The 57,671-nt window shown below is 51.9% G+C and carries 48 protein-coding genes and 1 pseudogene (1 of these 49 running past the window's edge); 16 read left to right on the top strand and 33 right to left on the bottom strand.

Features of this window, described 5'->3' with window-relative positions; genetic code table 11:
* From CWS43_RS20945 to CWS43_RS20930, 4 genes are all read right to left on the bottom strand, one after another.
* On the bottom strand, positions 1-19 hold the 5' portion of the coding sequence (locus CWS43_RS20945; RefSeq protein WP_101079031.1) for a glycoside-pentoside-hexuronide (GPH):cation symporter. It extends 1,361 nt beyond the left edge of the window; 19 of the gene's 1,380 nt are visible here — the first part of the coding sequence; the start codon lies at positions 17-19; the stop codon falls past the left edge of the window.
* Positions 20-339: 320 nt separating this feature from the next.
* Positions 340-1,893, bottom strand: a complete 1,554-nt coding sequence (locus CWS43_RS20940) for a peptide MFS transporter (RefSeq protein WP_101079029.1) — start codon at positions 1,891-1,893, stop codon at positions 340-342.
* A gap of 374 nt (positions 1,894-2,267) precedes the next feature.
* Positions 2,268-2,495: a non-oxidative hydroxyarylic acid decarboxylases subunit D gene (locus CWS43_RS20935; RefSeq protein ID WP_101079027.1), complete on the bottom strand. Its 228-nt coding sequence runs from the start codon at positions 2,493-2,495 to the stop codon at positions 2,268-2,270.
* 29 nt (positions 2,496-2,524) lie between these two features.
* On the bottom strand, positions 2,525-3,955 hold the full coding sequence (locus tag CWS43_RS20930; protein WP_101079026.1) for a non-oxidative hydroxyarylic acid decarboxylases subunit C: 1,431 nt from the start codon (positions 3,953-3,955) through the stop codon (positions 2,525-2,527).
* Positions 3,956-4,139: 184 nt separating this feature from the next.
* On the opposite strand from CWS43_RS20930, the gene CWS43_RS20925 reads away from it, so the two are divergent.
* On the top strand, positions 4,140-4,553 hold the full coding sequence (locus CWS43_RS20925; RefSeq protein WP_101079024.1) for a MarR family winged helix-turn-helix transcriptional regulator: 414 nt from the start codon (positions 4,140-4,142) through the stop codon (positions 4,551-4,553).
* 11 nt (positions 4,554-4,564) lie between these two features.
* Positions 4,565-5,098, top strand: coding sequence for an isopentenyl-diphosphate Delta-isomerase (gene idi, locus CWS43_RS20920; RefSeq protein WP_101079022.1), 534 nt, complete (start codon positions 4,565-4,567; stop codon positions 5,096-5,098).
* On the opposite strand, the gene CWS43_RS20915 is transcribed toward idi, so the two are convergent.
* Entirely contained in the window at positions 5,057-5,587 is a 531-nt protein-coding gene (locus tag CWS43_RS20915) for an adenylate kinase (RefSeq protein ID WP_101079020.1), read from the bottom strand. The two genes, idi and CWS43_RS20915, sit on opposite strands and share 42 nt — an antisense overlap.
* A 466-nt stretch (positions 5,588-6,053) precedes the next feature.
* Positions 6,054-6,911, bottom strand: a complete 858-nt coding sequence (locus CWS43_RS20910) for an SDR family oxidoreductase (protein WP_101079018.1) — start codon at positions 6,909-6,911, stop codon at positions 6,054-6,056.
* A 110-nt stretch (positions 6,912-7,021) separates the two neighbouring features.
* On the opposite strand from CWS43_RS20910, the gene CWS43_RS20905 reads away from it, so the two are divergent.
* The 3 genes from CWS43_RS20905 to CWS43_RS20895 all read left to right on the top strand — a co-directional run bounded on the left by CWS43_RS20905 (position 7,022) and on the right by CWS43_RS20895 (position 10,008).
* Positions 7,022-7,441: a helix-turn-helix domain-containing protein gene (locus tag CWS43_RS20905; protein WP_101079016.1), complete on the top strand. Its 420-nt coding sequence runs from the start codon at positions 7,022-7,024 to the stop codon at positions 7,439-7,441.
* Between the two features lie 114 nt (positions 7,442-7,555).
* Entirely contained in the window at positions 7,556-8,122 is a 567-nt protein-coding gene (locus CWS43_RS20900) for a DUF4286 family protein (RefSeq protein ID WP_101079015.1), read from the top strand.
* Between the two features lie 14 nt (positions 8,123-8,136).
* A complete protein-coding gene (locus tag CWS43_RS20895; RefSeq protein ID WP_101079013.1) occupies positions 8,137-10,008 on the top strand; it encodes an amidohydrolase in 1,872 nt (623 codons plus the stop codon).
* Positions 10,009-10,066: 58 nt separating this feature from the next.
* Here CWS43_RS20895 and CWS43_RS20890 read toward each other — a convergent pair whose 3' ends face one another.
* The 6 genes from CWS43_RS20890 to CWS43_RS20865 all read right to left on the bottom strand — a co-directional run bounded on the left by CWS43_RS20890 (position 10,067) and on the right by CWS43_RS20865 (position 16,137).
* A complete protein-coding gene (locus tag CWS43_RS20890; RefSeq protein ID WP_101079012.1) occupies positions 10,067-11,305 on the bottom strand; it encodes an MFS transporter in 1,239 nt (412 codons plus the stop codon).
* 62 nt (positions 11,306-11,367) lie between these two features.
* Entirely contained in the window at positions 11,368-12,624 is a 1,257-nt protein-coding gene (locus CWS43_RS20885; protein ID WP_101079010.1) for an acetyl-CoA carboxylase biotin carboxylase subunit family protein, read from the bottom strand.
* A gap of 45 nt (positions 12,625-12,669) precedes the next feature.
* Positions 12,670-13,401: an SDR family NAD(P)-dependent oxidoreductase gene (locus tag CWS43_RS20880; RefSeq protein WP_101079007.1), complete on the bottom strand. Its 732-nt coding sequence runs from the start codon at positions 13,399-13,401 to the stop codon at positions 12,670-12,672.
* Positions 13,398-14,129 carry a 3(1)-hydroxy-L-isoleucine 4-dioxygenase HilB gene (gene hilB, locus CWS43_RS20875; RefSeq protein ID WP_101079005.1) on the bottom strand — a complete coding sequence of 244 codons (732 nt, stop codon included), beginning with the start codon at positions 14,127-14,129 and terminating at the stop codon, positions 13,398-13,400. Before hilB ends, CWS43_RS20880 begins: the two co-directional genes overlap by 4 nt.
* Positions 14,130-14,191: 62 nt before the next feature.
* Positions 14,192-15,085 carry an L-isoleucine 3(1)-dioxygenase gene (gene hilA / locus CWS43_RS20870; RefSeq protein ID WP_101079003.1) on the bottom strand — a complete coding sequence of 298 codons (894 nt, stop codon included), beginning with the start codon at positions 15,083-15,085 and terminating at the stop codon, positions 14,192-14,194.
* An 80-nt stretch (positions 15,086-15,165) separates the two neighbouring features.
* Complete coding sequence (locus tag CWS43_RS20865) at positions 15,166-16,137, bottom strand: transporter substrate-binding domain-containing protein (RefSeq protein ID WP_101079002.1); 972 nt, start codon at positions 16,135-16,137, stop codon at positions 15,166-15,168.
* Positions 16,138-16,256: 119 nt separating this feature from the next.
* Between CWS43_RS20865 and CWS43_RS20860 the strand changes: the two genes are divergently transcribed.
* The gene (locus CWS43_RS20860; RefSeq protein ID WP_101079001.1) at positions 16,257-17,177 is read left to right on the top strand and encodes a LysR family transcriptional regulator; all 921 of its coding nucleotides are present in this window, start codon (positions 16,257-16,259) and stop codon (positions 17,175-17,177) included.
* Between the two features lie 138 nt (positions 17,178-17,315).
* Here CWS43_RS20860 and cfa read toward each other — a convergent pair whose 3' ends face one another.
* From cfa to CWS43_RS20840, 4 genes are read right to left on the bottom strand one after another with little or no spacing between them, the layout of a single operon-like run.
* Positions 17,316-18,458: a cyclopropane fatty acyl phospholipid synthase gene (cfa, locus tag CWS43_RS20855; protein ID WP_101079000.1), complete on the bottom strand. Its 1,143-nt coding sequence runs from the start codon at positions 18,456-18,458 to the stop codon at positions 17,316-17,318.
* A 32-nt stretch (positions 18,459-18,490) separates the two neighbouring features.
* Positions 18,491-18,835, bottom strand: coding sequence for a hypothetical protein (locus CWS43_RS20850; RefSeq protein ID WP_101078999.1), 345 nt, complete (start codon positions 18,833-18,835; stop codon positions 18,491-18,493).
* A 36-nt stretch (positions 18,836-18,871) separates the two neighbouring features.
* On the bottom strand, positions 18,872-19,303 hold the full coding sequence (locus tag CWS43_RS20845; RefSeq protein ID WP_101078998.1) for a PACE efflux transporter: 432 nt from the start codon (positions 19,301-19,303) through the stop codon (positions 18,872-18,874).
* A 43-nt stretch (positions 19,304-19,346) separates the two neighbouring features.
* Complete coding sequence (locus CWS43_RS20840) at positions 19,347-19,766, bottom strand: hypothetical protein (protein ID WP_101078997.1); 420 nt, start codon at positions 19,764-19,766, stop codon at positions 19,347-19,349.
* A 397-nt stretch (positions 19,767-20,163) separates the two neighbouring features.
* On the opposite strand from CWS43_RS20840, the gene CWS43_RS20835 reads away from it, so the two are divergent.
* Positions 20,164-20,955: a helix-turn-helix domain-containing protein gene (locus tag CWS43_RS20835; RefSeq protein ID WP_232777127.1), complete on the top strand. Its 792-nt coding sequence runs from the start codon at positions 20,164-20,166 to the stop codon at positions 20,953-20,955.
* A 139-nt stretch (positions 20,956-21,094) separates the two neighbouring features.
* On the opposite strand, the gene chbG is transcribed toward CWS43_RS20835, so the two are convergent.
* The 6 genes from chbG to CWS43_RS20805 all read right to left on the bottom strand — a co-directional run bounded on the left by chbG (position 21,095) and on the right by CWS43_RS20805 (position 26,389).
* Positions 21,095-21,856, bottom strand: a complete 762-nt coding sequence (chbG, locus tag CWS43_RS20830; RefSeq protein ID WP_101078996.1) for a chitin disaccharide deacetylase — start codon at positions 21,854-21,856, stop codon at positions 21,095-21,097.
* 47 nt (positions 21,857-21,903) lie between these two features.
* On the bottom strand, positions 21,904-23,247 hold the full coding sequence (locus tag CWS43_RS20825; protein WP_101078995.1) for a 6-phospho-beta-glucosidase: 1,344 nt from the start codon (positions 23,245-23,247) through the stop codon (positions 21,904-21,906).
* Positions 23,248-23,325: 78 nt separating this feature from the next.
* Entirely contained in the window at positions 23,326-24,162 is an 837-nt protein-coding gene (chbR, locus tag CWS43_RS20820; protein WP_101078994.1) for a transcriptional regulator ChbR, read from the bottom strand.
* 14 nt (positions 24,163-24,176) lie between these two features.
* Entirely contained in the window at positions 24,177-24,524 is a 348-nt protein-coding gene (chbA, locus tag CWS43_RS20815) for a PTS N,N'-diacetylchitobiose transporter subunit IIA (RefSeq protein WP_101078993.1), read from the bottom strand.
* Between the two features lie 62 nt (positions 24,525-24,586).
* On the bottom strand, positions 24,587-25,945 hold the full coding sequence (gene chbC, locus CWS43_RS20810) for a PTS N,N'-diacetylchitobiose transporter subunit IIC (RefSeq protein WP_101078992.1): 1,359 nt from the start codon (positions 25,943-25,945) through the stop codon (positions 24,587-24,589).
* 123 nt (positions 25,946-26,068) lie between these two features.
* Entirely contained in the window at positions 26,069-26,389 is a 321-nt protein-coding gene (locus CWS43_RS20805) for a PTS sugar transporter subunit IIB (RefSeq protein ID WP_101078991.1), read from the bottom strand.
* A gap of 375 nt (positions 26,390-26,764) precedes the next feature.
* On the opposite strand from CWS43_RS20805, the gene fepB reads away from it, so the two are divergent.
* The 4 genes from fepB to CWS43_RS20785 are packed head-to-tail and all read left to right on the top strand — an operon-like array spanning position 26,765 to position 30,610.
* A complete protein-coding gene (gene fepB, locus CWS43_RS20800) occupies positions 26,765-27,733 on the top strand; it encodes a Fe2+-enterobactin ABC transporter substrate-binding protein (RefSeq protein WP_101078990.1) in 969 nt (322 codons plus the stop codon).
* An 11-nt stretch (positions 27,734-27,744) separates the two neighbouring features.
* A complete protein-coding gene (fepD, locus tag CWS43_RS20795) occupies positions 27,745-28,779 on the top strand; it encodes a Fe(3+)-siderophore ABC transporter permease (protein ID WP_101078989.1) in 1,035 nt (344 codons plus the stop codon).
* 2 nt (positions 28,780-28,781) lie between these two features.
* A complete protein-coding gene (fepG, locus tag CWS43_RS20790; protein ID WP_101078988.1) occupies positions 28,782-29,810 on the top strand; it encodes an iron-enterobactin ABC transporter permease in 1,029 nt (342 codons plus the stop codon).
* Positions 29,807-30,610 carry an ATP-binding cassette domain-containing protein gene (locus tag CWS43_RS20785; RefSeq protein WP_101078987.1) on the top strand — a complete coding sequence of 268 codons (804 nt, stop codon included), beginning with the start codon at positions 29,807-29,809 and terminating at the stop codon, positions 30,608-30,610. Before fepG ends, CWS43_RS20785 begins: the two co-directional genes overlap by 4 nt.
* Here the strand turns inward: CWS43_RS20785 and fes are convergent.
* The gene (fes, locus tag CWS43_RS20780) at positions 30,599-31,915 is read right to left on the bottom strand and encodes an enterochelin esterase (protein WP_232777125.1); all 1,317 of its coding nucleotides are present in this window, start codon (positions 31,913-31,915) and stop codon (positions 30,599-30,601) included. The two genes, CWS43_RS20785 and fes, sit on opposite strands and share 12 nt — an antisense overlap.
* A gap of 246 nt (positions 31,916-32,161) precedes the next feature.
* Between fes and CWS43_RS20775 the strand changes: the two genes are divergently transcribed.
* Both CWS43_RS20775 and CWS43_RS20770 read left to right on the top strand, forming a co-directional pair.
* On the top strand, positions 32,162-34,432 hold the full coding sequence (locus CWS43_RS20775) for a TonB-dependent siderophore receptor (RefSeq protein WP_101079182.1): 2,271 nt from the start codon (positions 32,162-32,164) through the stop codon (positions 34,430-34,432).
* A 642-nt stretch (positions 34,433-35,074) separates the two neighbouring features.
* On the top strand, positions 35,075-36,355 hold the full coding sequence (locus CWS43_RS20770; protein WP_157825424.1) for a colicin-like pore-forming protein: 1,281 nt from the start codon (positions 35,075-35,077) through the stop codon (positions 36,353-36,355).
* Positions 36,356-37,138: 783 nt separating this feature from the next.
* Here the strand turns inward: CWS43_RS20770 and CWS43_RS20760 are convergent.
* Positions 37,139-45,679, bottom strand: coding sequence for a GH36-type glycosyl hydrolase domain-containing protein (locus CWS43_RS20760; protein ID WP_101078984.1), 8,541 nt, complete (start codon positions 45,677-45,679; stop codon positions 37,139-37,141).
* 453 nt (positions 45,680-46,132) lie between these two features.
* Positions 46,133-46,537, bottom strand: a complete 405-nt coding sequence (locus CWS43_RS20755; protein ID WP_157825423.1) for a hypothetical protein — start codon at positions 46,535-46,537, stop codon at positions 46,133-46,135.
* 299 nt (positions 46,538-46,836) lie between these two features.
* Here CWS43_RS20755 and CWS43_RS20750 point away from each other — a divergent pair, with 299 nt between their 5' ends.
* Together CWS43_RS20750 and CWS43_RS20745 are read left to right on the top strand one after the other, a co-directional pair.
* A complete protein-coding gene (locus CWS43_RS20750) occupies positions 46,837-47,217 on the top strand; it encodes a hypothetical protein (RefSeq protein WP_101078982.1) in 381 nt (126 codons plus the stop codon).
* A 44-nt stretch (positions 47,218-47,261) separates the two neighbouring features.
* Entirely contained in the window at positions 47,262-47,474 is a 213-nt protein-coding gene (locus tag CWS43_RS20745) for a SymE family type I addiction module toxin (RefSeq protein WP_369825910.1), read from the top strand.
* Positions 47,475-47,516: 42 nt separating this feature from the next.
* Here CWS43_RS20745 and CWS43_RS20740 read toward each other — a convergent pair whose 3' ends face one another.
* On the bottom strand, positions 47,517-47,723 hold the full coding sequence (locus tag CWS43_RS20740) for a hypothetical protein (RefSeq protein WP_101078981.1): 207 nt from the start codon (positions 47,721-47,723) through the stop codon (positions 47,517-47,519).
* Between the two features lie 188 nt (positions 47,724-47,911).
* Here CWS43_RS20740 and CWS43_RS27825 point away from each other — a divergent pair.
* A pseudogene (locus CWS43_RS27825) lies at positions 47,912-48,052 on the top strand (RNA--NAD 2'-phosphotransferase); the annotation flags it as partial.
* Here the strand turns inward: CWS43_RS27825 and CWS43_RS20730 are convergent.
* The 7 genes from CWS43_RS20730 to CWS43_RS20700 form a co-directional block, all read right to left on the bottom strand.
* On the bottom strand, positions 48,043-48,471 hold the full coding sequence (locus CWS43_RS20730) for a hypothetical protein (protein WP_101078980.1): 429 nt from the start codon (positions 48,469-48,471) through the stop codon (positions 48,043-48,045). The pseudogene CWS43_RS27825 and the gene CWS43_RS20730 sit on opposite strands and share 10 nt — an antisense overlap.
* Before the next feature lie 108 nt (positions 48,472-48,579).
* A complete protein-coding gene (locus CWS43_RS20725; protein WP_101078979.1) occupies positions 48,580-48,903 on the bottom strand; it encodes a hypothetical protein in 324 nt (107 codons plus the stop codon).
* A 163-nt stretch (positions 48,904-49,066) separates the two neighbouring features.
* Positions 49,067-49,447, bottom strand: coding sequence for a hypothetical protein (locus tag CWS43_RS20720; RefSeq protein WP_101078978.1), 381 nt, complete (start codon positions 49,445-49,447; stop codon positions 49,067-49,069).
* Positions 49,444-49,869, bottom strand: coding sequence for a C39 family peptidase (locus CWS43_RS20715; RefSeq protein ID WP_255414168.1), 426 nt, complete (start codon positions 49,867-49,869; stop codon positions 49,444-49,446). Before CWS43_RS20715 ends, CWS43_RS20720 begins: the two co-directional genes overlap by 4 nt.
* 3 nt (positions 49,870-49,872) lie before the next feature.
* Complete coding sequence (locus tag CWS43_RS20710; RefSeq protein ID WP_157825422.1) at positions 49,873-50,181, bottom strand: hypothetical protein; 309 nt, start codon at positions 50,179-50,181, stop codon at positions 49,873-49,875.
* A 193-nt stretch (positions 50,182-50,374) separates the two neighbouring features.
* The gene (locus CWS43_RS20705; RefSeq protein ID WP_198555893.1) at positions 50,375-50,830 is read right to left on the bottom strand and encodes a hypothetical protein; all 456 of its coding nucleotides are present in this window, start codon (positions 50,828-50,830) and stop codon (positions 50,375-50,377) included.
* On the bottom strand, positions 50,827-57,671 hold a 6,845-nt coding region (locus CWS43_RS20700; RefSeq protein WP_232777123.1), incomplete at its 5' end, for a hemagglutinin repeat-containing protein. The genes CWS43_RS20700 and CWS43_RS20705, both read right to left, overlap by 4 nt.

Below are 57,671 nucleotides of genomic sequence, written 5' to 3'. Positions count from 1 at the left end.
CGGATAACTTCGCAGTCATTTTTCGTCCTGCCTTTTGTAGGGTTAAACACCAAAAATCCGTCCGTCCGTGGCCCGAAGACTTGTTATAAAATGGTTAAAAGGCAGTCACAATTGCGAGATGTTATAAATTTCTTATGATTTTTGATTTATGTGATACCGGTAACATCAGGAATGATGTCAGGCGGGCTGATACACAAAGAATGCGCAACAAGCGCGGGGATAAGAAACACGGGAAGGTTTAGGTCGCGGAGGGAGCATACAAAAAGTTTTAGCGAAATGAGGCCCGTTACCACACCGGCCTCATTCCTGCTTATTATGATTATCTGCGAACTGTTGTTATCAGGCAGGGGTCACGGGTTTTTGCTCAGTCTTCGCCTGAGCGTTTTCCAGCATTTTCCTGACCGGGATGATAAGAACAAACAGCACCGCCGCACAGATCAGCAGGGCTACCGAACAACGCGCAAACAGGTCAGGCAGCATATCCAGTTGATCGGCTTTCACATGCCCGCCGATAAGCCCCGCAGCCAGATTACCCAGCGCGCTGGCGCAGAACCAAAGCCCCATCATCTGCCCCCGCATTCTTTCCGGTGCCAGCAACGTCATCGTCGCCAGACCAATCGGGCTCAGGCACAGTTCACCGAGCGTCAGCATCAGAATACTGCCCACCAGCCACAGTGGCGAAACGCCAGCGCCGCCGCTGTTCAGCACATTCTGCGCCGCCAGCATCATCAGCCCAAAGCCCGCAGCCGCACACAGAATACCGATGATGAATTTGGTGATACTGCCCGGACGAACGTTTTTCCGCGCCAGCATTGGCCATGCCCAGCTGAATACCGGTGCCAGCAGGATGATAAACAGAGCATTAATTGACTGGAACCAAACCGCCGGGATTTCAAAATCGCCGATCATACGGTTGGTATAATCGTTAGCGAACAGGTTGAACGAGGTTGGTTTCTGCTCAAACGCAGACCAGAAGAAGGCAGCAGAGACCAGCAGAATAAAGCAAACCAGCAGTCTGGCGCGCTCTTTCCTGTTAAGCCCGGCAAAGACAAACAGATAGATAAAATACGCGGCAACTGACACTGCAATCACGTAGACCAGCACGCTGGCAACCGCCACGGGATTAATCACGATCACCCCCTGCGATATCAGCGTTACGACCACTGCCACACCTGCTGCCAGCACCAGCAACCAGCCCCCTACGCCGTTTTTCTTAGATACCGGGCTGTTCCAGGTTGAATCCAGGCCGACTTCGCTGTCGTAACGTTTCATCGCCGGAACGGCATACAGGCGGAAAATAACCAGAGCCACCAGCATACCGATGCCACCAATACCAAAGCCCCAGTGCCAGCCATGGGTTTTTATCAGCCAGCCGGAGATCAGCGGCGCGATAAAGGAGCCCATATTGATGCCCATATAAAACAACGAGAAACCGCCATCACGACGCGCATCCCCTTTCTTATACAGCGTTCCCACCATGACGGAGATACAGGTCTTGAACAGTCCGGAGCCCAGAACGATAAACATCAGGCCGATAAAGAACAGGTTGTCGCCAAATACCGCTGATAAGGCGATCGACAGATGGCCGAGCGCAATAAGAATCGAACCATACCAGACCGCCTTTTGCTGCCCAAGCCAGTTATCCGCCAGCCAGCCGCCCGGCAGCGCAGCCAGGTACATGCAGCCGGCAAAAATGCCGACAATAGCCGATGCGCTTTCACGCGCGAGCCCCATACCGCCGTCATAGACCGTCGCCGCCATGAACAGGATCAGTAAGGGACGGATCCCGTAAAACGAGAACCGTTCCCACATTTCGGTGAAAAACAGTGAACCCAGCGGATAAGGATGACCGAAAAATGTCCGGCTCTCGTTTTTGTGACCAGAGGAATGCATAAATTCTCCAAAAGGTGTGCCGTAGTGTTTGAAAAACTCAATGTCTGGCGGTTATCAGTTCGCCGCTCTTTAACATTCAGAAATTATTATTTGCCATTAGAAACTAGTTTTGTCTGGCGAGAACTGCAGAACTTTTAGAGGAAAAGTCGACAACTGTCTACCTTTACAGAGTTTATGATGGCAAAAATGAGAAAGTGTTCGGTAACTAAAAGAGGAGGATTTTTTAATGAATTATTTTTAACTATCTGATTCTAATATTTTTATTAGAAAATGGAGAGCCGGGTTTTGCATGGGGAATAATGACTAAATGAATTTCAGACGAAAGTGCTCTGAAGCTTCTCACTCCCCCTTCTCAGAGGGAGCAGTTAATGGCATTACTCCGCTAAAAGTGGCGGAACTGACGGAACCATCGGTGCATTATCAATATCGGCCTGCGTCATGCGAAACGCTTGCGGATAATGTTCCCGGCTGGTGCGCCGCAACGGCTCGGTTGAGCGCCAGGTGTACAGGCAACGCTGGCACTGGTGTACGGTCCAGACGCCTTTTACCGGCGAAACGGCCATCAGTTCAATATGCTCATCGGCACAACGTGGACAAATCATAATCACTCCTTAACTCAGTCAGTTAATGCTCAGGCCTGACGGCCCGCCAGCAGGGAATTAAGTTTCACAACCCAGTCTTTGGTTTCCGGTAAATCACGTACCGGCTGGCTGAAATGCCCCCGGTTATCCGGTGCGACCGGCGTGGTAGCATCGATGATCAGTTTGTCGGTGATCCCTGCGGGTGAAGACCCCGGATCCAGCTCCAGCACGGACATGTTTGGCAGCTGAACCAGATCGCCCGCCGGATTGACCTTCGCGGAAAGCGCCCACATCACCTGTGGCAAATTGAACGGATCGACGTCCTCATCCACCATGATGACCATTTTCACGTAACCCAGGCCGTGCGGCGTGGTCATGGCGCGTAAACCGACCGCGCGTGCAAACCCACCGTAACGTTTTTTGGTCGAGATGATTGCCAGCAGCCCGTGCGTGTACATGGCGTTGACGGCCTGCACTTCCGGGAATTCAGCTTTCAGTTGCTGATATAGCGGCACGCAGGTGGCGGGCCCCATCAGATAATCGATTTCTGTCCACGGCATCCCGAGATACAAGGATTCGAATATGGGCTGGCTGCGGTAAGAGACTTTGTCGATACGCACCACCGTCATGTTGCGACCACCGGAATAGTGCCCGGTGAATTCACCGAAGGGCCCTTCGATTTCACGTTTGCGCCCCTCAATAACGCCTTCGAGGATCACCTCTGAACCCCAGGGAACGTCGAAACCGGTCAGCGGCGCGGTGGCTATCGGGTAAGGTGCCTCACGCAGCGCTCCCGCCATTTCATATTCTGACTGATCGTATTTCAGCGGTGTCGCGCCCATCAGCGTAATGATCGGGTCGTTACCCAGCGTAATCACAATCGGTAAATCTTCCCCGCGCTCTTCCGCTTTATGCAGATGCAGCGCGATGTCGTGCATCGGTACCGGCTGAAGGCCAAGTTTGCGCTTTCCCTTTACTTCCATCCGGTAAATGCCCACGTTCTGTTTGTCAAAACTTTCCGGGTCGGTCGGATCGCGGGAAACCACGCAGGCTTTGTCGAGATAAAAACCACCATCGCCGTCATTCAGGCGGAAAAGCGGCAAAATATCGAACAGATTGATGTCTTCACCCTCGACGGTATTTTGCGCCCACGGCGGATTGTCGCGACGTACCGGTTTCACCGGGAAGGTATCCCAGCGGCGGATATATTCCGCGATCTGTTCATTCGTCGACGTCGAGGGTGGCAGCCCCATCGCAATCGCATGGTTTTGCCAGGAACCCAGCGTATTCAGTGCGATACGCGCATCGGTAAAACCTTCGATATTATCGAAGTACAGCGCAGGTGCACCTTCGCCAATACGGCCGGTCGCGTTAGCCGCTGCGGCCAGATCGGGCTCTGCTTTCACCTGTTCAGTGATCTTCAGCAGTTGCCCCTGTTCGTCCAGTGCGCTCATAAAGCTGCGCAGATCATCAAAAGCCATTTTGATTCTCCTTTTCGGTGTCGTGTTCAAGACGTTTTCAGAAACTGTTCATTTTTAAAATATGTTCGTATACGAATGAAAATCACCTTATACTCCTTTTTAAATTCCTGCAATGGCCTGTCGCATTCGCTATTCATAGGTTGCTAAGATAGGGGTAAACCAATAAGAAATTCAGGAACGGATGATGAGCACACAATTGAGACAGGAGACCTTTCACCTGATGCGAAAGGTGTTCCAGCAACACACCGCGAGATGGCAGCAGTGCATCCCGGATCTGACCAAACCTCAGTACGCGGTTTTGCGCTCAATTGCTGAAAATCCGGGCATTGAACAGGTACAACTCACCGATGTCGCGGTTAGCAGCAAAGCGACGCTGGCAGAAATGCTTTCACGACTGGAAGCGCGTGGGTTATTGATTCGCGAAGCGGATCCGGCGGATAAGCGCCGACGGTTTATTACGCTGACGCCGGAAGGCAGAGCCGTTCTGGCGAAAACCCAACCGATCGGTCAGCAGGTGGACACTGAATTTTTGGCAAGACTTTCTCCTGACGATCAACAGCATCTGGTTCGCCTGTTGAAACTGATCATGGGGGAATAACAGGGGTTTTTATGATTGAAGAAGTCGTGTTGCTTGATGTAAAAAATCAACCGGCGGGTACTATGGACAAGGCGTTGGTACACACAAATCACACGCCGTTGCATCTGGCATTTTCCTGCTATATCCACAACGATCGCGGAGAAATCCTGCTCACCCGCCGCGCTTTGAGCAAAGTTGCGTGGCCCGGTGTGTGGACGAACTCCGCCTGCGGACACCCGCTCCCTGGCGAATCTTTGCAGGCCGCAGTTTATCGCCGCTGCCAGTACGAACTGGGGCTGTCGGTTGAAAAGATCACCTCGCTGATTGGCGAATTTCAGTATTATGCGACCGACGCCTCCGGCATTGTTGAGAATGAATTTTGCCCGATTTTTGCCGCATTCAGCCGCCAGAGCCCGGCGCCACGCAATACCGAAGTGATGGATTATCAGTGGGTAAAACCTGAAGATTTGCTCAACAGCGTCAGAAGCACCCCCTGGGCATTCAGCCCCTGGATGGTGTTACAGTTAGGTCAAATCACGGAGAAAAACCTGAGTCTGCTTGGGTGAGCGTAAACGCACAAAACGTACGTGCTGCCAGTCCGGGTTGCTTAACAAAGCCTCATACTGGCGGCGGTTATTCGCGAAAGTTTTGAGTGTCCACAGGATAATGGAATCACGGCTGAAAAAGCTTTTGCGAAACGACTCGCAATTCCCCGTGCCGGCCCAGATCTCCTGCTTATTCCATGCACGTGTGGCGGCGCGTTTCACGGCCTGAAACAGCGTCCGGCCAAACGAATAATCAACCCAAACGATCAGATCTATTTCCCGCCATTTCACCGTCTGGGTACGTTTGTAATTGCCGTCCAGCACCCATTTATCGTTTGCAGCCAGCTTTTCGCTGAGGCTCACGAAAAATGCCTCATCCGGCGTACCTTGCCAGCCTGGCCGCCAGAACAGCGCATCCAGTTCTATATACGGGATATTCAGTTTCTGAGAAATACCGCGCGCCAGTGTTGATTTCCCGCTTCCGCTGGTTCCAATGACATTGATTTTCACTGAAGAATTCTCCGCTCGCTGTTTTTCTCATCAAAAAATGGGCACGTATTGTGCGGCGAAATGAGAGCGTTGTATAGCGATATAATGCATCCACGGCGTTATCCACAGTGTTGTAAATTTGTTGCCACATTCACCAGAAAACAGATTCTTCCTACACACAAACATCACAATTAATGATTATTATAAAGCTCATCTGTAGCCTGCTACAGACGACTTCATGTTTTCCCTTGTAACACATTCCAATGCCCGTTTCCCCTGACGGGCATTCTTTTATCTGCGGTTTGCTGCACACTTCCCCCCTGGAAACACGATAGCGCTGCGTCTAGCAATCGCCTGTCTCAGGTTCAGGAAAATCAATACAGAAAGCGTGGCGGGGAATACAGCGGAAAGGGTAATGAAGAAATAAAAAACGGCCCGCAAAAATAGCAGGCCGCAGATCACCATTTAATGAACAACATTTAACCAATCAGAGAGATTTCAGCGTCGCGGCAATCACGTCTTTTGCCGGCGTCGTCTGGCGACCGATCAGTTTGCTTAATGTATGAGAATCATCAAACAGGCCGCCTTTCGCTGCGCCCGCATCAGAATCTGCCAGCATATTTGCCAGCCAGTCCGGCAGGCCCGCTCCGATCAGTGCTTTAGCAAATTCCGCTTCCGGCAGGTTGACGTAGTCCACTTTTTTACCGGACTGCTTCGCGATTTCTGCGGAGAATTCAGCCAATGTGTAAGCCTCATCACCGGCTAATTCGTAGACTTTACCCGCCTGGTTATCCAGGGTCAGCACTACTGCGGCGGCTTCTGCATAATCCTGACGCGCGGCGGAAGCAATGCGCCCTTCGCCAACAGCACCAATAAACGCATTGTGCGCCAGTGCAGGCGCCACGCTTGCCGCGTAGTTTTCGGTGTACCAGCCATTGCGCAGCAGAACATAAGGCACGCCGGATTCGCTCAGTGCTTTTTCAGTCGCGCGGTGTTCCACGCCCAGGCCCAGCGGGCTTTTGCCTGCATGCAGCAAGCTGGTGTACGCCAGCAATTTGACGCCTGCGCGTTTTGCTGCCGCAATCACCGCGTTGTGCTGCGCTTCACGCTGACCGACTTCGCTGGAAGAAATCAGCAACAGTTTTTCAACGCCTTTAAAGGCAGAATCCAGTGTTGCGGGTTGGCCGTAATCCGCCTGACGCACTTCTACGCCTAAATCAGCCAGGTCTTTGGCTTTTTCCGGGCTGCGGACTGCAGCAATAATCTGATTAGCAGGCACTTTCTTCAAAAGTGCGGCAATAACGAGGCGGCCTAACTGGCCGGTAGCACCGGTAATTGCGATCATTTTGTTTCTCCAAAAAGTGTTTTATTCAACATGAGGCCTGAAAGACGCTGGCTCTGAAAACATCCTATGCGATATACTAACTTTCCGTAAGTACGCACTAAAAGGTAAGTATGAAAATAATTTCTTCCGACAAAACTTCTGATCGTCTCCCCCTTACAGAACAGATCCGTCGGGGTGAAGTGCTCGACCCGAACTGCCCGTCCCGCGAAATCCTCCGGCACATTACCAGCCGATGGGGTTTACTGATCCTGCTCGCCCTTAGCGACCAGACGCTGCGCTTTAGTGAGCTGCGCCGGAAAGTCGGTGGTGTCAGTGAGAAGATGCTGGCGCAGACATTACAGTCACTTGAAGAAGATGGTTTTATCGATCGCCGCTCATTCCCGGTGGTTCCGCCGCACGTTGAGTATAGCCTGACGCCACTGGGTATCGAGGTGAAGGACCAGGTTTCCGGGCTGGCAAACTGGCTGGAATCGAATTTGCACCGCGTTTTAAAGCAGCGCAGCCTGCGTGTGGTCGGGGAAAATGATTAACAAAAAAACTTAACAAGAAGGTAAAAATTCTCACCTATCATTGATTCAACTCGCCAACTAATATCATTTCATTGATTCGATAAATGATTTTATTTTCAACAGGTGAGGTGGTTAATGTCTCAGTCTCAAACCCATAAGCAGCACGTTACGCTTGTCATCACGCACAAAGTTGCGCCTGCCCATGAAGCAGAGTACGAAACCTGGCTGAATAAAATCATGCCCCAGGCCAGCACTTTTCCGGGCCACCTGGGTGTCAACGTGATCCGCCTGAGCCGCAGCGGCGATGCTTACACCATTCTGGTCCGGTTCGATACGCTGGAAAATCTCAATGCCTGGCACAAATCAGATCTGCGCAAACAGCTGGTGGAAGAAGTCAGCCCCCTGCTGTTACAAAGCGACAGCACTGAAGTTCGCCCCGGTGCCGAATTCTGGTTTACCCCGCCAAGCGCCACGGTCCGTCCTCCGGCCCGCTGGAAGCAGTATCTGCTGACCCTGCTGGTGATTTACCCGTCGACGCACATCGTTCCCTGGTTTTGGGGACTTTTTTTGCCACAGCTCAAAGGCACGGAGGGCGGCCATTTACTCAATGACGCTTCCGTCGTTGCGCTGGTGGTATTCCTCTGGATGCCAATCATTACCCGAGTTTTTCATTCATGGCTGACGCGCACAAACGCGCAATGACAGGAGCTTTTCCAATGAATAGTTTTGCTTCCCTGATCCTGACCAACGGTAAATTCCACACGGTCGACCGCGAGAAACCACTGGCGAGCGCTGTGGCGATTAAAGACGGCAAATTCCTTGCTGTCGGCACAGAAAATGAAGTGATGCAGTTCGCCGATGCGGGCACGCAGGTGGTCGATTTGCAAGGTCATACGGCGATCCCCGGCCTTAACGACTCTCACCTGCACCTGATCCGTGGCGGTCTGAATTACAATCTGGAATTACGCTGGGAAGGCGTGCCTTCTCTGGCCGATGCGCTGCGGATGCTCAAAGATCAGGCCATGCGCACACCAAGCCCGCAGTGGGTTCGCGTCGTGGGCGGCTGGACTGAATTCCAGTTTGCCGAACGCCGCATGCCTACGCTCGATGAAATCAATCAGGCCGCGCCGGATACGCCGGTTTTCATCCTGCATCTCTATGATCGCGCCCTGCTCAATCGCGCCGCGCTGAAAGTGGTCGGCTACACCAAAGACACGCCAAACCCACCGGGCGGCGAAATTCAGCGCGACAGCAACGGCAACCCGACGGGCATGCTGATCGCTAAACCGAACGCGATGATTTTGTACTCGACGCTGGCGAAAGGCCCGAAACTACCGCTGGAACAACAGGTGAACTCCACCCGCCAGTTTATGCGCGAACTGAACCGTCTCGGGCTGACCAGCGCCATCGACGCGGGCGGCGGTTTCCAGAACTATCCTGAGGATTATCAGATTATTGATGAACTTCATCAAAAAAATCAGCTGACCGTGCGCATTGCCTACAACCTGTTTACCCAGCGTCCGCAGCAAGAGCTGGATGATTTCAAACTGTGGACCGACATGCTGAAACCCGGCCAGGGCACGGATTTCTACCGCCATAACGGCGCAGGTGAAATGCTGGTGTTCTCGGCGGCAGATTTTGAAGATTTCCTGCAACCGCGCCCGGATTTACCGCCGGGTACCGAAGTTGAGCTGGAGCGCGTGGTGCGTCATCTGGTCGAGCATCGCTGGCCATTCCGCCTGCACGCCACCTATGACGAATCCATCAGCCGCATGCTGGATGTGTTTGAAAAAGTGAACAGCGACATTCCGTTCAACGGCCTGCACTGGTTCTTCGACCACGCAGAAACCATCACCGAACGTAATATCGAGCGCGTCAAAGCGCTGGGCGGCGGGATTGCGGTACAGCACCGCATGGCCTTCCAGGGTGAATACTTCGCTGAACGCTACGGCCTTGAAGCCACCAAACACACGCCGCCGGTGGCGAAAATGTTGTCCGCCGGTTTACCGGTCGGGCTCGGCACCGATGCCACCCGCGTGGCCAGTTATAACCCGTGGACGGCACTCTACTGGCTGGTTTCCGGCCGCACGGTCGGCGGAATGGCAATGTACGATGACGACGCAAGAATTGACCGCGAAACCGCACTGATGCTGTGGACGCAGGGCAGTTCGTGGTTCTCCAGCGAGCAGGGCAAAAAAGGCCAAATCAAAACCGGTCAACTGGCGGATCTGGCGGTGCTTTCTGAAGATTTCTTCAGCGTGCCGGAAGAACGGATCAAAGGGATTGAGTCGGTGATGACGGTGGTTGATGGCAAAGTGGTGTACGCCGCAGGGGGATTCTCACCGCTTTCACCGCCAGCGATCCCGGTTCTGCCGGACTGGTCGCCGGTCACCACCGTGCCGGGGCATTACCGCTCCGCACCACCGCAAGGTGCCGCACGCGTCGGGCTGGTTCGTCAGGCTCACCAGTGCGTCGGACCTTGCGGCGTGCATAAACACAGCCACGATATCGCCCGCGGGTCCGACGTCCCGGTCTCCGATGACAACGCCTTCTGGGGCGCGCTGGGATGTTCGTGCTTCTCTTTCTGATAGAATTGTACTAGCTGACGCACCCCTTACCCGGCTGACGGGTAAGGGGTGACTCTTTTTACACCTGCGGCTGCGCAATTACCGGCGGTAACCAGCTGCGGTAGCCAAAAGCGCGGCGACCGACGACGATCAGCACCAACCCTAATGCCAGCGCGAAAGCCAGGATAATGGCGATGATTTGCAGCGGCATAAAGCTGCCCGCCAGCGCCGTCACCGCCAGGCCACTGACCGGCACCGAACACATATTCATCAGGCCAATCAGCCCCATGGTTTTCCCCAGATGCTCCTGCGGAATAATCTGGCTGCGTAAGGTGCGCAGATAAACACTGAATGCACCGTCGAAAGCCATGAGTACCGCGTAACCCACCAGATACATCGCGAAATCGAGTGACACCGACATCAGCGCGCCAGACAAAATCATCCCGCAAAATGACAGCGTTCCCAGCGTCGAGAGACCGAAACGTTTGGCAATACGTGGCACAAAGATAAACGTCACAATGGTGACCAGCGCGGCTGAGGTTTGTAATACGCCAAAATAGCTTTCCGGCAGGTGAAACTCTTTCAGGATCACCGCCGCACTCACCACCAGCGCCGCACCGTAGACCAGGTTCACCACCCAGGTCAGCGCACACAGATGAAGCAGGATTTTATTCTGCTTAAGTACCTGAATCGCCGTGCGGTTAGATTCGACAATTGAGCGAAAACTCATCTTCTCCGCAACGACCAGATCATGCGTTTCGAGGAACAGATAGTTGATCGCCGAGATGGCAAACAGCACGGCTGCACAGGCTAAAATTGCCCCGACGCCACCGTACACAGAAATGGCCACCGCCAGCGCAGGCCCGAGCACCTGCGTAATCTGGTCAACGCCTTGCAACATTGAATGCGCTTTCGGCAAGGTTTCTGCCGGAATATGGCGCGGCAACAGCGCCTCGGTAGCCACAAAATTCAGAACATAGGCGACCGACAGCAGTGCCATCGTGACGGCCAGCACCGGGAATGTGGCGCTGGGGTGAAAAGTCAGGGTCAGGAAGGCCACCACCATCAGCACAGAACGTCCTGCTTCAACGTTGAAAAAGATAAAGCGGGGTTTGATACGGTCAGCCAGAAAACCCGACAGCGGAAAGAACAGAATACGCGGCAACCATTCAATCACGAATGCCAGCGAAGAAAATGTCAGCGACCCGGTGGCTTTCAAAATCGCCAGCGGAACAGCAAACAGCAGAAACTGATCGCACAGTGACCCGGCAAAGCGGGAAAAGACGAAGCGTTTTAATCCAAAACGATCACTGTTCATATCATCACTATCCTTAAAGGAGTTCAGGGGCCACCCGCACAAACGCGGTGGCCCGGTTAATATCAGGCCTGACGAAGCGTAAATATCGAGCACGCGTACTGATCGGCAATCGTTAAATGTTCATCAAAGCCCTCTTCTGCAGCGCGCTGTGGCCAGAAATACTCCACCGAACCTTCACGGGTTTTCCATGACACCAGCTTTTTCGACGTATCCAGCGGCTTAGCCGTGATCTGCATATTCACCACGTGGTCTGGCAGGCTGGCGGGCAAGGTGACTTTCTCAATCACGCCTTCGTCGGCTTTAATAAAAGCGACGGCGCTCAGACCACGAGATTTCAGGGTGTCAGGGAGAGGTTTAAGTTTGTTCAGATGGCTGAGCACGTGCAGTTCATAGGGATTGATCCCGTAGGTTCTTTCCACTAAATCCATGATGGTATCGCCACCGGTGCGTGCGCCCACTTCAATAATTTTGATTTCACCCGCAGGGGTGATTCGCGCTTCAAAGTGCGCCACGCCGTAGCGGATCCCCAGTGCATGGCAGGCGCGCTCGGCGATGTCACGCAGTTGCTTATTGTCACTGTGCCGCGACGGCATACTGTGCCCCACTTCGACAAAATTCGGCTCTTCACCCAGGTATTTGTCGGTTACGGCCATCGCCCGGTGATAGTCGCCCTGGTTGATCACCTCAACGCTGACTTCCTGCCATGCCGGGATATATTCTTCAACCTGGAAGAGATCTTCTGGTGCGAACGATTCACCGTTCAGGGAAATAACATCAGTCACGCAGTTGCCGAAAACTTTTTCGATTTCATCTTCATGGCTGATTTTTAATACGCCCAGGCTGCCCGCCATTTCACGCGGTTTAATCACCACCGGCAGGCCGATCTCTGCGATCAGTTTTTTAAGTTCATTTAAGGTCCTGAATGCGGCGAAGCGAGGCACCGGCAGGCCCGCGGCTTGCAGGATCTGCTTCATGACAAATTTGTCACGGCAGTTGGTGATGGTCTGGCTGTCATTACCGTGCAACTGGTAATGCTCGTTCAGCAGGCTGGCGGCGCGTACGGTGAAATCGTTCATCGGGATAACCGCCGCGGGGGCTTCTCCGGTCTGGTACTGATGAGCCTGTACAGCGCGCAGCACGGCCTCTGCATCTGCGACATCGCCCGGCAGAAAACCGTCGAAAAACTTGATAGTCGGGGTGGTGCGATTTTTTGCCATGGTGAGTACCCGCATGCCGCCTGAAGCCCGCAGGGCACCGGCCAGTACACGTTCACGTAAAGCGAATTCACCGCCCAGGATCAGAATATAGGTGTTGTTCATGATAAAACTCCTGCAAGTCAATAGTGGCCGTGACTGGCCATCGGATTAAAGTTCTTTACCAATCGTCCAGCCGCCATCGATAACCAGTGTGGAACCTGTAACAAACCGCGCCTCAGGGGAGGTGAGATACATAGCCGCGTGTGTCACATCCTGAGTTTCACCCAGCACAGGCAGATACTGACCGCGTTGAATCTTCTCCATCTGCGCCGGGTTGTCGTAATAGGGTTCAGTCAGCGGCGTGCGGATCACCCCGGGCGCAATGGCATTCACCCGGATTTGATGCTTGCCGTATTCAAGCGCCAGCTGTTTAGTCAGGCCGATCACGGCGTGTTTTGAAGAGACATAGGCTGTGCGATCCGGCTCGCCCATCAGCCCGGATACCGAGGCGATATTGACGGCATTGCCCGGCAAGTTATGGCGAACCAGCTGCTGGCAGAAGGCGCGCCCGGCAACGAAGCTGGCGGTGACGTTGACGGCAAAAACTCTTTCCCACAGTGACAGCGATAAATCATCAATCCGGCAGATTTCGCGGGTGCCGGCACAGTTGATTAAAACGTTGTTACCGCTGGCGTACTCTGCCGTTTCAAACAGGCTATCAAGGCGCACGGAATCGGTAATATCCAGCTGATGATGAGAGTAATCAGGTTCATCGGCGAAAACGGACGGGGCACAGTCAATACCCTCGACCACATAACCGGCTGCCAGATAAGCCGCCACCATTGACCGGCCGATTCCACTGGATGCGCCAGTGATGAAAGCTTTATGGTTCAGGCTCATGCCGCCTCCTCCTCATTACGCTGGAACGTAACCAGGATGATGTCGCGCGCGGCAGTCTCTCCTGGCTCGCGGCAACCCACTGGCGTCACGGCATGGTATTTGTCGTGATTCACCACCAGCGTGTCGAACAACGTCTCCAGACGCAGCACGCGTTCAATGTTTTTTGGGTTCGGCGCAATCAGATTGTCACCACCCAGCATGTTGGCGGAGGCATGGATCAGATGAACAAACACCACGTTTTCATCATCTTTATGTAACCACACGGGTGAGCTGTACGCGGGCGCATCGAACTGTGCCTCGTAGCGGAAAAGATGAATGCCGACGGTCAGTTCCTCCAGCGACCCGATGCGCTCATAGGCTTCAACAAAAGCAATATCGTCTTGCAAAATTGCCTGCATCAGGCGGTTAGCAGTGATATTTTCCGGCAGCAAAGGGTAATGGCGAACGATACCGCCGGTGTCCGGATTATATTTTTTGGTTTGCTTATATTCTCTGAAATGACCAAAAGAAAGTTCCCCCTTCGCATTGCGGCGGCATTGCGCATAGCCGCGCCAACGGTTACCCGGAGAATAAGGATCCAGCGTCAGGTTCCCGTACGCCAGCTTTAATTGTTCCAGATCGGAAAGGAAAATGTCTTTATTGCCGCAATTTACTTCAGACAATGTCTGGTAATAACCACCGGGAATAAAAGCATATCCCTCGGCGGCAAGATGATTAATATATTCCATATCAGACTCGTTATTAATTCAGAATAAAGGGAGCATAAATTGCCGTTGTTAATTCATTCCGGTTATGTCCAATACACCACTTTGCTATTATTAAGTCTGCCAATAAAACGACCGGCCGTAAGACGGCTTCCCTGGCTCACACTGCTGACACCGTGCAAATGACAGGCATTCATAAAGTAAATATCTCCGGCATTCAGTTGCACTGAAAATGACTCTACGCCCTGTAGCAGATGTGGGGGATACGGGTAACCGGTGTCCGTCACACCAAAGCGGGCGCGACAGGGTTCGTCCGGGTCGAGGTTCCACATTTTCAGTTCGCCGCCGCCCTGCGCCGCTTCCAGGCACACATTGAAAGCGGTTACTGTCATCGCATCGGCAATTTCGAAATGATCCTCAAGCGCACATTTAAGCTGGGCGCGGTCTTCATGCGGCATCAATGACATGACACCGTTATCCAGCCAGCGGCGGAAAGTGGCAAAACAAGCATAAGAATTCTTATAACGCGCCGGTCCAAAATGGATGCCTTCCTCAAGGAATAGCTCTTCCAGCCTGCGGTTGAGGAACAGGGATTCTGTGGCATAGCTGTCGGTCCCTGCCAGCAGTTCGGCGAGGCTGCCATTCACCCGATTTACTTCTGCCATATATTGCTCGCCATTGCGTGAGAACTGCGTGGCGCCAATCTGATTGGTGAGGACAAAACCGTCATCAGCACGGTTTCCGCCCCCGTTGTTAGTCACCATCTGATTAAAGTTTTCAGACACATCCTGGCAGATCTTTTTATTAGCATGATTACGAATAACATACAAAACATTACCCTGATGATGACCGTGCAGAATAATATTTTTGATCACACTGAAATCTACACTATCGGATTTCGTTTCCAAATAACCGAAGTTCTTTTTTACTGAGCCAGACAATATTTTCTCTTGCTGTTTTTCAGCCAATAATTCACTCATAATGTTCCTGCCAAAGAATATTTAAAGGAGAATTGCACGAAAATTAATAGACAAAACTAAATCTGGGTAAAAATCAGGCATCATATAAATAAAGGCGAATACAGCATTCCACCCTGAGACCATAAATTATTATCCCGCCGCGCCTGATTCAGTTCTGAGTATTTACCTAAATTACGCTGGAATATTTCGCCATAATTACCCACCTGCTGGATAATCTCGCGAATAAAATCAGGGCGCAGGCCCAGATTTTGGCAACTCTGTTCTGACGGATACAGGAAAGTATTCAGATAACCCGTCGCCTCATGGCTCATTTCACGGATATTTTTGCTGCTGACCTGCAAATTTTCTGCTTCTATCAGCGCACGCATGATCCAGGTCACCGCTTTCAGCCACTGCGGATCATGTGATGAAACCGCCGGTGACATGGTTTCCAGAGAAATTCTATCCTGCAAGATAATGTGCGCCTCTTTATCCTTTAGCTGGGCACGTTCACCGGCCAGCAAATAGGAGTCAAGACAGTAAATATTGCATTCACCGTGCTGATAAGCCTGACGTGCCTGAGCCGGCGAATCGAACAGACTGATTTCGCAGGACAGATTTAGATTTCCAAAGTAACGCTTTAGATTCTCTTCTGTGGTTGAACCCCGCATAGCGGCTATCCGGCGCTTACGGGCATAACTGACCTGTTCTACCGGCTCGAGCAAATTACTGGCTGGCGTCATCAGTACTTCGCCGTCAAACAGCATCGGATGAACAAAACTGACTTCCGATCCCGCCTCACGCTGGAAGGTAATACTCGAATTAAACGAACCGAGATCTACCACTCCATCGCGCAGTGCCCGGAAACGGTCGCCGGACTGCAACGGCATATAATGGATTTTTCCGACGTCACCAAACACCGCCACCGCGACTGCCCGTGCTAAATCAATGTCGAACCCTTCCCAGCAATTCTTGATTGAATTACGAAACGACAGCCCTTTAAAACCCAGACTAACGCCAACATTTAGCACATCGCGCTGGCGGATCATTTCAATTACCGTTTGGTTTGGCATAGCTAACCTATTAAATAAATTGATTATTATGGTCTATTTGCACCAGGTGATACCTCTGTTGAACATCATACGGCTTGATGTTAATTTGGCTAGATATCCCAGAAACAAAAGAGCTATGCGTGAAAAACACAAGTGAGTTAGCCGAACTGCTGCCCAGTTTGTCTGTATTTATTCAGGTGGTTGAAAAAGGAAGCTTTTCTTCGGCAGGACGGGAGGCCTCGCTTGCGCCCTCATCGGTGAGCCGGATGATTGACCGGTTGGAAAAACGTCTCAATGTGGTGTTATTTACCCGCTCGACCCGTTCTGTTACCGCTACCGAGGCCGGGCTGGAAATTTACCAACAGGCGCTGGCGGTCATGTCCGCCACACAGGCACTTTTCTCACAGGCGGATAGTTTCAGTGATGTACCCCAGGGCATTTTGCGTATCACCGCACCGAATACGCTGGGGAAAATCCTGCTTACTCCTTTTCTTCCCGCGTTTTTACGCCGCTACCCGGAGATCAACGTAGAACTGTCGTTGACCGATCGGGTAACCAATCTGACGCAAGAAACCTACGACCTGGCACTGCGTGTGACCGAAAGCCCGCCGGAGAACATGGTGGCCCGTGCCCTGATGCCTATCGATTATGTATTGGTTTGTGCTGCGGATTACGACGAAGTGCTGCCGGATTTCCCCGCCGGACTCATCAAACACAACATTTTTTTCCCTGACGAACGGCAATTTCGCGGCGCGTGGCGTTTTTGGCACAATGAAATCATGGAAAGTGTCACGCTGGTTCCACGATTGATGATCAATAACAGCGACGCAATGATCGACGCCATTCTGCAGGGTGTCGGCATTGCGCTGATCCCTACCTTTATCGCCAACCGGTATATCGCTAACGGTAAATTGCGCCGCGTGTTGCCTGACTGGCGTGTGGAGAACCCTCTGCCGCGCAATACCTATGCGATCACCCTGCCCAATAAACTCCTCCCGCTTAAAACGCGGGTATTCATCGATGATTTTATGCAATGGATTAGAGCGGAAGGACGGATTTAGGGCAGATTCAATGCGTTTGTCGCGGTGGCAAATATTAAGCTTACAGATAATATTGCAGACTGGGTTGATCGGTAGCCGTTAAGCTGCAACTGACATGTAGCAAGCTGTCGGTTTCAACCCAGAACGTTTAACTTTATATTAACGGGGAACGTTCAAACCACCTTCTATCCCCCTTGTAAAGACAACCTGCCAGAGCTGAATATCACGAGATCTGAAAGCGCCTGCACATGAATTCAAATAATAGGTAAACATCCTTTTAAACCTTTCTGAATAATTTCCTTCGATATGCGTCCAGGACGCAAGAAATCGTTCATTCCATGCCATAAGCGTTTTGTCATAATCTGAACCGAAATTATGCACATCTTCAATAACAAAATATCGTTCACTGGCCGAGGCAATATGCGCAAGAGAAGGCAGGCACCCGTTAGGGAAAATATACTTATTAATCCAGGGATCGACGTTGACCTCTGTTTTGTTAGCGCCAATAGTGTGCAATAAGAAAATCCCTTCTGGTTTCAGATTTTTATTCACCACATCGAAGTAAGTCGCATAATTTTTAGGCCCTACATGCTCAAACATTCCGACAGAAACGATGCGGTCAAATTGCCTGTCAATTTCCCTGTAATCCTGGAGCAGAATTTCGACATCAAAACTTGCACAGCGCACCTGCGCCATTTTTTGTTGTTCTGCTGAAATCGTAATCCCCGTAACTTTTACACCGTAATGTTCAGCAGCATATGACGCAAGCCCTCCCCAACCACAGCCAATATCCAGCAGGGTCATCCCTTCTTCTAATTTCAACTTCTCACAAATCAATTTAAGTTTATTTTGCTGTGCCTGAAATAAATTATCAGCGTTCCGCCAGTAACCACAAGAGTATTGCATCCAGGGATCAAGCATCAGACAGAAAAGGTCATTGCCGAGATCGTAGTGTTCTTTACCGACTTTCAGGGCTCCTTTTTTAGATTGAAAATTTATGAACCGGGCCCCGGCAACTCTGATGATATCTTTCAGGTTATCCGGTACGCGGGATTGCAAATCTGCACGAATAATTCGGGTAAAAAACACATCCAGCCGGGCACAGTCCCACCACCCGTCCATGTAACTTTCACCCAACGCCAGCGAACCTCTTTTTAAAACACGCTTATAAAATTTGGGGTTTTTGACATGAATATCATACTTCTCTCCACCATCAATCCCGACCCCTGCGTCGCTGAGGAGTTCACGACAGATTCTCTGCCATTCGTTATAATCCTTAGGTAAGATCATATTTTTTTTCATTGACGTGCCTTTTGAATAAAATCCCGTAAAAATTATGATTTCTTTTTGCAGTTATAAATAAAGTCCCTGGATCGCTGTGTTATCTGCTGTATTTCATTTGTCGTCAATCCCTGTTGATAAAGCTGCATAATTTTTTCTTTATCTGATTCGACATTTTTATGCCTGTCTGCATGGGATTTTAATTTTTTCTTCTCGGCATTTGTTTTTTGTTGAATAGCGTCTGTAAGACGATTCAGACTATGCAACGCCTGGTCTCTTTCGTGTTTATTTAGCTTTGGATCCATTGAAATATCCTGCCAGACTGCTATCGCCCTTCGCAAAAGCCCCTTACTTTCCAGGGAACTGGCTTTGAACCTTAGCAAATCTACAGCATTCATATTCGTCACCTTATTAATGTAATTAAAATCATTAATCTACTCACCCGCAACAAACTTCCAACGCAGGTAGTCATAGGACCAGTTAAATATTAACGTGTAAGGTAAGAAAATAAATATGAGTCCTATTTCAACAAAAAACGCTTCGGCTATTGTTAACTCAAGTAAAAACATAGCGACTGGTGTGAGTAAGAGAATAAGCACGGCTTCAAAAATGACGGCATGTAAAACTCTTATCGGAAAGTTTCTCTCGAACTGAAACCGTTTCTGAATCTCATCAAAAACCTTATTAAATACGTAATTCCAGACCGTTGCAGTTAGGGCGGAAATGAATGATAACGTTCCGGACTGTATCAACGAAACCTTCAGGCTGTAGGCGAGGAAAATGGCTATGACAACATTCCCAAGGACTTCGAAAAGGACAGCATGGAAAATCCTTTCCAGCGTACTCTTATTCAATTCCATTTTCATTTCACTGCGCCTCAAATGACAAAAATCGATTTCTATTAATACATCAACTTGCTGATAACATCGCAATCATGCCAGCGCCAAACGCTAACCCAACGACAGCCGCCACCACAACCACCGTGGCGGCAGCACCGGTACCTACTGCCGCGGCGGTTTTCCCTTTAGATATTTCCTTTCGCTTAAGTGAAACGAGTTCGGATAAATTAATCACATGTCCATCGTCACCCATTAATGTTTGTGGTGTTGTCCTTTTAATGGTGAGTGTGCCGCGACTCCCGTCACGCAATGAATATTGCACGACATCACCGTCGTATAAAGGCGGTTCAATCTTATAATAGGTATAATCAGCTGAGGTCGAGGAAGAATGTACCTGTTGTTGGCTTAATTCGAGTGAGTTATAACTTGAGCAACCGGATAAAGTCATTGCGGTAATAATGACAGAAGACAGCAATAAAGTATGTTTCATAATTTCTCTGATTTAATAAAAATGAAATTACTGCGTACGGGTAAAGCCTTACCTACCCCAAAAAGTCCTTGCAGAAAAAACGTTTTCTAAAGCCAGGATCCTCTATTCTGATATCAACGCGGCAAGCTCCCGAGATCTGAATATCGGCCTTCTGTAGAAGGCTATCCATCCTGATTGGCTCCGGGACATGTCTTGCCTGCTGAGTGGTGAAGGAAATGTCTTTAAAAAACTAACCCGTTGAATCAATATCTTGTATGATCCACTGCAAACGAGAACGCCCTCGCTCGCAACAATTCATGGGAATTATTATTATCTATAAAAGTCGTAAATGTCTTATCATGACAGGACAAAATTTATCGATAAGAAGTCTATGCAGAATGTTCTCGGGGAATTGTCAATGAAAGCCTCAGCGAAAAGAAATTGGGTTTCATCACAGGACTACCCAATGCCCACGGAGCGCCGCACTGTTCATTTTCGCTCCTATTTAATTAAATCGAATACGGGCGTCTTGCCCCATACTCATGAATTTGCACAATTCCACTGTGCCCGAAATGGAAATATGCGTCTCGAGACTGCAGATAATTGCTGGATTGTCCCTGCGCATTATGGCATCTGGATACCTGCTTATATGGAGCACACTGTGTGGGCCATGGACGATGTATTCCTTGAAAGTTTGGATATCGAAACAGATTTCGTAGACGAAACCATCACCATGTGTAAAGCCGTGACGATCAGTGACGTTGCAAAAGAACTGATACATTATGCGTCCGAAACAATTCCGGAGTTATACGATGTGCATGGAAAGGACGGGAAACTGGTCAGTGTCCTGCTGGATATTATTTTTAGTTTACCGCAAGTAGATTTTGTCCTTCCCTGGCCGCAAAGCCCGGCGTTAAATGAAATGTGCCGTGCAATATTGGAGTCGCCCGGTTCAGAACATTTCATTGACAACTGGTCAGCCAAAGTGGGCATGTCAACCCGGAACTTTTCCAGAAAGTTCAAAAAGGAAACCGGATTATCGTTTAGTCTCTGGAAGCAGAAAATGCGGATTTTTGAGTCTGTTATCATGCTTAAACAAAATAAAAGCGTCACGACCATAGCGCTCGAAATGGGGTACTCCAGTACAGCAGCCTTCAGCTATTCATTCAAAAGTGTTTTGGGCGTTCCTCCCACGGAATACTCCGTGTAATGCCCGATACCCGCCGATAGCATGTTTGCCCGAATGCCATAACAGATGCGCATGAAATAAAAAGGTGAGCAGCTCCCCGCCCTGCCGTTTCCGACAAACATCAGGGAGCCGTAAATAATGGAGAGTTTGCTGCAAAAACTTATAAATCCTTAAACGTCCCCAACCGGAATCCGCGTTCTTCAATCGCCTGTTTCAGCGATGCGGATGTCAGAACATCCAGCTCGGCCAGTCGTGGATAGCAATATTTGCTCGCCAGGATCGTGTGATCAATAAATGAAGGATGGCACATGATTTCCAGCGATTCATCGCCCCGTGCGGTGGCCTGATCGAGCGTATTCAGAAACAGCGCTTCTGAAATTGCCTCACCGTAGAAAGTACTGTCGAAACCCTGGGTGCTTTGCGCGCCGCGCAGAATAAGCGCCCCTTTCCTGATTTCATCGCGGTCAATACGAATCGCCACGCCCTGTTCTTTTGCAAAAGCCTCTACAATCGGGAAAACCGGCGCAAGCAGATGCACGTGATGATGGCTATCGATATGTGTGGGAAGACGGCCAAACAGTTCCACAAACCGGGCAAACTGGGCATTCAGTTCCTGCTTAATTTCATCAAGCGGCAGTCTGCCCTGCTCCGCCATTTCCCAGATCCATTTCCCCAGTTTACCGTTTTCGCGCACCAGACCAGGCATCGGCGAAAGCGGTTTTCCCAGCGTCAGGACAAAATGCATCCCGACGGCCAGCCCCGGATTTGCCGTGCTCAGCGCCGCGGCGTGCCCGATGGTCGGCATATTCATCATCGCCGTGGTGGACGTCACAACGCCATTGCTGAATGCGTCGATAATCCCGTAGTTCTGCGCTTTACACAGCCCGAAATCGTCGGCATTCACAATCAGTAATTTATCCATAAGCGTCCCTTTTTAGCGTGCCCTCCTTTTTACAGGAGGGCGGCGGATTATTTCAGCGCGGCAATGGTATCGGCAAAATTCGGCAACAGCGCTTCGTGGGCGAGCAACATTTCTCGCGCCAGTTTCTCGGCATCCATATCGGAATGGATCAGCGGGCTGAGGTTCAGCGCCAGCAGGACGTCATTGAGTTTTCCACTCAGCGCCGCCTCGCTGGCCGCGATTTCGAAGCCTTTAATGGTGTAGATCAGGCCGAGCACTTTATCGTCAAAATGCGTGACACGCGGATGCGGCTTCGCGCCGTCCCGGCCAATTGTGCAGGTCATTTCCACCGCCCAGTCAGCCGGAATATTATCAATATGGCCGTTATGCGGGAAGTTGACGTACTGCTCGGTCTGCTTGTCGTTGTAAATCGCGCTGATCACTTCACAGGCCGCGTCGGAATAATACGCGCCGCCGCGCAGTTCCAGTTCTTTCGGTTTAACGTTCAGCTCCGGGTTTTTGTACAGGTCGAAGAGTTGTTTCTCGACTTTCTGCACCACAGTTGCGCGCGCTCCGCCCTTGTAGAATTCGCCCATTTCAATCGCCAGCATCTCTTTCTGCTTGAAGTAATACAGCAGATACGAGCATGGCAGCAGATTCAGCGAACGGATCAGCCCTTCGCTGAATGGCAAATCAAAGATATTTTTCACCGAACCGGCTGTCAGTGTGCCGGACGCCACGCCGTCGAGCAGTTCCGCAAAACGGGATTCACCGTTAACCAGCACGTCTTTGATGAACACCATGTGGTTCAGGCCAAAGAGGTCGATCGACAAATCGTCTTCTGCTGACAGTTTCAGCACATCCTGAATAAACATCTTCATGCCAACAGGAATATTGCAGACACCGATGAATTTTTTGAATTGGGTGTGGCGGAATACCGCTTCTGTCACCATGCCCGCCGGATTGGTGAAGTTAATCACCCAGGCATCGGGGCAGATTTCTTCGACATCTTTAATGATGTCAAAAATCACCGGGATTGTGCGTAACCCTTTGAATAACCCTCCTGCGCCGTTAGTTTCCTGACCCAGATAACCGTGGCTCAGCGGAATACGTTCATCCAGTTCACGCGCCTTTAATTGCCCGACGCGCAACTGCGTTGTGACGAAATCTGCACCAGCCAGCGCTTCGCGGCGATCCAGCGTTTTGTGTATTTCGATTGACACACCCGCGCGCTCAACCATCCGCACGCACAGATCGTAAATAATGTCCTGTTTGCTTTTTCCGCCTTCCACATCGACCAGCCACAATTCGGTAATGGGTAATTCATCGTAACGCTTAATAAAACCTTCAAGTAATTCCGGTGTATAACTACTTCCGCCACCAATAGTGACCACTTTCAGTTTTTTACGCATAAGAGCTCCCGTGCAATAATAATGCACTGTAAATTTAAAAGACGATTAATATAAACTATCAATATAAATAATAGATATTTAGTCAATACTGAATAATTGTTTCCTGTAGTGATTTGGTGTGAAAGAAGTCAGCTTTTTGAAATTCTTAATAAACATACTCGGGCTGCTATAACCGGATTCGAAAGCAATATCGGTTATGGAGTAATTTGTAATTTCCAGCTGCTTCTTCGCAAAATCAATACGAATTTCATTAATGATCTGCATCGGCGTCTTGCCGTAATGTCGTTGTGTTTCGCGGGTCAGATATTCCTGTGACTTACCGGATAACTGCACCATATGTAATAAGGCTTTATCCCCAAAACGCGATTTGTCATGCATTTTTTCAACCGTCGCCTTCAGCCAGACCGGAGTATCGGTTGTCACTTCCGATTCACGGTGATGGTGCAAACGGTTAACGATATAAAATGTCACCATTTCAAGGAATTCATTAAATTCGCCGTTGCGAAAATTAAGAGACGCGGTCACGGATTCAATATAATTCAGAAATTCGTGGTTTATTTTATAAACCTGCGAGGCAATAAACTGTGCAGGTAACAGGGACAAGTAATGCTGTTCAAAAAAAGCTTTGCTGATGCCTACATTCAATATTCTTGTCGCGCCGAACTCATAAAAGCTTTGATGATTTGAGCCCAGAGGGATAAAAACGAAGTCTCCGCGTTCCAGCAACACCCTTTTCCCGTTGATATTCTGGTAATACCGCCCCGTCAGCACCACGGTAAATTCGTAGTAATCATGCTCATGCAGCCCGGAAATACTCTCTACCTTGTTGTAGATGAACATGTGGAAATTTTGACCGTCGAAGAGTTGATTCTCGCGCGCTGTCTTGATTTCCATGCTCAATACCTGTGGCTGCATCCTGGATCCCTACGTTATTTTATTTTTTCATGAAGCTCAATGAGTTCTGCAATAAGTTCACGGGCCAACATCGACGTCATCAGATGATCCTGTGCGTGCACCAGTACCAGGCTGACTTTGGTTTTCCCTTCACCCTGATCATCTTCAATCAATTTGGTCTGCACCAGATGCGCTTCGTTCAACGCCAGGCGCGATTGTGCCATTAACGCGGTGGCTTCCTCAAAATCACCCGCTTTGGCTTTTTTCAGCGCGGCATACGCCAGGCTGCGTGCCTGTCCGGAGTTGATGATTAACCCCATCACGACTTCTTCCAGATCCTGCAATTCAGTTTCGGTATCTTCGATGTTGTCTAAATCAAACATGTTTATCTCTCCTTGAAAGTCCGCTGAAAGCGGGACAATCTTCGTCCCGCCTTCAGGTCAGATTAGAATTTCAGTGCAGCAGCAATGTCTTCTTCGCTTTCTTCTTCTTCAATAATCGCCTGAGCCTTGTTGGATAGAATCACAAACGGCATGTAAACCAGCGTGGCGATACCCAGGTTGAACAAGGCAACCAGCAACGCCGCAATGCTGCCGTTACTGTTAAAGAACGCGCCTAATCCGGTCGGCATCGTCCACGGTGCCAGGTTGGTCACCGGCGGAATGATACCCAGGGAGTAAGCCGCAAGCGTAATGGCGGCAAGAATCGGCTGAACCAGCACGAACGGGATGAACATCACCGGGTTCATGATAATTGGCAGGCCAAACAGAATCGGTTCGTTAATCTGGAAGATACCTGACGGCAGCGCCAGCTTGGCAACTTGACGGTGATCTGCACGGCGTGACGCGATAAAGATGGCGATGATAAGCCCGAGCGTTGCTCCTGACCCACCCAGCAGGATGTAGGAATCCAGCATCGGTTTTGCCCAGAAGTGGAAGGTTTTTCCAGCATCAATCGCCGCACTCACTGAGCCGTATTCGGTATAAAGGGCGATATTTTCCAGTGCCCATGGCGTCATGATGCCGTTGTCCAGCGCGGTCAGCGCCAGAGAACCATGCACACCAAAGAACCACAGCAGGGAGTTGAAAATCACATACGCCCAGCCGACAACACTTCCCATTGCTGCCAGAGGCTTGGAAATGGAATCCATAATAATCTGGTGGAAGTTGTTGCCATATAATCCCAGGATCCAGGAAATAATCCCGAACACGAGCAAAATAATAAAGCCTGGAATTAATGCTGAGAATGAGCGGGAGACCGAAGACGGCACACTCGCGGGTAATGTAATAACCCAATTTTTGCGGATAATAAACGTGAACATTTCGGCGACAACCAACCCGATAATCATACCCGAAATAATATTCGCGCCGCCTAGCCAGTTAGCGCCCACAGCATAGGCTTCCCCGACGCTATAAGGGGTCACAGTCATAAATGCAGCAACGGCTAATAAGCCCGCAGAAAGCGAATCCACTTTTCGCTCTTCCGCTAATGCCATACCGATAAAGAACGGTGCCATCAGCGACATGATCCCCAGCGTACCGTTATAAACATTTATGCCGATGGTTTTTAATCCGGCCAATGTTTCAATCGTTGACGGGTCTAAACGGACGCCCAGAGAATAAAAGAAGGAACCGGCACCAAAGTTCAGAAATACGTTATTAATTAAAACGAACATGGCGCCCGCCAGGGTCAGCGGCATTAATTTGATAAAACCATTTTTAATCGCATTAATGTGGGGCTGCTTACCTATTTTTACCGCAAACGGGAGAAGTATCTTTTCAAGTGAATCAATGGCTTTGCTCATTGGCATTTTCCTTTAATGCCGCCTTTCGGCGGCCAGGGTATGAAATTCGCTCTTTGACTGGAGTTCTCTTTGACTTAAAAATGCTTAAAAACTGCTAATTTAAAATTGGTACAATATTTAAAATTACTGATTTGCTGCTTTTTTGATCGCAGCAACCGCTGCCTTCAATACACCCAACCCATCAATTTTTCCGTAGAGGACGGAATCAATCACTTCAACCGGTTTTCCCGGCAATACTTTCTTAATTTCTTCCAGCATGTAGCCAATTTGTGGCCCGAGAAGGATGACATCTGCTGCGCTGCCTTTTTCAGCGGCCAGGGTTTCAGGGAATGCTTCAATAATGACAGGCACCTCATATTTCTCGGCCTGAACCTTCATTTTAGAAACCAGCAGAGAAGTGGACATTCCGGCGGAACAAAACAAATAAATGACTTTTTTTTCCATAATGAAAACCCTCGTATCCCCTATAGAGCGCAGGTCCGACAACAGATCTTTCTTTAACTGTTATGAGCTAATTTCAGCAGATAAAAAGAGATTGTTAATTGTTTTTTGCTTAAGTGAAGTATACGGCATCGCTTCCGGAAGGGATAATTCCGTACTTATAGAAATTGTCTCTCCTTGACCATCGCCCATGACTCCCTTCACGTTTTAGGCAAATAATTCGTGCAAATAAATAAGACCCGCTGACGCCGGACCAAACCTAAAGGCAGCTTCGGGTCTCCGGGTAATACCTTCAGTCTCCCCTTACCATGATTGACCCCGCCGCTTCCAAATATAATAATGAGAACCATTAACATTAAAAATTAGGGAATGGATCCAATGGGTAGCGCAGTTTTTCGCATTTTTGCAGGGATAGCCGGGCTGTTTTTATCACTAATTTTCACCACTCATGCCTTTGCCGAAGGCTGGCCTCGTGAGATCAAAACGTCTCACGGTATCCTCACATTGCAGCAACCTCCTCAGCGAATTGTCTCCACCAGCGTGACGGTCACAGGGACATTACTGGCCATCAACGCGCCTGTGATTGCCAGCGGGGCTTCCGGGCCAAACAGCCGATTTGCCGATCAGCAGGGCTTCTTCCGCCAGTGGGGAGATGTCGCGAAACAGCGCGGCGTTGAACGCTTGTATATCGGCGAGCCGAATGCTGAAACCATTGCCGGTCAGGCTCCAGACTTAATTATTATTGCTGCCACCGGCGGTGATTCCGCCCTCAAACTCTATGATCAGCTCTCCGCGATTGCACCGGTCATGGTGGTCAATTATGACGACAAAAGCTGGCAGGCGCTGGCGAAGGAATTAGGCCAGGCCACGGGAAAGGAAGCCGATGCCACAGCCGTGGTCGCGCGGTTTGAAGCGCGCGAAACCGCATTGAAAAAAACCATGAAACTGCCACCGCAGCCCGTTTCTGCGCTGGTTTACAGCACAGATGGTAAAACGGCAAATCTCTGGACCCCCGCCTCGCCGCAGGGTCAGTTGCTGCAAGAGTTAGGGTTTAAACTGGCTTTAGTGCCTTTAAACATTGCAGCCAGTCTGAGCCAGGGTAAACGTCGTGACATTATTCAGCTTTCCGGCGAAAAGATGCCTGACGCGCTGAACGGCCAGACGCTGCTGCTGTTCTCCGCCAACAAAACCGATGCCGGGCGCTTGCTGGCCAATCCGTTCCTGGCGAAATTGCCTGCGGTAGAAGGCAAACGTGTTTATGCGCTGGGCGATGACACCTTCAGGCTGGATTATTACAGTGCCAGCAATATGCTGTCGCAGCTTGAAACCCTGTTCGCTCCCCGCTGATGCGCCCTCTTATGGACTCTCTTTCCGCGCCCCGCGTTTCATCTCCGGGGCAGTTTTCGCGACAGGCCGCAGGATTGCTGCTGGCCGTACTGCTGTTGGTTCTGATGATGGCGCTGAGCCTGTTGTTGGGCGCAAAATCCCTTTCGCCCGGCACGGTGATCTCCGCACTCAACGGACACTGCACTGGTGCGGACTGCGTGATCGTCACCGACGCCAGGTTGCCGAGAACGCTGGCCGGTTTGCTGGCGGGAATGGCGCTGGGATTATCGGGCGCGCTGATGCAAATCCTCACCCGCAATCCGCTGGCCGATCCGGGAATTCTCGGTGTTAACGCCGGTGCGGGGTTCGCGGTCGTTCTCGGGATTGCCTTTTTCGGTGCCACCGACGTCAGTGGTTATCTGTGGTTCTCGTTTGCCGGGGCCTTATCGGCGACGCTGCTGGTCGCGATGATTGGCGCACTCGGTCGCGGGAGGCTCGATCCCGTTCGTCTCACGCTGGCGGGCGTTGCGCTGGCGGCGGTTCTGGAAGGCATTTCATCGGGGATTTCCCTGCTGAATCCGCAGGTTTACGATCAGCTGCGCTTCTGGCAGGCCGGTTCGCTGGATATCCGCAACATGGCGGTGATCCGCACCGTCACGCCGCCGATCCTTTTCGCTGTTTTCCTCAGTTTGCTGATGACCCGTTCCCTGAATAACCTGACTATGGGCAGCGAACTGGCGACCGCGCTGGGCACTAAAATCATTACAACTCAGCTGCTGGGATTACTGGCCATCACGCTGTTATGCGGCAGCGCGACAGCGGCCGTCGGCCCCATCGCCTTTGTGGGCCTGATGGTGCCGCATATGGCGCGCTGGATATGCCGTGCCGACCCCCGCTGGCTGTTGCCGTGGACGCTGGTGCTGACGCCGACGCTGTTGCTTGCGGCGGATATCGCCGGACGTCTTCTGGTGGCGGGTGAGCTGCGGGTTTCTGTCGTCGTCGCCTTTATCGGCGCGCCGGTGCTTATTTTTCTGGTTCGCCGCCCCGGCGGCTTGCGCAGAGGTTAACCATGAGCCAGATATTACCTGAACCCCGCACGCTGAAAAAAAACACGCCAATTTCTCGACCATTCCTTACAGCGGTGGCGTTAGTTTTATGCATTTTCTTACTGGCGATATTTGCGCTGGGCAGCGGCGCGCTGGCGCTGAAACCGGCCCAGGTCGTCAGCGCCCTGCTCGGCGACGGTCCGAAAAATCTGCACATCATTGTGATTCAGTGGCGCCTGCCGCGCGTGGTGATGGCGCTGATCATTGGCGCTGCGCTGGGCGTCAGCGGCGCAATTTTCCAGTCACTTCTGCGCAATCCGCTGGGTAGCCCGGATGTCATCGGTTTTAACACCGGCGCCTACAGCGGTGTTTTGCTGGCCATCGTGCTGTTCAACGCCAGCGCGGGTGAAACCATGATCGGCGCGATGGCCGGAGGCATCCTGAGTGCGCTGCTGGTCTATGCACTGGCGTGGCGCCAGGGCGTCGAAACCTTCCGCCTGATTATTGTCGGTATCGGCGTGCGTGCGCTGCTGATTGCGGGCAATACCTGGCTGATTATCAACGCGTCGCTGGAATCTGCGCTCACCGCAGGGTTATGGAATGCGGGTTCGCTCAACGGCATTACGTGGGAAAAAAGCCTGCCGGTGATCGCCCTGATTGTCGCAGCGTTGTTCCTCGCGCGCCTGCTTTGCGCACGGATGCATTTGCTGGAAATGGGCGACGATACCGCGTGCGCGCTGGGTGTCCCGGTGGAACGTTCACGCCTGCTGTTGATGCTGGCGGGCGTGGCATTAACCGCCGCTGCGACGGCGCTGGCCGGGCCCATTTCCTTTATCGCGCTGGTGGCACCGCAGATTTCCCGCCGCCTGTGCGCCAGCCAGCAGCACGCTTTATTTTTTGCCGCACTGACCGGCGCACTTCTGCTGCTCGCCGCAGACGTCGCGGCGCAGCGTCTCTTCCTGCCTTATCAGCTGCCCGTCGGCGTGCTCACCGTCAGTCTCGGCGGTATTTATCTGATTGGTTTACTCATCCGGGAGTCCCGCCGCACATGAAGTCTGAACATTTTTCACCGCTGTATGCGCAAAACCTGACTCTCGGTTACGACAAGAAAGTCGTGGCGCAGGATTTATCGGTATCGATTCCGGAGGGAAAACTGACGGTCATTATCGGGCCAAACGCCTGCGGTAAATCGACGTTATTACGTACGCTGAGCCGCCTGATGCAGCCGCAGTCCGGCACGGTGTTTCTCGACGGGAAACTGATTGGCGATTACGGCACGAAAGACGTGGCGAAACGGCTGGGTTTATTACCGCAAAGTTCGACCGCGCCCGGCGATATCACGGTGGCCGATCTGGTCGGTCGCGGGCGCTATCCACATCAAAATCTGTTCAGCCGCTGGAATGCGCAGGACACGCAGGCCGTCGATGATGCGATGCGCGCAACCGGTGTTTATGAACTGGCGGAAAGTACGGTGAATTCGCTGTCCGGCGGTCAGCGGCAACGGGTGTGGATTGCCATGGTACTGGCGCAGCAAACGCCGCTGCTGCTTTTAGACGAACCAACAACCTGGCTGGATATCGCTCATCAGATTGATTTGATGGAGTTGATGTGTCGCCTGAATCAGGAAAATGGCCAGACGCTGGTCGTCGTGTTGCACGATCTGAATCAGGCTTGCCGCTACGCCGGAAATCTTATCGCCATGCGCGACGGTAAAATCCTCGCAGAAGGCGCGCCTGCCGATATCGTAACGCCGGAACTCATTGAGCAGGTTTTCGGATTGCGCTGCTCAATCATCGACTGCCCGGTGTCACATACGCCGTTAATTATTCCGCTCGGCAATTTAGCCGTTTGACAGAGGATTTCCGGCGGCCCACTGCGTCTCATCCCACAGACTGCACAGGCCGTCGAGTAAACCACCGCGCCACCACAGCGCGTCGTGCCCGCCTTCCAGCACGCGGTAACGCACCTGATTGGGGGTCGGTTTCAGCAGCGCCTCCATCTGGTTGTTCACCTCATAAATCAGCTTTTCGTTTCTGCCGGCTTCCATAAAGATTTTCAAATGGCTGCGTTCCCCCAGCCCTTTTTCAACCTGCGACAGGATGCTTTCCACTTCTTGCTGATCATCACTGGCTTGGTGACGATTACGGCGCGGCCACCAGAAAGACCCCGACTGACTGAGCACGCACCCAAAATGTTCGGGCCAGTGCAAACCGGCGTACAGCGAAGAAAGACCACCAAAACTCTGCCCCGCCACCACCGTTTTTTGCGCGTTATCGCTATGCGCAGCCAGTTTTTTTACCTGCGGCAATAACTCGTCCTGCACCGCCAGCCAGAACTCCGGATTGCAAGTCAGTTCACGGCTGCGGCTTTGAATATCAATAACATCGATCAGCACATAGACCGCGTCGGGCAGCGCCCCTTCGCGCGTGAGCTGCATCAGTGGCTGCCAGACGGGCATTTGTTTAGCCCAAAACTGGCCGTCGAGCAGGATAGCCAGCGGGCGCGAAGCAGGCTCATGGCCTTCGCCGGTGGTAAACACCCAGACGTTTCGCATATTCCCCAGACGCGCACTTTTCCAGCGGAATGTTTGTAACGCCGCCGGAGCTTGCGGCGCTTTCGGGCCATGGAGATCAAACTCTGCCCAGGCGGGTTGTGGCAACGCGTCCGGCATATGCAGGCCGGACAACGCGTGGGATTTTGCACCGGGCCACGGGCGATGCGGATTCAGCGGATCGTGCGTCGCGTGGCGGAAGAGGTTTTTCCACCATTCCCGCGCGGCAAGCATGCTTTGATAATCACCGTTATTTTGCGGAAATTCAGCGCCGGTTTCAGTACGCGGGATCAGGCTGTAGCTCCCGCGCCAGTCCGCACGCAATTCTGTCTGCCAGTGCCAGACATCCGTCCCGGCCAGCCGCGCCAGGCTCTGCGGAGGCGATGACTGATGGTGGTCGGTGATGCCGTTGATGTTGATCCATACCCGCTGAGTTTGCGACGTTTCCTCGCTGCCCTGCGGATCCCGCCAGAAAAAAGTCACGCGGCAAAATCCGTCGCGCGAAGGTTCTGTCCACGGCGTTCCCCGCGTGGAAATTTCATTCCACCACACACCACTCCCCGCCTGCGAGTTCAATAACATGGCCTGGGCCGTGCGCTTTTCCATATGCTGAGATTTCATCATTTTTACGTTTTACAGCCTTTTGACAGACAAGAAAAAACATTCCCGGTATGGCGCTTTACACAATCCCTACAAATTAAGAATGCCAATCGCATTGATAATTGTTTTCATTTGCAATAGTGTGTTACCGCCCGTAACACGGGTCAATAAAAATTACACACACAACAGGCCATCCTCCTGTTCAATCTCGATATTTTTCAGGAAAGGATGGAATTCAGGGCAGAATCCAACATGAAAAGCAGGCTACCACATTATTCTCTGGCAACCTTAATCGGGCTGGGATCAGCGCTCACCTTGCCAGCCGGCGCAGCAGAAACTACCGCAACAACGGCAACAGAAACCGGTACAGCAGCGGCCGAAACGCCGAAAAAGGCCGAGGACACACTGGTTGTCACCGCCGCACAGCAAAACCTTCAGGCACCGGGTGTTTCCACCATTACGTCTGACGAAATTCAAAAACGTCCACCAGCACGCGACATCAACGAACTGATCCGTACCATGCCTGGCGTCAACCTGACCGGTAACTCCACCAGCGGCCAGCGCGGCAACAACCGCCAGATCGATATCCGTGGCATGGGGCCGGAAAACACCCTGATTCTGATCGACGGTCTACCGGTCAACAGCCGTAACTCCGTGCGTCAGGGTTGGCGCGGCGAGCGTGATACCCGCGGTGATACCAGCTGGGTTCCGCCAGATATGATTGACCGTATTGAAGTGATCCGTGGTCCGGCCGCGGCACGTTATGGCAACGGCGCAGCAGGTGGCGTGGTGAACATCATCACCAAAAAAGACACCAACGAGTGGCACGGTTCATGGAATACCTATATGAACGCGCCGCAGCATAAAGACGAAGGCTCGACAAAACGCACCGATTTCAGCCTCTCCGGCCCGCTCAGCGATCAGTTCAGTTTCCGTCTGTTTGGTGGCTACAGCAAAACGCAGGCTGATGCGCAGAATATCAACGAAGGCCATCAGTCCGAACGTACCGGTACTTACGCCGACACCGTTCCGGCAGGTCGCGAAGGCGTGATCGATAAAAATATCGACGCCATGCTGCACTGGGATTTCGCCCGCATGCAGTCGCTGGAGTTTGAAGTGTCCAACAGCCGCCAGGGCAACCTGTACGCCGGTGACACGCAAAATACCAATACCAGTGCGCTGGTTAAAAGTATGTACGGCAAAGAAACTAACCGTATTTACCGCCAGTCCTACGCCCTGACGTATAAAGGCGCCTGGGACAATGGCGTTTCCACCACCAACTATGTGCAGTACGAAAAAACCCGTAACTCACGCATGGATGAAGGCCTGGCGGGCGGCACCGAGGGGATTTTCTCTGACGACAGCTTCAACACCATCGCGCTGGGCGACATTCTCGCGCACAGCGAAGTCAGCATTCCGTTTGATTTAGGCGTACCGCAAACCGCTACGTTCGGCACCGAATGGAACCAGCAGAAGATGAAAGATCCGTCTTCCAACGTTCAGTCAATGCTCGGCGGCGCGATTGCGGGCGTGGACAGCACCGGCCGCAGTCCCTACTCACAGGCGGAAATCTTCTCGCTGTTTGCGGAAGATAATATCGAGCTGACCGACAGCACGATGCTGGTTCCGGGCCTTCGTTTCGATCATCATTCTATTGTCGGCAATAACTGGAGTCCTTCCCTGAACCTGTCTCAGGAACTGGGCGATGATTTCACGCTGAAAATGGGGATCGCACGCGCCTATAAAGCACCAAGCCTGTATCAGACCAACCCAAACTATGTGCTTTACAGTAAAGGCCAGGGTTGCGCGGCCAGTTCTGGTGGCTGTTATTTGCTGGGGAATAAAGATCTCGATGCGGAAACCAGCATCAACAAAGAGATCGGTCTGGAATTCCACCGCAACGGCTATCAGGCGGGCGTGACGTACTTCCGTAACGATTATCGCAATAAAATTGAAGCGGGTTATCTGCCAACCGGCACATCGACGACAGGGACTACCGACGTTTATAAGTGGGAAAACGTTCCAAAAGCCGTCGTTCAGGGTCTGGAAGGTACGTTGAATATTCCGGTCAGCAGTACCATTTCCTGGAATAACAACGGGACTTACATGATTGAAAGTAAAAACAAAGAGACCGGCGATTATCTGTCGATCATCCCTAAATTTACAATCAACTCCACGCTGAGCTGGCAGGCAACGGAAGATTTCTCCGTGCAGTCCACCCTGACCTGGTATGGCCGTCAGAAGCCGAAGAAATACAACTACAAGGGTGAAGCCGTTACCGGCAGCGAAACCCGTGAAGTCAGCCCGTATTCCGTGGTTGGCCTGAGCGGCACCTACGTTGCGACTAAAAATGTCAGCGTGACTGCCGGTATTGATAACGTGTTCGACAAGCGCCAGTTCCGCGCCGGTAATGCCCAGACCGTGGGTAACGCCACCACCAATGCCTATATGTACGGCGCGGGTGCAGCAACCTACAACGAACCGGGCCGGACTTTCTACATGAGCCTGAACACGCACTTCTAAGCCTTAGCAACTAAGTAAAATCCCGGCAACAGGGCCGGGATTTTTACTGGTTACAGGTTCCCAACCATAATCATTTCCATTGACCCTGACCAGAGCCAGTGAAGTGCCAGACCCGAGGTCTCCGTCGTTCTGAAGACATCGAATGAACTTAGCTGGAGTCATATCATTTAATAATGAATGGGGTGGAGCAACTGGCGTCGTCAGATATTCGGGGTCGTATGTCATTACAGGATTTACGTTCTGTTACCCTTGAAAATCCATACTTATTAATGAGGTCATATAAACCGTACAATTATATAAGCCTCTATATTAATATGTATGTGCAGTTGAAATGCAATAAAGTCGAAAAATGTTTTTAGTTGTATATAACCCATGCATTCTTTACTCACGGGTAAATAAATGTGATGATAGCGCAAAAATAATCCTTTTCATCTGGGTTTTCACCTCGTTTTATAACCTTGCTGTTTAGTGGACGCTGACTTCTATTTCTTACACAACCTTAAATATTTGATTATTAATTAATGTGATAGTTGTGTTCATGTTGTGTGGTAGACAGGTAATCTGAATCGCATAGATATAAAAATGGCATGTGGGTACTGTTTTGAAACACAGTGTTGTGTGCACATGAAAAAGGAAATATTAATGTCTACTATGAATGAATCGGGTTTGGTTGCAGCGGGATACCATAAAACGAGCGATACTGTATGGCAGCGGAAAAGTGCTGAAACTTATGATTATATGGAAACGCAAGCGTACGGCGGGGGGAGTGTTAGTGCTGTTAAAGCAGGTTTAATGAATACTATCACTTCAGTAGCAGACTCGATATCTCTTGAGTTTAATTCATCCGCTTTTCGTGCGGGTACTACATTTCGTAGCCCACAAACCCCGAGAGAGATTCGTGAATTTCATGAGCAAGAGCTTGCTGCTCAAATTGGGGAGGCACTTCAGGCTCAACAAGTAGCATTAAATAGTTTGACTGATTCACAAAACCAGCGATTGTCAGCAGAGCGAAATTATTCGAAAGCTAATACTGTATCGCCAATTAATTATGCACAAACAACATTGGCGTTACAGAATGCATATGCTTTAGAATTGAACCGTAATATTGCATATGCGAATTCCACAATACTGTTTATTGAAACAGATATTATGTATAACAATTCGAAAATTTGGTGGCCTGCTAATGATGCAGAAAGGATTCAGGGTGAGGCCTATGTTGCAAACAGATCAAAAGATATAATTCCTTTTAAAACATCTGTCAGCAATTGGCAACAGGCTTTATCTACTACCAATGCAGCTATTGCTCAAACTAATAAAGATATTAAATCTATTCAGAATGGCTCTGTGCCTGCTAAGTATCAGTACTCTAGTGAAACCCAGAAGACATTGGATGCAATCCAACAGGTTTCCGACTTCTACACTGATATCACACAGCGTTACGGCATTATTGCTTCAAACAAAGCGACACTGCTTGCCAATGCAGCAAAAGGAAAAACAATTAAGAATGCTGCTCAGGCCATCGCGGCTTGGGATCGATATGGCACTGCCATCAATGCCAAATTTAGCGCATCAGACCGGGCAGCAATTTCAAATGCTCTCCAGGCAATGGATCAAGCTGAGGTAGTGCAGAAACTGTCTGTGATGCAGAGGGGCTTCGGTGTCGCGTCCAAGTTTGTTGATGTAGCGACACTTACAAATGAGATTTCTAAGGCGGTACAAACCGGGAACTGGCATCCTGTTTTTATCAAATTTGAAACCTTGTTAGCCGGTGCTCTTGCCAGCCAACTTCTTGCCTATTATTTTGCAGCACTGATCGTATCGCCAATGGGGGTTTTATTGTTTGCAGTTTTACTTGCGAGTGCCAGTGCTGCTATTGATGAGTCTGCGCTTGAGGAACTGAACAGCTTTATTTCCTCACTCTAAAAATCAGGAGATAAGCAAGGCCACTTAAGTGGCCTTTTTTGTACTGAAATATAAGATGACATAAATGAGTGATAAGGGAACGACGAGAACAATAATCACCGCATAGTATATTACCCATAGTGTGTTTTTGGCTGAACTGGGTTGAAAGAACCCAGTGGTCCAAAATTCTTCACTCGATACTTTCAGTACTAGCGTTTCAAGAGCTTTGCGAGCAAGTGGAAACATTGCGGATATGATTATCGTATACGCGAATAAGAACGGTGTGGCTCCCGTCTGGGACACAAATATCGTTACTGCTACGCCTAAGTAGAACAGGCATATAAAAAAATTTTTGAAGTAGAATTTCTTATCCAAGTGAAGGCTCCTTCCCTTTAAGTTTCGAAAATTTGTTTGTTACTCACATTTTAAAGTGTGCAAATTTTGTCTTCTAAACCTATCAGCCACCCGCTCTAATGGCGCTTGTTTTCAGTGCTATAGCCTTATCTGATTAACATCATGATTTTTAAGGTTATAAATGATTGGCTATTTTAGGACATTAACATAAATGCAGAATTCTTTTAAGTGAGATTGCCGTTGTGTTTTTTAATACTCATCGGCTCACACTTTCAACCTTGATAACCCCCCTGAGCGGAGAGGGTGCCGATGAAAAAGTTGGCGACCCTCACGCCCCGTACTGACCCCTGTATCACGTCTTTAAATCGGATGAGGATGCCACCCGTGCCGGCACACGAAAAACAGCAGGCAGCAGGCATCTTAATTATCGGGAATTCTTGTCGGGGCGATTTATTCGTTTTTGGCTGCCCCTCCCAGCTCAACGACAACGTGATGATCCTGCCCGTCATCGGTGAGCGGGATTTCATCATTCGCCAGCAAATTGCCGTCCAGCATCACACGATATTCCTCCGTGCTTTTGCGCACCGTAATCAGATAGCGGCTGCTGCCTTGCTGGCAGGCGACGCTGATTTCCGGCCAGTTTTCCGGAAGCTGGCTGTGAATAGAAATTGTGTCGCCTTTACGCGTGATGCCCAGCAACGATTCGATGATCAGGCGGTACGTCCATCCGGCAGAACCGGTATACCAGCTCCAGCCAGCGCGTCCGCTGTGCGGCGCGACGGAATAAATATCAGCGGAAATCACGTAAGGTTCGGCCTTGTAACGGCCAGCCGCCTCTGCGGTCAGGCTGTGATTGATCGGATTGATCATCGCCATCAGTTCCCATGCGCGTTCGATATTGCCCTGCTTTGCAAAGGCCATAACTGCCCAGATAGCGCCGTGCGTGTATTGCCCGCCGTTCTCGCGAACACCCGGCAGATAACCGCGAATATAACCGGGGTTCGGGCCGTTGCCGTCAAAAGGCGGCGTCAGCAGTTTGATCAAACCGGCGTCATTGTCGACCAGATATTTATCTACTGATTGCATGGCGCTGGCCGTGCGTTCAGGCGTGCCCGCACCGGAAAGCACCGACCAGCTTTGGGCGATGGCGTCGATCTGACATTCGTTATTCAGATGTGAACCCAGCGTTTGCCCGTCGTCAAAATAGCCGCGCAAATACCATTCGCCGTCCCAGGCGTGATCGTTGAGATTTTGTCTGAGCCGCGCAGAGTGTTCACGGCAAAGCGTGGCGACCTCCGCGTCCTGACGTTCTTCCGCCAGCGCGCCATAACGTTGCAGAACGTCATAGAGGAAGAAGCCCAGCCAGACACTTTCACCGCGCCCGCCCAGCCCGACCAGATTCATGCCGTCATTCCAGTCGCCCGCGCCCATCAGCGGCAAACCGTGTTCGCCCATCTTCAGCCCGTATTTCAGTGCACGGACGCCGTGCGCCCACAGGGTTTCCTGTGTGTTACTGACCACCGGTTGTTCATAGAAGGATTCCTCGCCGGGAGCCAGCAGACGCGATTCGAGATACGGCACGATTTCTTCCGCCACCGCGCCATCGCCGGTCACGGCAATATAATGGCTGATTGCCAGCGGCAGCCACAGATAATCATCCGAGCAGTGCGTGCGGACGCCATTGCCGGTCGGCGGATGCCACCAGTGCTGGACGTCGCCTTCAATAAACTGCCGCGAGGCGCACAGCAGGATCTGCTCGCGCATGCGTTGTGGCGCGGCATGCGTCAGCGCCAGCGTATCCTGCAACTGATCGCGGAAACCAAACGCACCGCCGGACTGATAATAGCCGCTGCGTGCCAGTATGCGGCTGGCGAGGGTCTGATAAATCAGCCAGCCGTTAGTCAGCAAATCGACAGATTTATCCGGCGTGGTGATCTGAATTTTATCCAGCACCTGATGCCAGTGATGATGAACGCGATCCAGCTCGGCCTGCGCAGCGCCTTCCTGGAAGAACTGATGGATCAGCGCTTCGGCGTCTCCGGCATTTTGCCCCAGACCCAATGCGAAAACGAAGGTGCGCTGATCGCCGTCAATCAGCGTGGTCGCCGACTGCACCGCGCCGCAAGGATCAAGCATTGCGCCGGTTTTATCCGACAGGCGCTGCGTTTTCATTGCGGCGGGTGATCCGGCGGAACCTGTTCTGCCGAGGAATTCACGGCGGTCGCCACTCACGGAACAATGTGCGCCACTCACGGCAAAAAAGGCCGTTCGCGGTGAGCCGTTGCTGGTGTAATGATTGGTCGCCAGCACGCCGCAGCCCTGCACGACGTGCGCCGCCGAGGTGACAATATGCATGGCCGATTTCACCCGTAAATCGGCCATCACCCACTCGACGTAACCGGTCACCGAAAGCCTGCGCGGCCTGCCGGAAACGTTGGTCAGCGTCAGCATGATCAGTTTGACCGGCGCGTGCTCAGCGACCAGCACCGTCATTTCGCTGCTGATCCCCCGTTCGGTATGTTCGAAAATGCTGTAGCCAAAACCGTGACGCGTTACGTAGCCGCCGGGTCCGCGCACCGGCAGCGGTGCCGGAGACCAAACGCTGCCAGTCTCTTCATCGCGCAGATAAAACGCTTCGCCGGAACTGTCGCTGACCGGGTCGTTTTCCCACGGCGTCAGGCGGTATTCATGGGCATTTTCATACCAGGTATAGGCCTGACCACTTTCTGATATCACCGAGCCAAAGTCCGCATTCGCGAGCACGTTCGACCACGGCGCGGGCGTATTTTCCCCGTCGTTGAGGACTATCTGATACTCACGTCCATCCGGTGAGAATCCGCCGAGTCCGTTGAAATAACTCAGCTCGCGCGGTAGAGCCGTGACCGGCTGACTGTCGTTTAGCGTGCGTACCGGCAGTAAAGCGGCCAGCGAAACATGCGGTGGCTGCATCCGCTGATTCAGCTGTTCTGCCAGCAGCCCTCGGCGGTCGTCGATCACCACGCGGGCGACGCTCATCAGCAGCGTGCGGTCGTCCTGTGTCATCTGTTCGCCGTTACGGACAAAAATGCCGCCCGGAATATCGCTCAGGCTGGAACCCGCTCCAGATGCCACCAGACTGAGGATCTGATTTTGCAGCGCCTGCTGGTAGCCGCCGGAATCATTACACAGAATCACCAGATCGACTTTCAGCCCTTTCAGCCGCCAGTAATGGTGCGCACGGATCAGCAACGTCACCAGCCCGATATTTTCATTGCTGGTCATGGTCAGCAGAACAATTGGCAGGTCGCCGGAAAGCGATTGCCCCCACAGGCCGGATTGCCCGCGACGATTAGCGCTTACCGCCTGCGCATCGCAGCGCATTTCCTGACTGGCGAAGAGAATGGCACCGGCCAGCCGGTTAAACAGCCCCGCGTCTTCTTCGGTGGCATTCAGCTGGCGAAGCACCACCTGACTGTGCGACCAGGTGATTTCGAATACCCGATCAGCTATATGGTGATCGCGGTATTTTTCCAGCAACGCGAGACTTTGCAGGCGGGTGTCCGCAATCCCGTAAACCATATCGATGATGACTGGCACGCCAGGTTTCAGGCGTATGCGCTGACGGATTACCATCACCGGATCCAGCACCGCACCGGCGCTGTTACTGAGCGGCCCCGCCCGGCGCAATGCCTGCGGATTTGAGGCCGTATTGCCGCGCCCGATAAACTGCGCGCGGTCAGTTTCAAATGATGTTTCCCGCTCTACGGAACCGTGGATCGCCATCATGTGAAACATCCACGGGCACTGTTCTTCCGGCTCGCGCGGGCGGCGATGACACAGAATCCCTTCCTGCGCGGGCATCAGTTCAGTCTGCACAAACAGATTGCTGAACGCCGGATGTGCCGCGTCATTAGCCGCCGGTGCCAGTACGACTTCGGCATAGGTGGTAATTTCCAGCTCACGGGCATGGCGTCCATGATGCGTGACCGTCATCCGGCGGATTTCGACATCATCTTCCGGTGACACCACGATATGCGTTTGCATCGTCAGAGAACCGTGCGTGCGGCGGAACTCGGCACCGGCATCGGTCAGCACAGCGTGATACGTGCCCTTTTGTTTGCCGAGCGGCTGCCACGTATTGCTGGTGACGGTGCCGGATTCCGGATCACTCAGATAACAGAAAATACCCCGGTGATCGCGTGTGGCATCTTCCCGCCAGCGGGTCAGCGTCAGGTCTTTCCAGCGGCTGACGCTGCCACCTGCCTGCGTCACCATCAGATGATAATTCGTATTGGAAAGCAGCTGAACTTCCGGTGCCGGGCTGTCGGCGTTGCTGAATTCGCGCAGCTCGATATTCACTTTTTGCAGCGTGCTGTCGTGGGATTCGAAATGCCGGCGCGGGCTGTAAAGCTCCACGGCGTCCGGCACGCGTTCCTGCAACAGCAGGCGTGCAGACCGGAACGCCGCATTCGCCGCAAAGCGCGCGTTCATCGGCGCACCGAGCAGCACATTCGCCAGCGCCAGAAAACCCATGCCCTGATGGTGAGCCATGTACGAGCGCACCACGATGTAAATCTGCCCGCGGATCAGGCGTGACGGTGTGTAATCAAGCGCATCATAAAAACCGTATTCCCCGCATGCGCCGCGATTTTCCAGCTCAGCCAGATTGAGGCAGGCTTCCTGTGGACGGATCATCAGCGCCATCAGCGTGGCGTACGGCGCGACCACCATGTCTTCGGCGAGCCCGCGTTTCAGCCCGAGGCCGGGCACGCCAAACGCGTGATACTGATAATTCTGGTTGAGATCAAAGGCGGCATAGGCGGATTCAGAAATCCCCCACGGGACCTTGTTCTCCCTGCCCCAGGAGATTTGCCGGTCAACCGCGGTCTGGCACATCTGCACCAGCAGGGTATCCGGATACGCGGGCATCACCAGTTGCGGCATCAGGTATTCAAACATCGAGCCGCTCCACGACATCAGCGACGGTTGTTTGTCGATCACCGTGAATAACCGGCCCAGCGCGAACCAGCTTTTTTGCGGCAGCTGATTGGTGGCAATGGTGACGTAATTGGTGAGGCGGATTTCCGACGGCAGCAGATCGTATTTCCCGCTGTCCATTTTATGCGCGTCGCAGTTGTAGCCGACTGTCAGCAGATGCGTGTTTTTGTCGTACAGGAACTGGAAATCCATACGCGCATGGTCATTCAGGCGTTTTTCCAGCTCACTGATGATGTCCAGTCGCTGACGCGCCAGCCCGATCGCGCGGGATAAACCCGGCTCCGTTCGTGCATCCTGTTGCGCCAGCCATTGCAATGAAGGCAATACACCGTTTTGCGCTTCCGGCGTAAACGCACCATAAAACTCGGTCCACTCTTCCAGACCGGCGTCAATTTGTGCAGCCAGACGTTGCAGCCAGACGGCATCTGCAGGCGTGATCAGCGCGCGCATTTCCCGCAAAAGAACCAGCGCCTCCGTACCTGACGTTTGCGGCATCAGCTGGCGGAGTTTGTTCAGCCCCGGTGATGGCGTCTGCTTTTCGGCCATTTGCAGGGTATCTTCCAGCCCGCCCAGCCACCGCCCGATATCCGTCGCAGGCTGCGTGCGCCACAGCCGTAAACCGGTGCTCAGCGTCAGCAAATGCCCGGCCAGATTGCCGCTGTCCACGCTCGAAATGTAGCGCGGATTCAGCGGTTCCAGCGTGCGCGTGTCGTACCAGTTGTAAAGATGACCGCGATAATGTTCAAGTTTGTCGAGCGTATCCAACGTCAGGCTGGTGCGTTCCAGCACCTCTTTTTGCGTGAGATAGCCGAAATCCCACGCGGTGATATTGGCCAGCAAAGAAAGGCCGATATTGGTGGGTGATGTGCGGTGCGCAATGGTGGGCTGCGGGATTTCCTGGAAGTTATCCGGCGGCAGCCAGTTTTCGGTTTCAGTGACGAAATCTTCGAAGAAAGCCCAGGTCTGACGCGCTGTCTGGCGCAGGAAAGCGTGTTGCAGAACATTGAGATCCGGCTCCTCGCGTTTTGCGGGCTGACTGAGCCAGCACAGAATACGCGGCGCGAGAAACCACAGAACGCCCAGCGGCAGTGCGAACGCCAGCAGCGGCAGATGGGAATACGCCGCCACTAAGATCACCGCCACACCGGCCAGCGGATTGGCCCACATCCGGCGATAAAAATACTCCGGCGAATGCGCCCGGCTTTGCTCGCCAATACTCACGCTCGCCCATTCGTGCAGTTTGCGATGGCTGACGTTAAGCCGCCACAGCGTCAGCAAAATCGCCTGCACGGAGTAAACCGCTTCGTGCGGCAAGGTCATCAGGTGCAGAAAAATACGCGAAACCCGGCTGACGGTGGCCGAAAACACGCTTTTCAGATGCGGGATCAGCGCGCGTCGCGGGCCTTTATTGAATAAATCCAGCACCAGCGCAACTCCTGCGGGGAACAGCAGCATAAAGCTGATAAAGCCAAACCAGTAAAGCTTGTTGGGCACCAGAATCAGCGCGCTGAAAATGAGGATCAGCAAGGCGGGCGCGACCAGACTGCGGCGCAGGTTATCAAACAGTTTCCAGCGCGAAAGCAGTGTCAGCGGATTGCGGGCGCGCTGGCCGTCTTCCTGCTTCACCCGTAGTCTCAGCCAGTTCAGAAGCTGCCAGTCACCGCGGATCCAGCGGGTTTTACGCGCCACATCCGCCAGATAATGGTCAGGATATTGCTCGTATAACACCACATCGCTGAGCATCCCGGAGCGGGCGTAACAGCCCTCCAGTAAATCATGGCTGAGCACCAGATTTTCCGGGCAGGTATTTTCCGTGGCCTGAATAAAGACATCCACGTCGTAAATGCCTTTCCCGACAAAAGAGCCTTCGCCGAATAAGTCCTGATAGATATCGGACGACATGGACGAGTACGGATCGTTTCCCGGCACGCTGCTGCACAGCGCGGCGTAACGTCCCTGGCCGTTTTCCGGGATTTCTTCCGCCAGCCGTGGCTGGAGAATGGCGTAACCGGAAACCACCCGCTGAAGCTTTTCGTTGTACACCGGATGATTGAGCGGATGCGCCATCGCGCCCACCAGCTGATGCGCCGTCGCGCGCGGCAGAACCGTGTCGCTGTCGAGCGTAATCACGTATTTCACCTGCCGCAGATGTTCCTGCGTGCTGCCTTCAATCAGCGAGAACGGCTGACCCTCATCGCGCAGCCAGCGGTTCAGCGCGTTCAGCTTGCCGCGCTTACGCTCATACCCCATCCACACGCCCTGCGCCGTATTCAGTTCACTGTCGCGATGCAACAGCGTAAACCGTGCGCCCTGCGTGGCGGGATAACGGCGGTTCAGGGACTGGATCTGGCGGGTGGCGTAAACCAGCAGCGCGTTATTTTCCGGATTATGGCGTTTATCGTTGTCGTGAAAATCGCTCAGCAGCGCGAAATTCAGATGCGCGAGCACGTTGCCGAGATAACACACCTCGAGGCTGTTAATCAGCGCATCAATATTTTTCTGGCTGCCCAGCAGACAGGGAATGACCACCAGCGTACTGGCGTTTCCCGGAATACCCCCGGCGAATTCCAGACGCGGCAACGGCTGCGGCGTGCGGCTGCGGGTGGTGATTTCGCTAAGCAGATTAAGCGCAAACTGGCTGGCGACCAGCACCACGGGGATCAGCAGCGCCCACCAAAGCCAGTGCAGCGCCGGATGCGCCGAGCGGTAAAGCGCATCAGCGGTAACGGCGGTAGTCAGCAGCAACAGACTGCCGAGCCACGAAAGCAGCGGCGTCAGGCTAAGTCTGGCGCGCAGGCGGGTGATCAGAGAGAAACGGGCGTTGAGATCTTTCTCCAGTGCTTTACGCCCGGCATCAACCAGATAGTAGCCGACGTGTTGTTGCTGATAAGAACCGGTTGCCTCGCGGGCCAGAGCCACGGCGCGGGCGGCGACAAAGGCTTCGTCATGACGGGAATTGCGCGAGAGACGTTCAATCTGATGGCGGTAATTGTCGCGGGTATCAAAATGCATCAGCGGATAAACTCCGGCCGGGTCGCGCTGCAACGTCTGCTCCACCACGCTGAGATTTTCGGCAAAATCTGCCCAGTCCATTTCGGTCAGCTGGCGTAGCCCCATAATGCTGTTGCTGACAGAAAGCTGATTAGCGGCCAGCTGCTGGTTAAACTTGTCGATCACTTCACGCTGCGTCAGCCCGACTTCGCTCAGGCGCTGTTCTACCCACGTCAGCGGCAGTGCCAGCATCGAACCATGACCTTGTAAGCGGCGCACCAGTTCGGCGACAAACGCGCTGGTGCGCGGCGGATTGGTGCGCGCCATATCGGCGATAATAATGATCTGACCGGACGGATCGTTTTCGGCGCTATCCTGCAATTTATTGACCCAGTAATCGGCCAGATTGCGTTCCTGCTGGGCATTCGCCACTTCAATGCTGACGCGACGCAGATTCTCGATCAGCGCCAGCCGCAGCATGCCGGGAAATGCCCACAGCTCGCCGAGCGTCAGCGGTTTCACGCTCTGGTATGTTGTGAAAAATCGGGTGAGCGTGGTGATATCCAGCAGCCCGTCACTGTGGCTGACGACTTCCGTGGCGATATCATAAATACGCGGGCAGAAATGCGGAGCGCCGAGCGGCGGCAGGCCTTTACCGAAGTTTTTCGGCAGCAACTGACGTACCAGGCGGATTTGTTCTTCAATCAGATAAAAGTTATCGAGCAGCCATTCACCGGCGGGCGTGATGCTCGCTTTCTCTCCGTTGCTTAAAATCAGACAACTTCGGGTCAGGACTTTTTCATTATCATCGAGGCGTTTAAGCAGGTAATACGGGAGTTTTTTACCGGAGAGTTTGTGCGAGAGGGCCAGTTTTCCGCCGTAGCGTTCCATCTGATCTGCCGAGAAAAGCTCCGTGCGGAGCGGCACCGGCTGCTCCAGCGCGCTGGCTCGGTGACGCCGCGTGATGGAAATAACAGGCGGCGCGCGTTTGCTTTTGAACCAGTTAATGACAGTCTTTTTCACATCTTCATACCGTACGCGGACCCGAGAAGGCAGTTGCCTGAGCTGCGATAAGAGTTCACATAAAAAGGAGAGAGGGTAAAGATCAGGGAGGCAGAACGGGTTTATCACCCGCAGCGGGCAATACTTTTCATACTAGTCTTTTTACGGGTCTTCAGCGGTTTATTTTCCGTGTCACAACATATTTACAGGTCAGACTTTATCTTTTTATGCACAAAGCGCATGAAGGCGACAGCTATTGTTATTTGTAACTCTTAAGCTAATCAGGGAGGAGATCAATTTGCTGGCTGCCTAAAATATCGGTAGCGCAACTTTTTCTGCCCCTGCTCTGTTAATGCGACAGAACCCTTTCGATTCGATATCGATAAACCTGCTATCACTCACAGCAATTGGGGTATTGGTTTCCGGTTCAGCACTGTGCCTTTTGCACAAACTGAATTTTTAAATATTCTACTGCTAACAATTTTCGATTATGTTTGACTTTTCAGGTCCACACCATATTATTTTCCGATAAACCCCAGCCAGCATTTTTTGATCTCTTAAAAACTCAAACACGTCGGCAGGACACCAATCTGGGCCAGCTGAAAAACAAACCCCCTCATCTCGTAATTTTTCGAATAGTTTTGCCTTAACCTCTTGACCGGGAACCATTAATGATAGTGTTACTTGTTCCTTGCCGGGCACAGCGACGAATCCTAACTCTCCAAGAAGTTCAATCACACTATCATCTAGGACTTTTACTACTATTTCCGATAAAGCGCCTTCGGAAACAAAGGCTTTCGTAACAGAACTCATTTTACTATCACCGTAGTAATGGTGCACTTTCGTTGAATAAACCGTCGGAATTGATTCTATCACCATCTTCGGGCCACCGCCCGGAAGGTGCTAATCTGCTGTTGTATCTCCTTGAAGATGATGATAAAAGTCTCCGTATTATGGGTAAATATCTTGATATGTATCAGTATCCTGAAGGGCGTATCGAACTCAGAAGCAACGGCACCCAACAGGCGGCTAAGAGCGAGGAACGGACATTTACATATTTGTTCAGGTGGCCAAATTCAGTGTGCCACTACAATTGAAAGAGATGGCAAAAACAGGCGTAAGTGTATACTCCATCATTCGATACACAATTCGCTGGAAAAGGCTGAGCGTCAGAAATCATGGGAAGATTATCTAAGGCATTACTCATATCGCTTTTATATACGGCGATAGTAATTGCTCTTGATGTAATTGCTATCTACTACTTCAAGCTGAATGCCCCTATTACCGTCATAGCCACAACGTTTTTGGTGCTATTGATTTTGGCATTTGAGTATGTAGATGCGACAAGGCGGTCAGAAAGAAACTTCGCCGAGAGACGGAAAAAAGAAGCGCAGGGTTCGGCATTTTCTCTTATGTGGGATGCCCTTGATTCGGACGCTAAACAACGTTTTTACCAACAAGTCGGAGAAGATGGAGAATCAAGCGAACTTAAGTCCAGATACCAGCTGTTGCAGAACGAAATTCGTCACTGGGAAAAAGAGATAGAGCGGATACGTTAATCAGAATCACATGCGCGGAGCGGGTCACCGTTGATCATGACTGAGTGCGATTCTACGTCAGACCCCGCCACACCCCATGCCCACCGTTACACCGTTACACCGTCGGTTATCACCCCAACGGCGGCAGACCCAACTCGTACCCGCAACTGACCGTTAAAGATAAATGGCTGAAAGAGTTGGGATCTAGTACCGGTCAGCAGGTGAGTATTACAACTGAGGATGGGTGTCTGGTTATCAGGGCTGAGATTGGCGGCTGAGGCTGTAAAGTAAAATCCCGCCAACAAGGGCGGGATTTCTTATCAGAGGTTAATCTTATGAGCTTCCGCAATATCACTGAGCAAAGCACCGAATGCTAAGAGCTCTTCTCTGGTCCAGCCCGTTAAAGTTGGGATCTCATCTTTACTGCATGATATCTGTACGGCGGACTCCAGTTCTCTAATGAGATTAAATTCCCTGTGAGTAATTTCAACCACAAGCATCTCATCATTTTTATTTATGATTTTCAATCGACTATCCTCGTTAATTCATTGGTGCAATATTCTGAGTTGGTAAACGCTTAATATAATTATCCCAGCCAACATCATAATCCGGCCTAAATGCAGTTGTAAGTATCCCAGCTTTAGTTCCAGGCACTGTTTTCAGGGAGGAGATCAATCAATCAATCAATTAATCAAGATCACAATCATCATCATCAGTTGGGCAACGCTACGGTAAACCAGTAGTTCTGAAGATTGAATCCCTGCGAATGTATAAACAGGGATTCACGTTTTTTCAGGCTGAAAATGATGTATGGTTAACCAGTCATGTCCCCTATTTTTTCATATATCAGGAATAGCCTTTGTCTTCGGCTTGCTCGGCTTTATAGCGGGAGGACTCTTCTTTGGCAGCACTAAACCATTCAGAGAAACCAGAATAAGACAAATTATCCCAAGGGCTCAACTTCGGTTTTGAATAATCATAAATCCGGACACCCGTAATGCCTTCCTTCCCTCCCCCATCAAAACAAGCAAGAACAACCCAGCCATCATTATACAGCCCTGACTCATCTTGAATAATTGCAAAGGGAACCAGGGCAGCCCCCGAAAACTTCAAAAGCATCGAGCTGTAATAAAAAAGAGATGTCGCCATATCTTTCGATAGAAGCCGCCAAGGCTCTATATCTAAAAACTCATCAGCTAAAACCACATCTAAATAGTCAACAGGAAATTCAAAACTATTGGGTAAAATTGGAAGGTCGTACAAAAAAGGCTTCATTATTTAGCACATCCAGAAATACGTGGTGGTTCTGTTGAACCGTAAGGATTGGAAGTAGCCCCCCCTGACTGTTTGTTTATACGACCAGTAATGGCCTCACCCCAAGTATTAAAATTCTGCCCCCCTGGCCTCTTTGATAGCTGGCGTCAATGGATCATCAAATCCACGGACGCTAGCATTAACGTCAATCCCTGCCTCCTTGGCCGCTGCAATGCGAGTGTTATCCATGCTAGTCAGCTTGCCATCAGGCATTTTAACGACGTCAACTGGATCACCTTTCCAACCATTAGTCCGCATGCTTTGTACCAAATCGTCGTATGTGTAATTTGCACGCGTTTCTCGATCAGTTTTAATGAATGAAATGGTATTTTTCGAGAATCGAATATCATCAGCCGCGTGGAATATGACACTGCCAGCGCCTTTTGCATCCACATCGGCAGTAACTGATGTTGTTTTTCCTACTCAGCCAATCACCGCTGGCCCAAATTGCGTCAGACCATAAATCCCCTCCGAATAATCAGGTGAAAGATCTAAATATTAAAGTCACTACGCTCCAATGGTTTCTGGAGAAGTGGCTATAACAAACAATCACTTTTTAAAAAATATCATTCCAATCTAAAAGCCCCTTATTTGGCAAATCGAGATTGACTTGCAGCCAGTTATTTTCACTTTTAATAAAAATTCCTTTTAAATAAAGAATTTTATTCTCACTCAATGGTTCAGTAAATATATATCCCTTAACTTTTACCGGATGAAGTAGCAGAGGCCCTCCACCATTAAACAATATCCTCCCATCACTTTTAAAAATATCTAACAGGCCTTTATTTTCAATTAGCAACCTGGGAGACTTTGAGTAGTCGCTATTTTCATCATAATCAATCAAATAAAAATACTCATCTATACTTACTAACCAAGCAGATAAAGATATCAGCTCATTCCGAATGGATGATTTTATTATCTGATTTATACTCATCATTTTAGTGTCACCCCATTCCCAGTCATCTTACTATATAAAAAATCGGCTCTAATACCAGCAGGACCATTATAAGGATCTCTTATCATATAATACCCAACCCCGTCAATCTGCTTATAAGAATCAACCACAATAAAATGCCCTTGACCGCCAGCAGTTATTGCGACTATCGATGGTATATTATTCGAACCTAACGCTTTCAATTGATTAGGAGTTAAATTTGTTGTTGCCGTGTTTTCAATTCCATTTTTAGATAACACAGCCCGTATTTCGTTAGCATTAACTCCTGTAGGTCTAATATTATTGAACTGTTTAACAACCGAATCTAAATCGACCACATCTCCATTATTATCACTGATAATCATAGCACAGCTTGTTGGACCACATAAATTACCCCCACCAGAAAAATGAGATGTTTGATTAATATATTACCCTTCAGGATTATACTCTATCTTAATTTTAGCTTGGTATACATCTCCGGCTCCAGCCCCATCAATTAGATTTCCAGTATCCACTTTTGTAGTGCCGGATAGTACACCGGCTCTAGCTTTTAGCCCCGACGCACCAATTTGAGTCAGACCATAAATTCCCTCCGAATAAGCCGGAGATACTCCCAACCCTTCCAGCAAATACGCACCGCTGGTTTTTTGGCCAACACCAGACGATAAGGCGTTAAAACCTGAATTAGCAGTATCTATACCTGAGGCTGCCAGATAACTGCCTGCCAGACAAGTCAAGCCGGTTGTGCACATTGCCCATGTCACCCAAAGCCTGCAGTTCTCCTCATGTGGTTTGTACTAAACCGCCTAGATGTGTCCCCTCACCGAAGTGAGACTGCGCATCCCCGGTTTGGTCGCTGACCGAATACCCAAACATTGGCAGACTGGCACTGGCATTACTGCCCATGGCATAAATCAGTTGGTTCGCCAGCTAACGCCTATCCTTTTCCGGCAGCCAACCCTCTTCAATTCTCTGAACCAGTAGCGTATCGTTCCACGTTCCACGTATAGGAAACTTACGTTGTTCTTCGGTAATTTCGCCAACTTCCCATTCTTTTTCCCCGTTCCAAAACCACCAAGTCTCAACACGCCCAGTTGACGGGTTTACCATCCCTGCACGGAAGATTGGAGTATCCTTGGAGTGCGCAGGAATAGCACAGCCCTTGGTTTTTTGAATAATTCCTTGTTTAAGAGCTGCCGCAATCGGAAAAAAAATCCAGAAATTAGTTTTTTCCTCCACCAAGTTATCCAAATCCGGCTCAGCTTCATACGTGCCTGGCAGGACACGAATTAACGACCCCATAGGAGAGATTTTTTTTACAAACTGGAAATATGCTTTTCCACTCGTAGTTGCTATTGCAAATACATCTCCAATTTTGATCATCATTTAAATCCTGGATATCTAACTGATTTTAAAAGAGCCACGCCCCTAGAGAGAGACTCCGCGTAAACAGGATTAGCTTTAGATATGCTGTTGATCTTATTAATCAATGAGCCACCATCTTTACCTAAACCATGATATTCAATTAGCACTTGCTCAACCGCTCTCGCATCACTGCGCGATATATTCTGGAGACCAGGAATTGCATCAATTTCGATACCTTTCTGGGATAAGTGTGCGGCTGCCCGTGCTTCAAGATTATCGGTAATACCAACATACTGCACCGTACCATCTTCTGCCGTTGAAGTATAAACAGCTGTTTTACCTGGATTTGGTACCACATCTTTTACACCGGTAACCGTCTCTTGCGCAACGGCACCTACACCACTCGAACTCCATGACCCAATTCCCGCAGCCCCCGCCTGAGTCAGACCATAAATTCCCTCCGAATAAGCCGGAGATACTCCCAACCCTTCCAGCAAATACGCACCGCTGGTTTTTTGGTTGACACCAGACAGGAAGGTATTAAAACCTGCATTCGCCGTATCCAGCCCTGAGGCTGCCAGATAACTGCCTGCCAGACAAGCTACACCCGCGCTGGTAGTGCATATTGCCGCGCCACTTACCGCCTGGAGTTCTCCTCCGGCAAATTGCGTCAAACCACTTAAACGTGTCCCCACACCATAGTGAGACAGCGCATCCCCGGTTTGATCGCTGACCGAATACCCGAACATTGGCAGGCTGGCACTGGCATTACTGCCCATGGCATAAATCAGTTGGCCACCACTCTGGGATGACAGTTGTGCACGTTCTGCTGCATACGCATCACTGTTACCTAACTGCTCCAGCGCCTGCGCTTTCACATAATCCGGAGAACCTTCCGCAAACTCTGCGGAACATTTGACCAGCGCACAAGCTGCCGCTTTCAGACGGGCTTCTTTGTCTTTATCTCCCCCAGACAGTTGCTGGATCCGGGCTACTTCATCAGGATGCAATTGCCGGTTATAACGTTCCGCATCCAGCGATGCCGCAGCACCAGACTGCGCACCGCTCGTTCCACCGATCACCCCACCGATTGCGCTACCACTCAGCGCCGCAGCCCACTGGGTGATGGCCCCTCTTTCATTGCGGTCCAGTTGCGTGTTGTTGCTCAGATAAGTATCGACCATCTGGCCAAACGCTTCGCTGCTCATCCCGGCCAGCCCGCCTGCCAGCGCATTACCGCCACCGAAACTTGCCTGGATTGCCCCTATCACACCGTGAATAGCGGCTTTTTCGGGGCTATCCGGTCCCCAGCCCATCGCCACGCCAAGATCGCCGGCCGCTGAGTTCGCCATCTGCCCGAATACAGCCGCCAGTTCCTGTTGCTCAGCGATTTTCTTCGCATCGAAAATTTTATCGATATGACCATTGGCATGGTCAGTATCGCGGCTTAGCCCTGCAATATCCTGCGTCTGCTTCTCACCATCCCGGATGACAATGCTGCCTGCGGCAATGGCCGATTGCGTTGTACCTGAAGCATCACCGCTGCTCTTAACACCAATAACGGGGACAACACCCCCACCGTTAACCCGTTCGCCTTTATCATTTTTTTCCGATGAGAAACCCGCGGCAAGACCTTGGCTACTTGCGCTGTACTGCGCTTTGTTCTCGATATCCCGCCAGCCCAGCGAACCGGTATCAAGCAGGTTCTTATCTGCCGTTGCGGTACTGGCTATGACTGCCCCATCCAGTTGGGTATGGTTGCCGACCGTAATATCGAACCCTTTATCCCCGGCAAATAACCCGCTTTGATCACCGACGCTGGCGTAGTTGCTGTCAGTTTTGCTTTTATTGATACTCAGGGAGGCCGAGCCGGTCATTGATCCGAAAGTGAAACTGGCACCGCCGCTGACACTTTTCTGCTGGCTGTGATACGCGTCGGTATCCTGCAAGCTGGTTACCGTCAGGTTACGTCCCACCTCTGCAGTGATTTTTTCGCCCAATGCCTGCGCACCGGAGATCACCGTATCCCGTCCGCTGCTCAGGCTAAGCGTGTCGCTGGCGTTGACGCGCGTATTGACATACTCAGTACTCTTACCGTCAGCCGTTCCTTTTGACTGGTAACCACTGGCTGAGACACCAATTCCGGTTTCCTGACCCAGCGATATATGCACACCGACGTTCCAGCCGCTGCTGTTATTCTTACTGGTTTGTTCGGTATTGTTCGATGCGGCATCCAGCAACAGATCATTCTGCGCCACAAGGGTGACATTACTGCCCGTCACACCACTGCCGCTGATATGGAGATCACCGCTGGTACCTTTGTTACCCGTTGCCACCAGCGTAGTATTTCCACCTGCGCTGAGCGTACTGCCGCGTACCTGATTTTGTGTGGAATTGGACTCAGATGAACTTTTACTGGAACCTACGCTGACTTCCACCTTCACGGCATTCATATTGCCTTGTGCAATATCAGCCGCCATAGAAGGCGCACCTGCAACGGCTATCCATGCATTATCGACCGTCTGCACGGCATACAGCGTTTTCAGCCGTTCATCGCTGACTTCTCCGCTACGTTTCAGCGTGCTGTTGGCGGCCAGAATGGCATCGGTCACCGGGCTGGATACTGACAGTGTCAGGCCGCTCTTTTTCTGCTCGTAACTCTCTTTACGTCTCAACAAATCGTTACCGGGGTCAACCACTATTTCACCCGCGACAACATTCAGATTTTTATCGGCAATCACATCTGCACCGCTGATGTGCGCCTGTTCACCGGCAATAATATTTGCGTTGCCGCCGGTTGAACCAATAGTGCTCACACTCTGGCTCTGAGTGGTACCATCCTCATTGACCTGGTGCCGGGATTGGGCGCTGCCAATGGTGACACCAAAGCCCCCCGTACCCATCAGCCCGCTTTTTTTAGTCTCACTCAGGCGGTAGCTGGAACTGGTGTCGGTGGCGGCAACGATATCGACATCATTCCCCGCTTTCAGCGTCACATCCCCGTCACCGACCACTGATGAGCCTTTCACCGTCAGGTCCTGCCCGGCGACAACTGAGACTTTATCGCCGCTCAGCTGTGAGGCCTTTTCCGTGGTGGCGTAATCCTCTGCCACGGTATGCGTGGTCGTTTTAGAGAACAGGTGTTTCTTGGTTTTGGTCTTCTCGTCGTAGCTGTACTGGCTTTCCTGCGCGGTGGTGATGTTCACGTCACGCCCGGCGTTCAGGGCCAGGTCGCCGGTGGCCTCAACCTGCGCGGCTTGTGTGGTGATATCCCGTCCGGCAGCAATCGTGGTGCTCCCGCCGCTGGAAACCGTCGTGCCTTCCTGCCCGACATTTTCACGGATACTCACGCTTTTATTGCCGTGGGTTTCGCTGTAGGTGCCGGTCTGCTGCGCGTTCAGGTTGACGTCGCGACCGGCGCTGAGCGAGGCGTTAAGGTCGGCGGTCAGCTGCGCCGCCTGCGAGTTGAGGTCACGGCCCGCGCTGAGCGTCAGGTCGCCGCCGCTGCTCACCACCGTGCGGGTGGCGTTGTTGTCGTCAGCTTTATTTTTACCGCTGGTCTGATGGCTGCTTTTGTCCATCGCGTTGAGGTTGATGTCGTTTACCGCCGCCAGCGTGGTGTCGCCTTTGGCGGTGACGGCACTGCCTGCGACCGTCAGGTTGTTACCGGCGCTGGCCGACAGACTACCGCCCGCACTGACTTCACTGGCCTGGCTGCCGGTGGTCTGCGCGCTCGTTTTCGCCGTCGATTTACTGGTGCTCAGCGCATTGCCGGTGATGTTGATATCGCCCAGCGCGACCAGTTGCAAATCGCTCCCGGCGGTCAGTTTGGCACCGGTGTTGTTGATATTATTCCCCGCCGTCAGCGCAAGGCCGCCGGTGGCCGAAATGCCCGCAACATCGCCGGTCTGGGTATCGCTGAACGTCAGTTGCGCCGTTTTGCCTCTGCCGGTGGCCGGTGCCGCCGTCCACTGCTGCGCCTGCGTGACGTTATTGATGTCACCGCTGACCGAAGCCAGTGCGACGGTCTGCCCGCTGATGGAGGAACCGATGTTATTGATATCCCCCAGCGCGCTCAGCTGCAGGCTGCCGCCGGAGGCAATCAGCCCGGCGCTGAGGTTATCCAGCGTGCTGCTGCTTTTCGCCGCCAGCTGGGTTTGCGCCTGAAGCGTGCTGCCGGCGTTGACGATATGCCCGGCGTCGAGGTTGACGGTGTTCCCGGAAATCACGCTGCCGGTGACGGCATTCGTGTCGTTTGCGGAGAGATACAGTTTTGGCGCAAGGACGGTCTGGCCGTCGACGGTGGTTTTCTCCCACCAGACGATGCTTTTGGTCAGCGCCGCCACCTGTTCCGGCGTCAGGCTGACGCCTAACTGCAGGCCCAGCCCGGCCTGCTGCCCGGCGGCGTTGTCTATCAGGTACTGCATCTGCGCCAGGTCAGAGCCGGTGCCGCCGATATAGCGCTGGCCGGTCTGGCTCAGCACCGCGTTATCAACGTAGCGGGTATCAAACGCCGCATCACCGAGGAATTTGTAGTCGTAATCCGGCGTCAGGTTCAGCCGGTTCATAAAGTAGGCCGAGCCGATGAACTGGCTTTCGTCGGTATAGGCCGGCGCGGTTTCAATGCGCGGATTAGATGGGGTTCCCGGCTGCACGGCCCGGCTGGCTACCTGCCCGGCCACCGGCGTGCCGGAAAGAGACGCAAAGGTCAGGGCTGCGCTACCCGGTGTGGCCTGTTTGTCAACGGCGGATACCGCAGACGTTGGTCGTGCAAGATAGTCATTCAGGGCATTGAACAGCGAGGGATCTGTTTTGCCAATGCTGCCGAGCTGCGGGTTGGTGGTGATGAGATACGGGCTGGATGGATCCTGACTCGCCACAAACAGGCCGTTATTGCCGGCCGGCAGCGGATAATCGGTCAGCGCCGCGCCCCGGTTACCGATTTGCTGCAAAGCATTGCTGACGGAATCAGTCCACTGAACGGAACCAACGGTCAGGTTTTTACCCGCCGCCAGTTGCTGACTTTGCACACCACCGACCTGTTGCAGGCCTGATGTGCCGCTTATTCCCGGTGCGCTGATGGCGTGTGATAAACCACCCGCATTGGCGGTCGTGGTGGTGTTGCTGATGTTGTTGCTGAAACTGGCGTTGACCGCCCCACCGGCCTGAATGACAGAGCGGAGGCCTTCGCCGGTGCTGACAGTTTCGTATTCAGGGGCACCGGTGAGGTTGTAAACGAGGCTATCGTTGGCACTTCTACCTACATTATCGTAGCCATAATTAGTGTTGAATTTATATTCCGCGACAGGACCGCTGTAGACATACGTCAGATACTCATTCACTGTTCCTGCTTGATAAGACTGGTTATTTAAATCAGTACCAGTCAACGTAATGACGCCACCTGCCAGAATGTTGCTGGCTAAGTTGTCTAACTTACCTGAATTAATCTGAAGATTATGGTTAGCAGCAATACGTCCGGCGCCACCACTGGCTGACGCGTTTACTGTAGAGGTGCGCACCAGGTATCTTTGAGTCGCGACGCTTGCGAGTGGAGCCATGATGTAGGAATCCGTATCACCACCGTTTCCGTGCCCAGGACTTCCTGCCTGGTGGGTTGTATGTATGTAGTAACCGAGTTCACTCTCTTTCAGGCTTGTTATAGGTACAGTGTGCGAAGCTTCACCAACCCACGCGGGCACACCTTGAGCAATATCTGAAATGTCTGACACACTCAGCCCGTCACGCTGGTTCAGCAGGTGTCCGGTGTTAATGGTGATGTCACCGTTGGTAGTTTCGATATCGCCCGAGGTGTTGACAACTTCACTGCTGGCGTTGCCCGCCGCGTCGCGCTGCAGCCACAGGCTGTTGCCCGCCAGAATATCGCCGTAGTTGTTGTGGATGCTGTCCGCCAGCAGCTGCATGTTGTTACCGGCATACAGCAGCGCGCTGTTCGCCAGCTGACCCGCTGCGGACATCACCACGTTGCCTGCGCCACCGACAAAGCCGCTGTTGTTGAGCACGCCACGGCTGGCGAGACGAATATCCCCGCCGGACTGCACGCTGCCGCTGCCATTGAGCGTGATGTTGTTCGCGTCTACGCCCACCGTGCCGCTGCCGCCGCGCAGCTGACCGCTGTTGGCAAAGTTACCCGTGGCACTGAGCTGAATGCCGTTGCCCTGCAAGGTACCGAGGATGTTCAGGTCGCCCTGCGTGCTGAGGTTCAGGTTCTGCCCTGCCGCCAGTGTGCCGGTCTGGGTGAAGCCCGACCCGAGTTGCAGCGTCATATCGCCCAGGGCCAGCAGGCTGCCGGCCTGATTAAGCAACGGCGTCACCAGCGTCAGGTTACCGGCGCTGTAAAGTTTGCCGCCCGCCTGATTGTCGGCGTTCTGCAGGTTAAGCCCCAGCGTCTGGCTGCCCAGAACGATGCCGGTGTTGTGCAGGGCGTTCCCGGTCAGTTGCAAACGGTCACCCTGAAGTTGCCCCTGATTGGTCACCTGCGACACGCTGACCGTACTGTCGCCCTGCCCGGTCAGCGTGCCGCCGTTGTTCAGCGTTCCGCCGGACATCGTCAGCCCCTGAGCCTGCAAAATACCCGTATTCGTCAGCGTTGGCGCAGACACCGTCAGGCGGCTACCGGTCAGCAAGGTGCCCTGATTATTCAGGTTATCGGAAAGCGTGAGATGACTGACGCCATCGCCCTGGAGTTGCCCCTGATTGAGGAGCGACTGCGCGCCTAAATCTAACGTCCCCTGGCTGCGCAGCGTGCCGCCGCTCAGGTTGGTGATGCCGTTTTGTACCCTGGCCTGCAGGCTCTGCTGGCCCTGCAGCTGCCCGCCGTTGGTCAGGCTGTTCGCGGTCAGCA

Origin of the sequence: Rahnella sp. AA (assembly GCF_002834385.1) — a bacterium.
Lineage (GTDB): Bacteria > Pseudomonadota > Gammaproteobacteria > Enterobacterales > Enterobacteriaceae > Rahnella.
This window is presented reverse-complemented; position numbering and strand designations above follow the sequence as displayed.

Excerpts from the sequence above, each read along its gene's own strand:
- CWS43_RS20940 (WP_101079029.1), bottom strand. The coding sequence starts at position 1,893 with ATGCATTCCTCTGGTCACAAAAACGAGAGCCGGACATTTTTCGGTCAT.
- CWS43_RS20935 (WP_101079027.1), bottom strand. The coding sequence starts at position 2,495 with ATGATTTGTCCACGTTGTGCCGATGAGCATATTGAACTGATGGCCGTT.
- CWS43_RS20930 (WP_101079026.1), bottom strand. The coding sequence starts at position 3,955 with ATGGCTTTTGATGATCTGCGCAGCTTTATGAGCGCACTGGACGAACAG.
- CWS43_RS20925 (WP_101079024.1), top strand. The coding sequence starts at position 4,140 with ATGAGCACACAATTGAGACAGGAGACCTTTCACCTGATGCGAAAGGTG.
- idi (WP_101079022.1), top strand. The coding sequence starts at position 4,565 with ATGATTGAAGAAGTCGTGTTGCTTGATGTAAAAAATCAACCGGCGGGT.
- CWS43_RS20910 (WP_101079018.1), bottom strand. The coding sequence starts at position 6,911 with ATGATCGCAATTACCGGTGCTACCGGCCAGTTAGGCCGCCTCGTTATT.
- CWS43_RS20905 (WP_101079016.1), top strand. The coding sequence starts at position 7,022 with ATGAAAATAATTTCTTCCGACAAAACTTCTGATCGTCTCCCCCTTACA.
- CWS43_RS20900 (WP_101079015.1), top strand. The coding sequence starts at position 7,556 with ATGTCTCAGTCTCAAACCCATAAGCAGCACGTTACGCTTGTCATCACG.
- CWS43_RS20895 (WP_101079013.1), top strand. The coding sequence starts at position 8,137 with ATGAATAGTTTTGCTTCCCTGATCCTGACCAACGGTAAATTCCACACG.
- CWS43_RS20890 (WP_101079012.1), bottom strand. The coding sequence starts at position 11,305 with ATGAACAGTGATCGTTTTGGATTAAAACGCTTCGTCTTTTCCCGCTTT.
- CWS43_RS20885 (WP_101079010.1), bottom strand. The coding sequence starts at position 12,624 with ATGAACAACACCTATATTCTGATCCTGGGCGGTGAATTCGCTTTACGT.
- CWS43_RS20880 (WP_101079007.1), bottom strand. The coding sequence starts at position 13,401 with ATGAGCCTGAACCATAAAGCTTTCATCACTGGCGCATCCAGTGGAATC.
- hilB (WP_101079005.1), bottom strand. The coding sequence starts at position 14,129 with ATGGAATATATTAATCATCTTGCCGCCGAGGGATATGCTTTTATTCCC.
- hilA (WP_101079003.1), bottom strand. The coding sequence starts at position 15,085 with ATGAGTGAATTATTGGCTGAAAAACAGCAAGAGAAAATATTGTCTGGC.
- CWS43_RS20865 (WP_101079002.1), bottom strand. The coding sequence starts at position 16,137 with ATGCCAAACCAAACGGTAATTGAAATGATCCGCCAGCGCGATGTGCTA.
- cfa (WP_101079000.1), bottom strand. The coding sequence starts at position 18,458 with ATGAAAAAAAATATGATCTTACCTAAGGATTATAACGAATGGCAGAGA.
- CWS43_RS20850 (WP_101078999.1), bottom strand. The coding sequence starts at position 18,835 with ATGAATGCTGTAGATTTGCTAAGGTTCAAAGCCAGTTCCCTGGAAAGT.
- CWS43_RS20845 (WP_101078998.1), bottom strand. The coding sequence starts at position 19,303 with ATGAAAATGGAATTGAATAAGAGTACGCTGGAAAGGATTTTCCATGCT.
- CWS43_RS20840 (WP_101078997.1), bottom strand. The coding sequence starts at position 19,766 with ATGAAACATACTTTATTGCTGTCTTCTGTCATTATTACCGCAATGACT.
- CWS43_RS20835 (WP_232777127.1), top strand. The coding sequence starts at position 20,164 with ATGAAAGCCTCAGCGAAAAGAAATTGGGTTTCATCACAGGACTACCCA.
- chbG (WP_101078996.1), bottom strand. The coding sequence starts at position 21,856 with ATGGATAAATTACTGATTGTGAATGCCGACGATTTCGGGCTGTGTAAA.
- CWS43_RS20825 (WP_101078995.1), bottom strand. The coding sequence starts at position 23,247 with ATGCGTAAAAAACTGAAAGTGGTCACTATTGGTGGCGGAAGTAGTTAT.
- chbR (WP_101078994.1), bottom strand. The coding sequence starts at position 24,162 with ATGCAGCCACAGGTATTGAGCATGGAAATCAAGACAGCGCGCGAGAAT.
- chbA (WP_101078993.1), bottom strand. The coding sequence starts at position 24,524 with ATGTTTGATTTAGACAACATCGAAGATACCGAAACTGAATTGCAGGAT.
- chbC (WP_101078992.1), bottom strand. The coding sequence starts at position 25,945 with ATGAGCAAAGCCATTGATTCACTTGAAAAGATACTTCTCCCGTTTGCG.
- CWS43_RS20805 (WP_101078991.1), bottom strand. The coding sequence starts at position 26,389 with ATGGAAAAAAAAGTCATTTATTTGTTTTGTTCCGCCGGAATGTCCACT.
- fepB (WP_101078990.1), top strand. The coding sequence starts at position 26,765 with ATGGGTAGCGCAGTTTTTCGCATTTTTGCAGGGATAGCCGGGCTGTTT.
- fepD (WP_101078989.1), top strand. The coding sequence starts at position 27,745 with ATGGACTCTCTTTCCGCGCCCCGCGTTTCATCTCCGGGGCAGTTTTCG.
- fepG (WP_101078988.1), top strand. The coding sequence starts at position 28,782 with ATGAGCCAGATATTACCTGAACCCCGCACGCTGAAAAAAAACACGCCA.
- CWS43_RS20785 (WP_101078987.1), top strand. The coding sequence starts at position 29,807 with ATGAAGTCTGAACATTTTTCACCGCTGTATGCGCAAAACCTGACTCTC.
- fes (WP_232777125.1), bottom strand. The coding sequence starts at position 31,915 with ATGGAAAAGCGCACGGCCCAGGCCATGTTATTGAACTCGCAGGCGGGG.
- CWS43_RS20775 (WP_101079182.1), top strand. The coding sequence starts at position 32,162 with ATGAAAAGCAGGCTACCACATTATTCTCTGGCAACCTTAATCGGGCTG.
- CWS43_RS20770 (WP_157825424.1), top strand. The coding sequence starts at position 35,075 with ATGTCTACTATGAATGAATCGGGTTTGGTTGCAGCGGGATACCATAAA.
- CWS43_RS20755 (WP_157825423.1), bottom strand. The coding sequence starts at position 46,537 with ATGGTGATAGAATCAATTCCGACGGTTTATTCAACGAAAGTGCACCAT.
- CWS43_RS20750 (WP_101078982.1), top strand. The coding sequence starts at position 46,837 with ATGGGAAGATTATCTAAGGCATTACTCATATCGCTTTTATATACGGCG.
- CWS43_RS20730 (WP_101078980.1), bottom strand. The coding sequence starts at position 48,471 with ATGAAGCCTTTTTTGTACGACCTTCCAATTTTACCCAATAGTTTTGAA.
- CWS43_RS20720 (WP_101078978.1), bottom strand. The coding sequence starts at position 49,447 with ATGATGAGTATAAATCAGATAATAAAATCATCCATTCGGAATGAGCTG.
- CWS43_RS20705 (WP_198555893.1), bottom strand. The coding sequence starts at position 50,830 with ATGATGATCAAAATTGGAGATGTATTTGCAATAGCAACTACGAGTGGA.